The organism is Micromonospora sp. NPDC005291 (assembly GCF_040607415.1).
In the GTDB taxonomy this organism is placed as follows: domain Bacteria; phylum Actinomycetota; class Actinomycetes; order Mycobacteriales; family Micromonosporaceae; genus Micromonospora.
The window spans coordinates 281,749-337,719 of record NZ_JBEXGR010000006.1; the positions used below are offsets into that span (position 1 = coordinate 281,749).

Genomic DNA, 55,971 nt, shown 5'->3' on the forward strand with positions numbered 1-55,971 from the left:
GCGCCGCGCACCTCGGCGACGCTGCCCAGGCCGTGTACCGCCACGAGAAGGCCATTCGCGGCGACGACTGGCGTCGGCTACCCGCTGAGCATCGGGCCGCCCGCGCCTACCTGCTGACGGGCGACCTCACCGACGCCGGGCGTGCTCTGGCCGACGCCGACACCATCGCACCCGCCGAGGTCCGTTACCGGCCTGCCGCCCGCACCCTCATCGCCGAGATCGCCCACAGCGGCCGCGCAGCCGCCAGCGTGGCGTGACTCGCCACCCTCGTCGGGCTCACCCGGTGACCGCGACGCCATCGGCCGTCCGGCTGGGGCCGCGCGACGGTTGTACGAGGCGTTATGCCGCGGTGACGCTCTGCCGGCGCACTCGCCCGATCCTGCCCGCCGAACCGGCTGTCGGCAATCCGGCTGGCCGCCTCTTTTGATCCATCCATTTGCATCTAGCAATGGCTCGGTGGGCGTCGTATGGTTCCCCGCAGCACCCCGACAAGCGTACGTGATGGGCATATTTGCCCTCTTTGATGCTGGGCGGTGAACGGCAGTGACGGCAGAAGATCCTACGGCGACTGACCCCGGATGGGTGGACGAAGTCCTGTTCGCCGGCCGTTCGACCGACGTTTGTCTCCGTCTGCCCGAGCCCATCGACCGGGCCACCCTGCACCTACTGGTCACCGCCGCGCAGGACCGGCTCACCGCGGCGGGACTGCGCCCAGGAGGCGCCGCCGCGCTGCGGATGCCGCCCTCGTTGGCGTACGTGGTGAACCTGCTGGCCACCTGGCGCATCGGTGCGCAGGCGATTCTGCTCGACCACCGGCTGACCGACCACGAGGTGGACCGGGCGCTGGTCCGGCTCACCCCGCAGGTGGTGGTCGCGCCGCTGCGTACCGGCGGCGGCGCGTTGAAGGTCTTCGTCGACGTCACCGAGAACGTCACCCGGTACGCCGACCGCCCGGCGGTCAGCGGCCACGCCGTGATCCAGCTCAGCTCCGGCTCCACCGGCCCGTCCAAGGTGATCGGCCGCACCGCCGCCGACCTGGTCGCCGAGGTGCACCGCTACACCCGAATCGACGGTGTGGCGCTGCCCGGCGAGCGGATCATCCTGCTGCCCTCGATGGTGCACGTGCTCGGCCTGGTCGGCGGCCTGCTCTACGGTCTGCACGCCGGGGTCGAGCTGGTTGCGCCGGAGCGGCTCAGCGGGGATGCCGTGCTGGCCGCGATCACCGCCGGCGCGACGCCGGCCACCGTGCTGGGCGTGCCGTTCCACATCGGACTACTCGCCTCCACCCGGCCCGCCGGTCCGCTGCCGCAGCTCAAGCGGATGACCACCGGCGGCGAGCTGGTGCCGGCCGCGGTGGCCCGGGCGTTCACCGACCGGTACGGCGTGCCGCTGGGCAACATGTACGGGATGACCGAGGTCGGGGTGATCGGCACCGACCTGCAGGGGTCGCACCGACCGTCGATCGCCCCGGCCCCCGGAATCGAGGTCCGCGAGTCCGGCGGTGAGCTGTGGGTGTCCTGCCCGGCGTCGCCGTACGTCGGGCTGAGCGACCCGACCCGCTGGGCCGACGGCTGGCTGCACACCCGCGACGCAGGCACCGTTGATCCCGACACCGGCCTGGTCACCGTGCGCGGTCGACTCGACTCACAGGTCTCCGTGGGCGGCTTGAAGGTCGACCTGACCGAGGTGGAGGCCACCGTCGCCGAGCTGCCCGGGGTGGCCGCGGCGGTGGTGGTGTGGGACGGCGGCATCACCGCGTACGTCCAACCGGACGGTCCGCTGTCGGAGGAAGTGCTGGACAAGCTCCTCGCCGAGCGTTTGGCCGGCTACAAACGGCCCCGGGTGCTGCACCTGCTCGACCGGTTGCCCCGCACCACCACGGGCAAGCTGGTCCGCTCGACCGACACGCTGCGCTCGGCGGCCACGCCGTGACCGGCCCCCTGCATCACCTCGACCTCGACGTGGGTCGTGGCGTGCACCGCGACCGCCAGGACGAGATCTCCGCCCAACTCCGGATGGCCGACCCGCACGGCCTCGACGCCGGGCACCGGTCGCAGCGGCAGCCCCGGCGACGGCATCTCCCGGCGCAGCCCGCCGTCGCGCAGCCCCAGCCCGAGGGCCTTACCCACCGCCTCCTTCGCGGTCCACAGCCGCAGGAAGTCCACCGCCCGGCCCGCCTCGGGCCGACCGTCCAGCCAGGCCAACTCGGCCGGGGCGAACCAGCGGCGGGCCAGCGTGAGCGCGGGCAGCGGGCGGACCCGCTCCACGTCCACCCCCACCGGGCCGGCACGGCGGGCGGCGACCACCACGATCCCGGCGGTGCGGCTGATGCTGACCGGCAGCTCGACCGACCGGGCAGCCCGTTCGTCGATCCGGACGAGCGGCCTTCCGACGGTGTCGTGCGTCAACACCAGCTCGGTCTCCGCGCGGCCGAGCAGCACACTGCCCACCCACCGCAGCAGCCCAACGGCCGGATCCGGCTGACCGCCGGTATCCCGACCGACCCACACGTAGACGGTGTCCCGACCGGACACCGTCAGCTGGCCCACCCAGAGAGGGTAACCATGAGAGCCGAGGTCCGCGCCTTCGTCGTCGAGCAGCTCGCCGACATGAACTACGACGTCGAGGGGCTCGACGACGACACCACGCTCGGCCCCTCCGGCGTCGACCTGGAGTCACTCGCCCTGGCCGACCTGTCCGTCCGCGTCGAGGACCGGTACGGCCTGACGTTCGCCGACGACGAATCGGAGCAGTTGGCCCTGATGACGGTCGGCGAGTTCACCACCATGGTCGCCAACCGCGTCACCGAGGCGACGAGCGACAAAGCCTGATGAGCGGTCAGCCCGATCTGGGGCGAGCTGACCTGCTGACCATGCTCGCCGAACTCACCGCGAAACCGGCCGCCGAGGTGCCCGACCGGATCGGCTCGATGGAGCTCGCCTGGCTGGTACATCTCGTCGAGCAGCGCTACGAGCGGCGGCTCGACCTCACCGACGACGAACTGGCCGGCATTCGTACCGTCGATGACGCCCTGGCGGTGTTCCGGGCGTCGCTGACCGCCCCCGCAGATGGCTGAGTCGCGCGTCATCCAGCTCACCGGCGTACACGCCCTCAGCGCCCTGGGTCGGGGTGCCGAGGCGCAGCTCGCCGGCGTACTGGCCGGTGCGCCGGCGTTCGGCCCGGTACGCCGCTTCGACACCGCCGCCCGCCGGGTCAGCGTGGCGGCCACCCTGCCCGACGTCGGTACGCTCCTCGACGAGTTGGCCGCCGCGATCGACGCGGCCTGCCGCGCGGCCGGTCTGGACCGCGCGCAGCGGACGCGGTGCGCGTTGCTGCTCGCCGTACACGGCGCACCGGCGCCGGGTGCGGGCCCGGCGCCGGCTGCGCTCGCCGACCAGCTCGCCGTCCGATGTGGGCTTTCCGGACACACCCGGGTCTACACGAGCGCCTGCGTGTCGGCGAGCACGGCGGTGGCGGACGCGGCGGCCCTGATCACCCGGGGCGACGTCGACCGGGTGGTGGTCGCCGCCGGGTACCTGGTGGAGCCGGACCAGTTCGCGCTCTTCGACGCCGGTCGAGCCCTCGCGGTCGACGGGGCGGTACGCCCGTTCAGCACCGGCCGCCGGGGACTGCTGCTCGGCGACGGCGTGGCCGCGGTGGTCCTCGAAGCCAGCGTCGGGCGTCGACGCGGCGCCGAGCCGCTGGCCACCGTGGCCGGTTGGGGGCGGGCCGGGGACGCGTTCCACCCGTGCCAGCCGGATCCGACCGGCGCGGGGCTGGCCCGCGCGGTCGACGCCGCGCTGCGCCGGGCCGGGTTGCCACCGCACCTTGTCGGGTACGTCAACGCCAACGCCACCGGCACCGCGCAGAGCGACGTCGCCGAGGCGGCGGCGCTGCACAGGGCTCTCGGCGGTCACGCCGCAGAGGTCGCGGTCAGCTCCACGAAGTCGGTGCACGGGCATGCGTTGGAGGCGTCCGGGCTGCTCGAACTGGTGGTCACCGTGCTCGCGCTGCGACACGGCGAGTTGCCGGTCAACGCCGGCTGGCTGGGCCCCGACGAGGCGTGCCCCCTGAACGTCATCACGGACCACCCCCGTAGAACGAGCGCGACACACGCCCTGACCCTCAACGCCGCCTTCGGCGGCGCCAACACCGCCCTCCTGGTCGGCACCCCGTGACCGCTCCCCACTCCCCGCGATCTTGCACTCTCCGCCCCGACGAATCCGACCGAGCACGCGAAACGGCGACCGAAACTGCAAGATCGCCGGGGGTCTTGGCTCGGGCTTGGTGGCCTGAGGGTGGGGACGGGGGCGGCGTGGCGGGGGTGCCGGGGTTTGTGCACTCGGACTTCGCGCCCGTGGTGGTGGCTGTTGCGGAGCGGTGTCTACGGCGCGGGTACGGGTCGGCGGGGGTGCCCGCCGGGGTACGGACCGGGGTTGTGCTGGTCAGCGCCAGTGGTGATCGGGTCAGCGCGGAGCACGTACGGGCCACCGTGGAGTCCGGCGGGCGGATCGGCCCGCTGTTCTTCTTCCAGTCCGTGCCCAACAGCGTCGCCGGGCACATCGCGGCCCGCTGGGGCCTGCGCGGCCCGGTGGTCTGCCTGAGCCCGACCGGTGACCCGTACGCCGACGGCACCACCGAGGCGGACCTGCTGCTGTACGACGGCGATGCCGACGAGGTGTTGCTGATCCTGATCGAACAGGCGCCCGACACGTCCACCGAGGCGGTCGCGGTGCTGCTGGGGGGAGGAGCACGGCCATGAGGACCAGAGGACTGCGCGGCGCGTTGGCCGCCGACACCGAGGTGGGCGCGGGCAACGTCCTGGCCCGGGTGCTGGCGCACGGCGCCGACCCGGACGGACCCGGGTTGACCTTCGACACCGCCGTCGACGGGCACCCGGCCGAGGCGCCGCTCACGCTGGGGCGGCTCGACGAGCGGGTCGCCGCCCGCGCCGCCTGGCTGCACGAGCGCGGGGTACGCCCCCGTGACCCGGTCGCCGTGTGGGCCACCGCCGCCGCCGACATGGTGCTCAGCTTCCTGGCGCTGGCCCGGCTCGGGGCGATCCCGGCGCTGATGAACGGCAAGCTCCGCCCGGAGATCGCGGCCGAGTACATTCGCCGGCTGCGGGGCGTGGGCGTGCTCGCCGACGACGCGCACACCGCGCTGCTGGCCGGGCACGACCTGGGCGTACCGCTGCTCGGCACGCCCACGCGGGCCGGCACGGGTGACCCGGCCGCCGCCCCGGCGCACTACCGGCATCACCCGGACGACCCGATCGTGATCACCCACACCTCCGGGACCACCGGGGTGCCCAAGGCGGTGCTGCACTCGCACGCCAGCCTCTTCGCCGCCACCCGGCATCTGCTCACCATGCCGCAGGCGCAGGGCACCAGCCGGATCCTCAACGCGCTGCCGGCCCCGCACACCGCCACGGTGCTGATGGTCAACCAGGCGCTGGGCAACCGCGCGGAGATGCTCCTGTTGTCCGAGCAGGGCGGCGAGCGGGTGCTGGACGCGATCCAACGCTGGCGCCCCGACGGGGTGTTCGGCTTCTCGGTCACCTGGGCCGAGCTTGCCCGTTTCGACCTGTCCGGGTACGACCTGGACTCGGTGCGGCTGTGGTTCAACACCGGCGACTGCTCGCACGAGCCACACATCCGCCGGCTCGTCGCGGTCGGCTCACGGGACACGGTCACCCGCGACGGGGTGGTGCGGGTGCCCGGCTCGGTCTTCATCGACGGGCTGGGCTCCAGCGAGATGGGGCACTCGATGTTCCACATCACCCACCGCGCCGACACCGACCGGTACGGCCGCTGTGTCGGCCGGCCGTACCAGTTCGCCCGGGTCGCGGTGCTCGACGCCGAGGGCGAGCCGGTGCCGACCGGTGAGGTGGGTTTTCTGGGCATCGACTCGCCGTCGCTGTTCCGCGGCTACTGGAACGACTCGGTCACCACGTACCGGTTCCGCCAGCGCGGCTGGTACCTCACCGGCGACCTGGTCCGCGCCGACGCCGACGGCCGCTACTACCACCTGGACCGGGCGGTGGACTCGGTCGACGCCGACGACGGGCGTCGCTTCTACACCGCGTTGTCCGAGGAGCGGATCCTCGCCGCCTGCCCGGACGTCACCGACTGCACGGTGGTGATCGTCGCCGAGCCCGGCGGGGCGGTCACCGACGTGCTGCTGGAGTTGGCGGCCGGCGCCGACGAGGCCGAGGACCGCACCGAGCGGGTCCGCGCGGCACTCGGCCCGGACGTCGGCGCGACGCTGCGCCGGGTCGTGCCGGTGCGATCCGCCGACATCCCGGTCACCGTGACCGGCAAGGTCCGCAAGGTGGTCCTGCGCGAGCGTTACCTCACCGAGGCGGCCTCATGAGCGAGCGATCCGGAGTGGCGGCGTGAGCGCCCTGATCACCGGGATGGGTCTGTTCACCCCGGTCGGGCGAGGTGTCGAGGAGACCTTCGACGCACTGACCACCGGCCGTTCCGGGCTGACCCGCCCACCCGAGGGGCACCCGGCCCGGGAGTCGCTCGACGTCGCCGGCCTGCTGCCCGACATCGACCCGCGCACCGTCGCGTCCGGGCCCGAGACCCGCGTGCTGGACCGGATCGTGGTGCTCGCACTACTCGCCGCCGCCGACGCGCTGGCCGACGCTGGCATCGAGGTGGGCCGTGACGTCGAGCCCGACCGGATCGGAGTGATCGTCGGTGGTGTCGGCGGGATGGCCACCCTGGAGTCGCAGGTGCTGGCCCGGGCCGCCCGGGGCCGGGCAGCGGTCAGCCCGTACCTGCTGACCGGGATCCTGCCGAACATGCCGGCGGCGCGGATCGCCATGGCGCACGGCATCCGGGGCTACAGCTCATCGGTGGGTACCGCCTGCGCCTCCGGTGCCCAGGCGGTCGCCGACGCGGTCCGGCTGATCTCGACCGGGGAGGCCGACGTGGTGCTCTGCGGGGCCAGCGAGGCGCCGCTCTTCCCGACCTTCGCCGACACCTTCGGCAACGCGCGGGCGCTGGCGCGAGCCGGCACCGATCCGGCGCGGGCGAGCCGGCCGTTCGACACCTCCCGTACCGGGTTCGTGCTGGCCGAGGGCGCCGCGCTGCTGGTGTTGGAACGCGCCGAGCACGCCGCAGCGCGTGGTGCCGTCGGGTACGCCGAGGTGGCCGGCTTCGGGGCGACCACCGACGCGTACCACCCGACCGCGCCCCGCCCGGACGGAGCCGGCGCGGCGGCCTGCATCCGCCGCGCGCTGCGCAGCGCCGGTGTGCCCGCGGCGGCGGTCGGTTACGTCAACGCGCACGGCACCGGCACGAAGCTCGGTGACATCGCGGAGACCACCGCCCTCGCTGACGTCTTCGGCGTCGGCGGTGTGCCGGTCAGCTCCACCAAGGCGCTCACCGGCCACCTGCTCGGTGCCTCCGGGGTGCTGGAGGCGGCGGCCACCGCGTTGGCGCTCGGTCGGGGGCTGCTGCCGCCGACCTACCACCTCGACGACCCGGACCCGGCCTGCCCGGCGGACCACATCCGTGGCACGCCCCGTAAGGCCGACCCGGAGTACGGGGTGACCAACTCGTTCGGGTTCGGCGGTCAGAACGTGAGCCTGCTGCTCGCTCGCGTCGCCGAGCCGAGGAGGTGATCGACGCGGCATCCCGGGCGGGGCGCCCGGACGGCAACAGGGGGGAACCGTGGGAAGGGGTTTCAGGGGACATGGACATCCGTGGTATCGACCACATCGAACTCTACGTGGGGGACGCCCGGCAGGCGGCCTTCTACTTCAGCACGGCCGTCGGTTTCGAGATCTGTGGCCAGGGTGGCCCGGAGACCGGGCTGCCGGGGCAGCGGTCACTGCTGCTCTGTCACGGCGACATCCGGTTGCTGCTCACCTCCGGGCTGAGCGCCGAGCATCCGGCGGCGAGGTACGTGCAGCGGCACGGTGACGGCATCGCGGTCGTCGCGGTCGAGGTCGACGACGTCGCGGCCGCGTACGCCGAGCTGGTGGGTCGGGGCGCGACGCCGGGGACGCCACCAACCACCGTCACCGGCGCGGACGCCGAGGTGGTGACCGCCGAGGTGGACGGCTTCGCCGACGTGCGGCACCGGCTGGTGCAGCGCCGTGGCGACCGGGCCGAATTCCTGCCCGGCGCCATCACACCGATCGCGTCCACGATGGAGGAACACCCGCCGGTGCTCGCCGAGATCGACCACCTGGCGGTCTGCGTGCCACCCGGTCAGCTCGACGAGACGGTCCGGCACTTCGAGGGGCTCTTCGACTTCGCGCAGATCTTCGAGGAGCACATCGAGGTCGACGGGCAGGCGATGAACTCCAAGGTGGTGCAGAGCCCGTCCGGGCGGGTCACCGTCGTGCTGCTGGAGCCCGATCGCACCCGGCGGCCGGGGCAGATCGACGCGTTCCTCGACCAGCACGCCGGGGGTGGAGTGCAGCACCTGGGGTTGCGCACCGACGACATCATCGGCGCGGTGGAGGCGCTGGGCCGGCGCGGGGTGCGCTTCGCGGGCACCCCCGGCAGCTACTACGACTCCCTGGAGGCGCGGGTCGGTCGAGTGGACGCGCCGCTGGACCGGCTGCGCGAGCTGGGAGTGCTGGTCGACTCCGACCATGACGGCCAGCTGCTACAGATCTTCGCGGAGTCGATGCACGTGCGCCGCACGCTCTTCCTGGAGCTGATCGAGCGGCGCGGGGCGCGGGGCTTCGGCAGCGGCAACATCAAGGCCCTCTACGAGGCCAAGGAACGGGAACTGGCGGCCACACCGCAGGGGGTGGGGGCGTGAGCGCGAGGAGTGAGCCGGTTTTGCGAGCCCCGCAGTCGCGATCCGAGGAGGCACAGTGACCGCGACGGGGTACGAACCGACGCTGACCGCGCAGGAGCGGGCACTGCTGCCCTCCGACGACGATGTGCGGCACTACGCCGCGCACGGCTGGTACCTGTCGAAGAAGCTGTTCACCGACGACGAGGTCGACGCGCTCGCCGCCGCCACGCAGCGCTACTACGACGGGGAGCGGGACCGCCGGCTGCCGGTGCGCCCGCCGAAGCTGGCCTACTGGGACCCGTCGAAGGGGCCGGTGCAGCGGCACAACGACTACGTCCACCACGAGCACGACGGGCTCGGCGCGATCCTGCGTAAACCGTTGATCGGCGCGGTCGCCGCCCGGCTGGCCCAGGCCGACGAGATCCGCGTCTTCCAGTCCACCCTCATCTACAAGCCGCCGATCGACGGTGAGCCGAGCAACATCGTGCCCTGGCACTTCGACAAGCACTACTGGGCGTCGTCGTCCTCGGAGAAGATGCTCACCGCGTTCATCCCCTTCCACGACTGTGGGGAGGAGATGGGCACCATCACGATGGTCGACGGCTCGCACCGCTGGCGGGAGATCGGCGCCGACGACACCGTGGTGCGGCACTTCGCCGACCGTGACCGCAGCCAGCTGGAGGAGATGCTGGCCGAGAACGCGGCGCACAACGGCGCCGAGATCCGCAAGATCCCCATGGTGATCCCGAAGGGACACCTGAGTTTCCACCACTGCCGCACCTACCACGGCAGCGGCCCGAACGTCAGCGGTCGCCCGCGACAGGCGATCTCGCTGCACCTGCAGGACGGCGACAACGCCTGGCGGGAGTATCCGCTCTCCGACGGGACGCTCGCCGCGTACAACCACGATGTGCTGGTCCGCCGCACCCACGACGGGCGGCCGGACTACGCGGACCCCGACTACTGCCCGGTCATCTGGCGCCACCGCGCCCAGCAGGGAGGCTGACATGTCACGGTACGACTGGGGTAAGACGCACCCGGGGATCGAGCGGCTGGAGCAGGCGGTGACCGACCGACGCGACGCCGTGGTCAAGCACCCGCTCTACGCCAACCTGGACACCCACGAGGCACTGGTCACCTTCATGGAGCACCACGTCTTCGCGGTCTGGGACTTCATGTCCCTGCTGACGTCGTTGCAGCGGCAGCTCACCTGCGTCACCGTGCCATGGATTCCCACCGGCCCGACCGGCAGCCGCCGCCTCATCAACGACATCGTGATGGTGGAGGAGAGCGACGAGCTGGGCGGGGGCTACATCAGCCACTTCGAGCTGTACGTGCAGGGCATGCGGGAGGCCGGCGCGGACACCACCGCCGTGGACTCCCTCGTCGACCTGCTGCGCGCTGGCCGTCCGGTGCGCGACGCGCTCGCCGAGGCCGGGGTGCCGGCGCCGTCCGCCGCGTTCGCCGCCACCACCTGGCAGATCATCGAGTCCACCCCGGTGCACTGCCAGGCGGCGGCCTTCGCGTTCGGCCGGGAGGACCTGATCCCGGACATGTTCACTCAGGTCGTCTCGGTCAACGAGCGCAGCAACCGGCTGCACACGTTCGTCGACTACCTGGAGCGGCACATCGAGGTCGACGGCGAGCAGCACACCCCGATGGCGATGCAGATGCTCGCCGACCTGTGCGGCGACGACGACACCAAGTGGCAGGAGTGCGCCGACACGGTCAACACCGCGCTGGCCGCCCGCGCCCGGCTCTGGGACGACATCCTGACCGCCATCAAGGGGCCGGCGTGACCGATACCGACCCGGTCCGGCTCTACCGCACGGTCCGGCTGATCCGCCGGTTCGAACAACGGGCGGTGGAGCTGGTCCACGGCGGGCAGATCGTCGGCGGCATCCACCCGTACCTGGGTCAGGAGGGCATCGCCGCCGGCGTCTGCGCCGCGCTGGGTGCCGACGACGTGCTCGCCGGCACCCACCGCGGACACGGGCACGTGTTGGCGCGAGGCGCCGACCCGGCCCGGATGCTCGCCGAGCTGTGCGGCCGGGTCACCGGCCTCAACGCCGGGCGGGGCGGCTCGATGCACGCCGCCGACTTCAGCCTCGGCGTGCTCGGCGCCAACGCGATCGTCGGCGCCTCGGGGGCGATCATCACGGGTGCGGTCTGGGCCCACCGCCGCCGGGGGCGCGACACCGTCGGAGTGAGCTTCTTCGGCGACGGCGCGGTCAACGAGGGGATGCTGCTGGAGGCGTTCAACCTGGCCGCGCTGTGGCGGGTGCCGGTGCTGTTCGTCTGCGAGAACAACGGCTACGCCACCACCATGCCGGTCGTCGGCGCGGTGGCCGGCAGCATCGGAGGCCGGGCCGCCGCGTTCGGCATCCCGGCCGTCCAGGTCGACGGCCAGGACCCCGAGGGGGTACGCGTCGTCGCGGCCGCCGCCGTCGACCGGATGCGCGCCGGCGGTGGCCCCGAGCTGATCGAGGCCCGGACCTACCGCTTCGACGTCCACCACACCTTCGAACACGCGGTACGCCTCGACTACCGCCCGCCCGACGAGGTGACCCGTGGCCGGGCCCGGGATCCGGTGCGCATCCAGGGCGAACGCCTCACCGACACCGACCGTGCCGCCGTGGACGCCGAGGTCGAGGAGACCCTCGACGCGGCGGTGCGGTTCGCCCTGGCCAGCCCGGAACCCGACCCGGCCGACGCGTTGGCCCACCTGTACGCCAGCGGCATGACCGCCCGCACCGGAGGTGGCTAGGTGACCCGACTGTCGTACCGCCGGGCGCTGACCCGGGCGTTGGCCGACGAGTTGACCCGCGACGAAGCGGTGTTCCTGCTCGGCGAGGACATCCAGGTCGGCGCGTCGCTGGTGACCACCGGCCTGGCCAAACGGTTCGGGACCGAACGGGTACGTGACACCCCGCTGTCGGAGCAGGCGTTCACCAGCTTCGCCACCGGGGCGGCGCTGGCCGGGCTGCGGCCGGTGATCGAGTTCCAGATCCCGTCGCTGCTGTTCCTGGTCTTCGAGCAGATCGTCAACCACGCGCACAAGTTCCCGCTGATGACCGGCGGGCAGTGCGCGGTGCCGGTCACCTACCTGGTGCCCGGCTCCGGCTCGCGTACCGGCTGGGCTGGGCAGCACTCCGACCACCCGTACAGCCTCTTCGCCCATGTCGGTGTGGTCACTGTCGTGCCGGCCACCCCGGCCGACGCGTACGGGCTGCTGGTCACGGCGATCCGGCACGACGACCCGGTGGTGGTGTTCGCCCCGGCGGCCGCGATGGACGTGCGGACGGACATCGACGTCGCCGCGCTGGCGCCGGTGCCGCTGGGCAGGGGCCGGATCCACCGCTTCGGCGACGACGTCACCGTGGTCGCGATCGGGCACCTGGTGCACGACGCGCTCGCGGTGGCCGAGGAGTTGGCCGACCAGGTCTCGGTGGAGGTGTTCGACCCGCGCACGCTGTACCCGTTCGACATCGACGGGTTGACCGAGTCGGTGGCCCGCACCGGGAGGCTCGTGGTCATCGACGACGCCAACCGCTCCTGCGGCATCGCCGCCGAGATCATCGCGTCGGTGGTGGAGCGGGTCCGGCTGGTCGCGCCACCGCGCCGGGTCACCCGGCCGGACGGGGCGGTGCTGCCGTTCGCGCCGGCGCTGGACCGGGCCGTGCAGCCCGGTCGGGACCAGCTCGCCACCGCCATCCACCTGACCATGAAGGACGGATCATGATCGACCCGAACTACGCGTGGCCGGCGGCCGACCGGGCCTGGACCGAGCTGCCGGAGTCGGCCCGCCAGGCCATGCTGGTCAGTGGCGCGGCGGCCTGGGAGCAGGTGTTCCACGGCCGGGCCACCTACAACAAGCAGTGGCGGTTGGCTCGCCCCCCGGTGCTCACCGCCGACACCTGGCGGGAGCTGAACGAGGTCTGCGACCGTCTCGCCCAACTGATCCTCGACGCCTGCCACCGCCGGGTGGGCACCGCCGGTGAGCTGCGCCGGCTGCTCGGCGTACCGGCGGGGGAGACCCGGCTGCTGGACGAGTCGGAGCCGCTGACCGAGGCGCTGCTCGCCGCGTACCGCCCGGATGTGATCTTCTCGGCCGGGGTGCCGAAGTTCGTCGAGTACAACATCGACAGCAGCCTCGGCGGCGGGTTCGACGCCGACACCGTCATTCAGCGGTACGCGCGGCTCTACCAGGAGCAGGGCATCCTGGACGGCCTGCCGGTACGGGCCGCGCCGTCGCTGCTGGACCAGCGGTTCGTGGCGATCCGTGAGGAGCTGCGGCTGCCCGACGGCGCCCGGGTGGCGCTGCTGATGGACTTCGACGGGGACTACCCGGGCCTGGACGATCCGGCGACGTTCATCCGGATCCTCGACCCGCTCGCCGTACGGGCCCGGGACTTCGGGATCGACCTGGTCATCGCCCCGGTGTCCACCGCCACCCTGGACGCCGAGCGGCGGCTGGTCGTCGACGGCGCACCGGTCGACGCGCTGTTCCGGCTGTTCGTGCCCAACCGGGTCACCCCGACCGCCGGCCTGGACGCGGTGGCCGGGGCCCTCGCCGCCGGCACACTGCCGATGTTCGTGTCGGCGGCGGCCTGGCTGCTCGGCAACAAGACCACCTTCGCCTGGCTGTGGGAGGACGTGGACGCGCTGCCCGCCGACGACCAGGCGCTGATCCGGCGGCATGTGCCGTACACGGTGCCGTTGACCGCCGCGGTGCTCGACCGGGCCATCGCCGAGCAGGCCGACCTGGTGGTGAAACCGGCCGACGGCTCGGCCGGGCACGGCGTGCTGCTCGGCCCGGAGCTGAGCCCAGCGGACTGGGCCGACGGCCTACGCGCCGCCCTCGACCAGGGCGGGGCGATTCTGCAGGAGTACCTGCCGACCGACCGGGTGACGATGGACTTCGTGCAGATCGAGACGGGCGAGACGGTCACGGCCGACGTCCCGTACTCCCTCGCGCCCTACCTGTTCGGCCGCCGCGCCTCCGGCGCCCTGGCCCGCGTCGGTTACCCCGGCTGCGACGGAATCCTCAACATGGCCCACGGCGTCCTCCTCACCGGAATCCTCCTCCACGACTGACCCGGTCAGTGGGAGTGGGTGGACAAGCGGCGGAGGGTTTCTGCTGTTGCTATGGCGTCGCTGCGGGCGCTGCCGTGGCGGCCGTCGCTGCTGTAGAGGCTCGGGTCCGCGGTGAGCGGGTGGTCGGTCAGGTGGACGTGCAGGGTGCCCAGCCGCTCGGCCAGCCTCGCCGTGTGTGCCGACAGACGGCGCATCCGCTCGGCCAGGCCGGCTCGCAGCGGTTCGGGGACCGCCGGGCTGTGCGACACGTCGAACATGCCCACCGTGATGACGTCCGCGCCGGCGCCCCGCAGCGCGCTGATCATCGCGGTCAGCTCGGCGTCGACCGCGGCCGCGTCGTACGCCGGGTGGAAGGCGTCGTTGCCGCCACAGACCACCAGCGCGAGGTCCGGCTCGAAGGCCAGCGCCGGGGCGAGCTGGTCGGCCCGCACCTGGTGCGCGCGCAGCCCGCGTCGACCCAGATTCCGGTACGCCAGCCCGGGGCGGGCGGTGGCCAGTTCGGCGGCGATGCGGTCGGCCCACTGCACGTCCGGGTAGCCCGGCGTCGGCTCGCACATCCCCTCCACGACGCTGTCGCCGAGCGCCACGAACCGCCGCCACGGATGCCCGCGCAGCAACTCGGCGGCCTCGCCGGGGCGAAGGCAGTACGGGTCCGTCGATTCGGTGAGCGTCGATGGCATGCCGGCACGCTAGCCGACTCGCGACGAACTTCCCCGGACGGACGTGGCTGTCGGATTGGTGTCGCCCGCCCGGCGGCATGGGCGCGTCAGGGTGGGGTGGCGCCGTGGGCCGGTCACGATGACGGTGGGCCGACCGCCGACGTCGCGGTGGTGCGGGGGAGGGGGCGGGCGTGCTCAGTGCGTTTCTGCAGTCCATGGCGACCAAACTGGTCGAGGAGATCCTCAAGCGGCTCGTCGAGTGGCTCGCGCCGAAGGCGCTGCGTTCCGTACCGCATCCCGCCTCGCCGACCTGCCCACGCTGCGGCGGGTACGGCGTGGCCCGCTGGGCGCCCGGCAGGGTGCGGCTGCTCTTCGTGCTGTCCCTGCTGGTCTTCACCTGGGGCTTCGCGGGTCTCCTGCTCGGCGTGCCGGTGGTGGTGTTGACAGTGGTCGGCGCGGTGTTGTCCGGCGCGATGCTGCCCGCCCTCCTCGCGCTGCTGGGTCTGCCGTTCTTCGCCACCGTGATGATCGCGGGCGCGTTCGGCCTGGCCTATTACCACAGCTACCCGCCGAAACGGTGCCACCGCTGCCATGGCAGCTGGCCGGACCGCGAGCGTGACGAATACCTGCGGTCGACCCAGCCGGTGTTCACCTGCGGTTGCGGTCAGCGGCTACGGGTGCCCCGGGCCGCCGGGGTGCGGCTGCGCTGCCCGCGCTGCGGCGCCGAACACGCCGCCCCGGCTCCGGCCGGGCGCTGACGCGGGTCAGCCGTCGGTTGGCTCCGATGCGGCTCGGTGGGTGGCGGCGAGACGCTTCGGGGCGCGGGCGTACCACGCCTCGGTGACCACCTCGGTCAGCTCGGGCAGACCGATCCGGTCGAGCTGGACCAGCACCGCCGGGTAGCCGTCGAAGTGCGGGGTGGTGAGGTAGACCGACGGGTCGTCGGCGAGCAGGGCTTCCTTCACACCGAGGTCGGCGACTCGTACGCCGAGGAGCGGCCCGTCGGGCGCGGCGGCGCCGAGGGCTTCGAGGTCGGCCCGGCGTAACGGTCGCTCCCAGGCGAACGGCTTGTCCCGCACCCGCCACGCGGGCAGCCCGTCGTACGAGGCCCGCTCGGTGGTCTCGGGTAGCGCGAGCGCGATGCGGCGGACATCCTCCCAGCTGGGCATGCCCTCACGGTACGGGCTCAGCCGGCCACGGTGTGCTCGCCGAGGCCTTACCCTTCGGTGGCGACTGCCGCGATGGCGGCGTACGGCCGCTGAGTGCCGTCGCTGGGCCGCCGCACGCGCTCAACCTCGGTGAAACCGGCTCGCGTCAAGCGTTCGGAGAGCTCGTCGACGGGCCAGCGATACGCGGTCACGACCTTGTGGTCGAAGGCGGCGACCTCGTCACCCTCGAAGGAACCGAGCACCAACGTTCCGGCCGGGGCCATTGCCCGTCGGAACTCGGCGAGCACGGCATCGAGATTCTGCGGCGGTAGGTGGATCAATGAGAACCAGGCCAGGATGCCGTCGACGGAGTGGTTGGCGACATCGAGGCTCGCCAACGACCCGAGGTGGAACTCCACGCTCGGGTGGGTCGCCCGCGCGTGGGCGATGAACTCGGGGACCATGTCGATTCCGGTTGCGTCGACGCCCAGCGAGTGAAGGTAGCCGGTGATCTGGCCGGGCCCGCAGCCCAGATCGAGCACCGTGCCAGGCCGGCCCGCCAGATGTCGCCCGATGAAGGCGAGGTCGTCGGGGTCTACCTGCTGACTCGTGCCGAACAGGCCGATGTAGAGCTCCGCGACGGACGCATATGCCTGCCGGACCTTCTCCAGGTTCACCGCCCGACTATATGAGCTCTCGGATTCCGGGGGTGTCAGGGTGTGGTGGCGGGGGCGGGTCGCATCGGGGTCTTCGGACCCGCCGGGCGGGCCACCAGCGGGTACGCGGTGACCACCAGGCAGGCCGCCGCCGTGACCAGCAGCGCCGGGGTGAGCCCCAGGGCGTCCACCGACCAGCCGCCGAGCAGCGCGCCGACCGGCAGCCCGAGGAAGGCCAACGAACCGGAGATGCCGATCACCCGGGTCTGCAACTCCGGTGGTACCCGCTCGTAGAGCGCCACCCCCAGCAGCGGGTTGACCGCCGCGATGCCGATCCCGGACAGGAACGTCACCACGAGCACCATCGGCAGTTCGTCGCTGATCGCCAGCGCCACCAGCCGGGGTGTGCCGGCGATCAGCGCCCCGACCAGGAACGTCAGCCGGCGGGGCAGCCGGGGCCCCAGCGCGGTGAACAGCACGTTGCCCAACAGCGCGCCCGCCGAGAACGCCGCCAGCACCAGGCCGAGCCCGCTCGGGCCATGTAGTTCCCGGGCGACCCAGACCGGGATGTAGACGGCCACGCTGGCGTTGGCCACCATGTTCAGCGCCGAGATAACCACCAGCATGCCCAGCAGCGGTCGGTCCCGACGCAGGTAGCTGAAGCCGCCCCGCAGCGCGCGGAGGTAACTCTCCGGCTGGGCGGGTTGCGCCAGGGCGGCCTGCGGGCGAACCAGGAGGCCGATCAGCAGCGCGCAGACGCCGAAGCTGGCCGCGTCGATGAGGATCGCCCCGGTCACGCCGAACCCGGCGATCAACAGGCCGCCGACGGCGGCGCCGAACAGGGTCACCACCCGGCTCAGCCCGTCGTACGCGGAGGTCAGCCGGATCAGCGGCACCCCGGCGGCCTCGGCGACCGGCCGGAACATCACGTGCTTCACCCGGTCGCCGATGCCCCGTAGCGCGCCCGCCACCGCCACGAGCGCCACCAGGGCGGTGAAGCCCAGCCACGGGGTCAGCGCCACGATCAGCATGACCGCCGCGCTGCCCACGTCGCACACGATCGAGGTGCGGCGCAGGCCGATCCGGTCCGCCCACGGCGTACCCAACGCGCTGGACAGCAGGTACGGCAGCGTCTCGGCGAACGCGACCAGGCCCATCTTGGTCGGGCTGCCCGTGGTGACCAGCACCAGCCACGGAATGGTCACCACCGAGATGCGGGTGCCCAGGTTGGAGATCAGGTCCGCGCTGACCAGGACGACCAGCTGCCGGCGGGGGGTCACGCCCCGACCGCCGCCGCCCGACGCGCGGCGTACCGGTCGCGCAGTGCCCGCTTGTCCACCTTCACCGACCGGTTCACCGGCAGCCGGTCGGTGAACTCCACCCCGGCGGGTGCCCACATCTCGTTGAGTTCGGCGGTCACCAGGTCGATCAGCTCCGCCCCGGTGACCGTCGCGCCCGGCGCGACCACGACGTACGCGTACGGGACCTCGCCGACCGTCTCGTCCGGTACGCCGATCACGGCTGCGGCCCGCACCTGCGGGTGCCCGGCCAGCACGTCCTCGATCGGACGGCAGAAGATCGCCCAGTTCCGCCGATGCGTGACGATCATGTCGTGTGCACGGTCGACCAGGTAGAGGTAGCCGTCGTCGTCGAGGTGGCCGATGTCGCGGGTACGCACCCAGCCGTCGACCAACGTCTGCGCGGTCAGCTCCGGTTGGCCGTGGTAACCGGCGAAGCTCAACCGGGTGTGCACCCACACCTCGCCGTCGCGGCCCGTCGGCAGCACCGTGCCGTCGTCGTCGCGGATCTCGATGCGCACGTCGCCGTAGGGCCGCCCGCAGGAGCGCAACCGCCCCGGATGCTCCGGATCGTCGGTCAGTCCGGGCAGCGCGGTGATCACGACGGCTTCGCTGAGGCCGTACACGATGCGTAGCACCGGGCCGAAACGCGCGATGGCCTGGCGCAGCCGGGCGGGCGCGGCGGGCCCGGCTCCCACGTTGAACATGAACATGGCCGAGAAGTCCGCGCCCACCAGCGCCGGGTGGTCCAGCACCTCGTAGAGCATCGGCGGGGTGACGAAGGTGGAGTTGATCCGCTCCCGCTGCACGGTGTCCACGAAGGCCACCGGGTCCCAGTCGTCGCGCAGCACCAGCACCCCACCGGTGAACAGGTTGAACAGCGTGGTGATCTGCCCGCTGGCCAGCCACATCGGCGAATGCGACAGGTGCCGCAGCAGCGGGAACCCGGCGGCTCGGAAGTCGGCTGCCAGGGCGAGGATCTGGGCGTAGAAGCTCTCCCGGTGGTGCACCAGTTTCGGGCTGCCGGTGGTGCCGCTGGTCTGCAGGAACGACTCCGGCGCCGGCGCGAGCGCCGGCAGATCGGCCGCGTCGGCGTCGGCGGTGAGGTCCGGGCCGGCGCCCGGGCCCAGGCAGCACACCGGTGTGCCGGGCAGCGCGGCGGCCAGTTCCGGGCCCAGGCTGGCCGGGTCCCGGGCGTCGTAGACCAGGGCGTCGGGGCGGGCCAGGCGGATGAATTCGTCGACCTCCCGGCGGGCGGTGACCGGGGCGACCCACATCGTCCGGCAGCCGATCAGGTGCAGCGCGAGCTGAAGCAGCGGGCCCTCCACCGCGTTCGCCACGGTGACCAGCACCGCCGCCCCCGGCCGTACGCCGTTCCGGGTCAACGTCGCGGCCATCGCCCGCACCTGCGCGGCGGCCTCGGTGTAGGTGAGCCGGCGGCCTCCACCGACCAACGCCTCTCGGGCACCGAAGTCGGCGAAGAGATCCAACACCCTGTCCACGTAGGTCGTCGTGTGCCCGGGTCCGTCAGTCATCCGGCAGCTCCCATCCGCGAAAGCGGCGGTCGCGGTGAACGACGCGACGGTGGCGCGCGCCTCGGCGACCGCACCGCCGCCGCCTGCGAGCCTAGGCCCGCAAGGGCTGGCGGGGACCCGGCCGAAGGGCGATCCGAGAGGCCCGGCGGACATTTGATGGCGTCGATGAGGTTGATTGACGCCCGTCATCGGCGGCGGCTAGGTTTCTGGACCATCGTCCAGGCGGGAGCCGTCAGCGGACGGCCCCTGGGCTGCCACACGATGGAGGTTCAATGTCGACCCCGAAGAGATGGCATGTCATCGCCGCCGCGGCCGCGCTGCTGGTCGCGGGAACACCCGCCGTCGTCGCCAGCGCCGGTCCGTCCGAGACCGCCGCCGACCGGCCCGACCGGTCCGAGTGGGCGGGTAGCTGGGCCACCGCGGTCACCCGGGGCAACTCGGTGGGACTGACCAACACCGGTCTGAACGACCAGAGCGTCCGGATGGTCGTGCACGTCTCGGTCGGCGGCCCGGCGCTGCGGGTACGCCTGAGCAACCTCTACGGCGAGCAGGCGGTCAAGGTCGGTCGGGCCACCGTCGCCCGGCCGAACACGACGACCGTCGACGACGTCTCCGACATCGACCCGGCCTCGTTGCGCCCGTTGGCCTTTACCGGTGCCGCCTCGGCGACCATGAACCGGGGCGCCGAGCTGCTCAGCGACCCGCTGACCTTCCCGGTCGCGGACGACAGCGACCTGGTGGTCACCCTGCACTTCCCGACTCCGACCGGGCCGACCACCTTCCACGGGCAGTCCCAGCAGAACAACTTCATCGGCGCCGGTGACCTGACCGCGGCCGCCGACGGCGCCGGGTTCACCATCCGTCCCACCTGCTGCTGGTTCTTCCTCTCCGGCATCGACGTGCAGCGGAAGGCCAGCCCCGGCGCGGTGGTCGTGCTCAGCGACTCGATGGGCGACGGCAACGGCAGCACCGTCAACGCCAACCGGCGCTGGCCTGACCTGCTCTCCGACCGGCTGCTCGCCGACCGGCCGGACAAGCGCACCCCGGGCGTGCTCAACCTGAGCCTCGCCGGCAACCGGCTCAACCACGAGGGCACCGAGCCGGGCGACGGCAACTACCCCGGCTACTTCCAGCTCGGCCCGAACGCGGCGGCCCGGCTCAACGAGGACGTCTTCGCCCAGACCGGCGTGCGCACGGTGGTCACCCACCTGGGCATCAACGACATCTGGATGTCCAACGACTCATCCGAAGCGATCATCGCGACCCTGCGGCAGATCAACCAGCAGCTCCAGCAACGCGGCCTGACCAGCCTGGTGGCCACGTTGACGCCGTACGAGGGGCACGGCGCGCCAGGTGTGTGGACCCCGCAGAAGGAGGCCACCCGGCAGGCGGTGAACGCGTACCTGCGCGGCAGCCGGGAGTTCGACGGGCTGCTCGACTTCGACCGGGTGCTGCGCGACCCGGCACGGCAGAGCCAACTGCTGCCCGCGTACGACTCGGGGGACCACATCCACCCGAACGACGCCGGCAACCAGGCGATGGCCAACGCCGTGCCGCTGCGGGTGCTCGGCCTGTGACACCGGCCGGGGGTGGCGGGCGATCCTCGCCACCCCCGGCCACACCATTCCTGGGGAGGAGATCGTCGTGGACGTGGGGGAGTTGCTCACCAGCCTCTACAGCGAGCAGGGCCGACAGGATCCGTACCCGTGGTACGCGGGCCTGCACCGGCTCGGGCCGGTCAGCGCGGTGCCGGCGCGCGCCGAGCACAGCACGGTGGCCGCGGTGGCGGTCGGGTACGACCTGATCGACGGGCTGCTGCGCGATCCGGAGTGGACGAAACAGCCGCCGCCGGGCTGGCAGGAGCAGGAGATCCTGCGCACGTTCCAGACCTCGATGATGTTCGCCAACCCACCCGATCACACCCGGATGCGGCACGTCTTCTCCCGCACCTTCACGCCCCGCCGCCTCGGCGCGCTGGAACCGGTGATCCTGCGGGTGGTCGACGACCTGCTGGACCGGATGGCCGACGCCGGGGACGGCGTGGTCGACTTCGTGGCTGATTTCGCGTACCCGATTCCCGCTCTGGTGATGGCCGAGTTCATCGGCATTCCGGCGGGGGATCTGGCGTGGTACCGGGAGCGGGTGGAGCGGATCGACGAGTTCCTGGACATGGCCGGGAAGACCCCGCAGCGGCTGGCCGCGGCCAACGCCGCGGCGCAGGAGCTGCGGGCCTTCTACCGGGAGTTGTTGGCGGCCCGCCGCCGGGTGCCCGGGGACGACCTGCTCAGCGGGCTGGTCGAGGCGCTCGACGCAGGCGGGGTGGAGCTGACCGAGGAGGAGTTGGTCAGCAACCTGATCGTGCTGTTCAACGCCAGCTTCGTCACCACCGTCTACATGTTCAGCAACGGGCTGCCGCTGTTGCTGGCCCACCCGGAGACGGTCGCAGCGCTGCCCACCGACGAGAAACTGGCCCAGGGCTGCATCGACGAGGTGCTGCGGTTGGCCAGCCCCGTGCACTTCCTGGCCCGCGCCGCGCCAGCCGACACCGTGTTGAACGGTGTGCCGGTCGCCAAGGACGACAACGTGCTGCTCATGATCGCCGCGGCCAACCGGGACCCGGCACGCTTTCCGGCCCCGGACACCTTCGACCCGACCCGACCCGGCCCACCGTCGCTGGCCTTCGGGGCGGGCCTGCACTTCTGCCTCGGCGCGGCGGTGTCCCGATTGGAGGGGCGCCTCGCGCTGCCCCGGCTGTTCGCCCGGTTCCCCGGCCTGACGGTCACCGAGACGCCGACGTACAGCGGCAGTCTGGTCCTGCGCGGCATCGACAAGCTGCTGGTCAGCACCGGTGGATAGGAGCGACATGGCCCTGCACCCGGAGGTGGCGGCCTACCGGGCGGCCCGCGCCGCGACCGGCGCCCCACCGCTGTACGCGCAGACCCTGATCGAGGCGCGCGCCGCGGACCTGGCCGCGATCCGCGCCGGCACCGGCGCGGTCGAGCCGGTGGCCGAGGTACGCGACGAGAGGATCCCCGGCCCCGCCGGTGAACTGCCGCTGCGGGTGTACCGGCCGGCCGGGCCCGGCCCGCTGCCCACCCTGCTGTACTTCTTCGGTGGCGGGTGGACGCTCGGCAGCATCGACACCGCCGACGGCATCTGCCGGCGACTGGCCAACGCGGTGCCCTGCCAGGTGATCACCGTCGGCTACCGGCTCGCCCCGGAACACCCCTTCCCGGCCGCGGTGCACGACTGCCACGCCGCCACCCGCTGGGTCGCCGGGCATGCCGACCGGCTGGGCGTGGACCCGGACCGGCTGGCGGTGGGTGGGGACAGCGCTGGCGGAAACCTCGCCGCCGCGGTCACCCTGCTCTGCCGCGCGGACGGGCCCACGCTCGCCGCGCAGCTGCTGGTCTACCCGAACACCGACCAGAGCCGCGCGCCGGCCGGCCCGGCCGACGACGACGATCCGACGCTGTTCAACCGCCGCTCGGTGGCCTGGTACCGCACGCACTACCTGGCCGACCCGGCGCACGCCCGGGACCCCCTCGCCTCGCCGCTGCTCGCCGACGATCTGTCCGGGCTGCCTCCGGCGCTGGTGATCACCGCCGAGCTGGACCCGCTCCGCGCCGAGGGGCAGCGCTACGCCGAGCGACTGCGCGAGGCTGGCGTACCCACCCGGCTGGCGCACTACCCTCAAATGATCCACGGCTTCTTCGCCATGCCCGGCGCCTTCACCGACGGGCGACAGGCACAAGGGAGCGCGGCGGCGTTCCTGCGGGAACGGTTCGGGCTGCCACGCGAGCAGGACCGTCCACCCGGCACGGGGGTGCAGGGTGGCTGAACAGGTGCTGACCGGCGTGCCGGCCGTGTCGCTCGCCGACTACGCCGAGCGGGCCCGGGCCGTGCTGTCGGCGGAGGTGTGGGACTACATCGCCGGCGGCAGCGCGGACGAGGTGACCCTCGCGGCCAACCGGTGCGCACTGGACCGGGTCGCGGTGCTGCCCCGGGTGCTGCGCGGCGTGGACAGTGTCGACCTCGGCACCCGGCTGCTCGGCCGCCCGTACGCCATGCCGGTCGGGGTGGCGCCGATGGCGTACCAGCGGCTGGTGCACCCGGGCGGGGAGCTGGCCCTGGCGGCGGCGGCCGGCGCGGCCGGGGTGCCCTATCTGGCGAGCACGCTGGGCAGCACACCGATCGAGCAGGTCACCGGTGTGGGCGCGGAGGTCTGGTTCCAGCTCTACTGGCTGCGCGAGCGGGGACTGGTCCGCGACCTGCTGGCCCGGGTCGTCGCGGCGGGTTGCCGGGCGCTGGTGGTCACCGTGGACGTTCCGGTGCTCGGCCGGCGGCCTCGGGACCTGCGCAACGCGTTCCGGCTGCCGGACGACGTGGTCGCCGCGAACCTGCCCGAAGGCCGGGACGCCCTGGCGCACAGCGGTGCTCCGGGGGTGTCCGCGATCGCCGCGCACACCGACGCGGCGTTCGCGCCGACGCTGCGCTGGACGGACCTGGCCTGGCTGCGGGAACACGTCGACCTTCCGCTCGTGGTCAAGGGGGTGCTCGACCCCCGCGACGCGGTCGAGGCGGTACGGATCGGCGCGGACGCGGTGGTCGTGTCCAACCACGGGGGGCGGCAGCTCGACGGGGCTCCGGCCAGCGTCACCATGCTCCCGGAAGTCGTCGACGCGGTCGGCGACCGGTGCCAGGTGCTGATGGACAGCGGCATCCGTGGCGGCACCGACGTGCTGCGGGCGCTCGCGCTGGGTGCCGCCGGGGTGCTGGTCGGTCGACCGCTGCTCTGGGCGCTGGCCGTCGGAGGCGAACGCGGCGCGCGGGACGCGCTCGACCTGCTCGCCGCCGAACTGCGCGACGCTCTCACCCTGGCCGGCTGTCCCGACCCGGCGGCGGCCGGCGAGCTGCGTACCCGCATGGCGGGCTGAGCGGTGACCGACACCGAACCGGTCGACCTGACCGTCGCCGACCTGCACCCCGCGCTGGTCGATCCGGCGCTGACCTCGATGAACTTCCTCAACGAGGTGTCCGAGCGCTATCCAGCGGCGGTGTCCCTGGCGGCCGGCCGACCGTACGAGGAGTTCTTCGACCTCGCGGCGGTGCACCGGCACCTGGACACCTTCCACCGGCACCTCACCGACGACCTGGGTCACTCACCCGAGCAGGCCCGGCGGCTGCTGCTGCAGTACGGCCGGACCAAGGGCATCGTGCACCACTTGATCGCCCGCAACCTCGCCGTGGACGAGGGAATCACCGTCGACCCGGAGGCCGTCGTGGTGACCGTCGGCTGCCAGGAGGCGATGTTCCTGGTGCTGCGGGCGCTGCGCGCCGGGCCGGCCGACGTGCTGCTCGCGGTCGCCCCGACCTATGTCGGGCTGACCGGCGCGGCCCGGCTGGTGGACCTGCCGGTGTGGCCGGTCGCGGCCGGGCCGTCCGGCGTGGACCTGGCCGACCTGCGGACCCAGGTGCGCCGGGCGCGGTCGGCCGGGCTCCGGCCACGCGCCTGCTACGTGATGCCGGATTTCGCCAACCCCTCGGGCATCAGCATCGACACCGCCGATCGGCGGCATCTGCTGGCGTTGGCCGCCGAGGAGGACCTGCTGCTGCTGGAGGACAACCCGTACGGGCTGTTCCACCTCGACGACGGGCCTCGCCCGTCCACTTTGAAGTCGTTGGACACCGGGCGACGGGTCGTCTACCTCGGCTCGTTCGCCAAGACCGTGCTGCCCGGCGCGCGGGTCGGCTATGTGGTCGCCGACCAGCGGGTGGCGGGGCCAGACGGTCGGGTCGGCCCACTCGCCGACCAGCTCGCCATGATCAAGAGCATGGTCACGGTGAACACGTCACCGATCGCGCAGGCGGTGATCGGTGGCCGGCTGCTGGAGCACGGGTGCAGCCTGGTGCCCGCCAATATCCGGGAGCGGGCCGCGTACTCCCGTAATCTGCGCCACCTGGTGGCCGGCCTGGGCCAGCGGTTCCCGGACCGGCCCGACCGGCCGGTGCGGTGGACCGTACCCGCTGGCGGGTTCTTCGTGGTGGTGACCGTGCCGTTTCCGGTCGACGACGCGCTGCTGGACCGCTCGGCGCGCGACTACGGTGTGCTGTGGACGCCGATGGCGCACTTCTACGACGACACGGCGCCGGTGTGCGCGCTGCGGCTGTCGGTCAGCGCGGTCACTCCGGAGCAGATCGATCTCGGGCTGGATCGCCTCGCGGCACTCATCACCGACGAGCTGGTCCGCCGGGCACCCAGCTCGGTGGGTTGACACACCGCGTTCATCGGATGGCAATGCGCGACGGCCCGCGTGCCGCCGTCCTGGTTGGACGGTCATAATAGGCCGCATGGTTGCCTGGGAGTACGCCCTGCTCGTCCGCCGCTATCAGGGACAGGGCCGCAATTTCCATGTCTCGTTCGTCTGGTACGCGCCGGACGGGTCACGCAAGGACATCACGGCCTTCGGCGACACCGCCATCGCGCATCTCAACCTCGCCGGCCGGGAGGGTTGGGAGCTCGTCTCCGCCGCCGAGGACGTGAACAACGTCCAAGGAAGCACCGAAGTCCACCGCTACCACCTCAAGCGCCCCCTGGCCTGAGCCCCACCCCACCCCACCCCACCCGCGCCTCCGCCGCCCCGCCGCGCCGCGCCCGCCCCGCCCCCGCCGATCTAGGGAAAATCAGCGCTAGTTGATCTCTAGCCGCAGCAATCTTCCCTAGATCGACGCGGTGGGGCTGCGGGGGAGACGCGGGCGCGGGCGGGGGACAGGGCGGGGGACAGGGCAGGGCGGGGCAGGTCAGGTCAGGTCGATGGCGGGGTAGAGGGGGTACGGGGCCAGCAGGTCGGTGGCCTGGCGGGCGATCTTGTCGGCCAGATCGGGATCGAGGGTGTACTTCGCCTTCGATCCGGTGCCGTCGGCGTTGGCGCCAGCCGTGGTGTGGGCCAGCACGGTGTGGATCAGCTCCGCGGTCTGGTCCATCTCGGCGGTGCCCAGCCCTCGGGTGGTCAGGGCCGGCGTGCCGACCCGGATGCCGGACGTGTACCAGGCCCCGTTCGGGTCCTGCGGGACCGAGTTGCGGTTGGTGACGATGCCCGAATCCAGCAGCGCCTGCTCGGCCTGCCGGCCGGTGAGCCCGTAGCCGGACACGTCGATCAGCACCAGGTGGTTGTCGGTGCCACCGGTGACCAGCTTCGCGCCGCGACGCAGCAGCCCTTCGGCGAGGGCCTGCGCGTTGTCCACGATCCGCTGGGCGTAGTCGGCGAAGTCGGGGCGGCGGGCCTCCGCGAGAGCGACCGCCTTGGCGGCCATCACGTGCGGCAGCGGGCCACCGAGCACCATCGGGCAGCCCCGGTCCACCTGGTCGGCCAGCTCCGGCTGGCAGAGCACCATGCCACCGCGCGGGCCGCGCAGCGACTTGTGGGTGGTGGTCGTGACGATGTGCGCGTGCGGCACCGGGTCGAAGTCGCCGGTGAAGACCTTGCCCGCCACCAGGCCGGCGAAGTGCGCCATGTCGACCATGAAGGTGGCGCCGACCGAGTCGGCGATCTCCCGCAGGATCCGGAAGTTCACCTTCCGGGGGTACGCCGAGTAGCCGCCGACCAGGATCAGCGGCTTGAACTCGCGGGCCGCCTCGGCCACCCGGTCGTAGTCGATCAGACCGGTCGCCGGGTCGGTGCCGTAGCTGCGCTGGTCGAACATCTTGCCGGAGATGTTCGGCCGGAAGCCGTGGGTGAGGTGACCGCCGGCGTCCAGCGACATGCCGAGCATCCGCTGGTTGCCCAGCTCGCGGCGCAACGCGAACCAGTCGGCCTCGCTGAGGTCGTTGACCTGGCGAACCTGGGCCTTCTTCAGTGCGGGGGACTCGACCCGGTCGGCCAGCACCGCCCAGAACGCGACCAGGTTGGCGTCGATGCCCGAGTGCGGCTGCACGTACGCGTGCGCGGCGCCGAACAGCTCCCGGGCGTGCTCGGCGGCGAGCGCCTCGACGGTGTCGACGTTCTGGCAGCCGGCGTAGAAGCGGCGCCCGACGGTGCCCTCGGCGTACTTGTCACTGAACCAGTTGCCCATGGCCAGGAGCGTCGCCGGGGAGGCGTAGTTCTCGCTGGCGATGAGCTTGAGCGACTCCCGTTGGTCGGTCAGCTCGGCGCCGATGGCGTCGGCCACCCGTGGCTCGACAGCCCGGATCACCTCAAGGGCACTTCGGAATGCGGTGGACTCGGCGTTGCGCGACATGCGACCTCCTACAGACGTGCGGGAAGGCCCAGGCGCTCGGCAAAAAACGTCCTCATGACGGGACCGCTCCCCGATGGTTGTCCATCCCCACGCGCCAGTAACGGCCCGCGCCAATCCTACCGGGCCGGGGATCCCCGGCCCGGCCGACCTCCGCATGCGCCGCCTCAGGCCGTCATCGCATCGAGCGCCGGGCCGCAGGTGGTGCCGCCGGATCAGATCGTGGACAGCGTTCCGGGGATCTCGTCGAGCAACTCGCGGGCGAGGAAGCCGATCCGGCCGTACCGGGGGATCAGCCGCTGGCCGCTCATGGCGTGCGCGAACGAGCCCCAGCAGGCGGCCTGCGCCGGGTCCGCGCCGCGGGACAGCAGCCCCGCCAGCAACCCGGCGAGTACGTCCCCGCTGCCGGAGGTGCCCAGCCCGGCGTCGCCGCTCTCCTCCCGCCAACCCCGCCCGTCCGGGGCGGCCACGTGCCCGTACAGCGAGACGACCGCCTCGTACCGGCTGGCCAGCTCGGCCGCTTCGGCGTCCAGGTCGTCGCCCGCGTCCCGCCCGAGCAGGTGCCCGGCCTCGGTGACGTTGGGGGTGAGCACCACGGGCCGGCCCGAGCCGACCAGCAGGTCCGGTGCGTGGCTGAGCGCACCGAGGGCGTACGCGTCGAGCACCAGCGACGTGTGGGGGCGGGCCGCGTCCAGGACCAGGGCCAGCAAACGGTTGGTCTCGTCGATCGCTTTCAGCCCGGGGCCGAGGGCAACCACGTCGGCCTGAGCGACCAGCTCACCGAGCTGGCCGTCCCGGTCGGCGGCGACCGCGCCGTCGGGGGTTTCCGGCAGCCCGACCACCAGCGCCTCGGGCACCTCGATGCTCAGCGTGGCGGCGCTGGACTCGGCGGCGGCGAGCTGGAGCACCCCGGCGCCGGCGCGCAGCGCGGCCACCCCGGCGAGCAGCACCGCACCGGGGGTGAAACGGGAACCGCCGATCACCAGCACGGTGCCTCGACTCTCCTTGCCGCCGGCCGGCACCGGCAGCGCCCAGTCCCGCAGCAGCCCCGGCGTGATCACCTTCACCTCAGACCGGCTCGGCATGAATCTCGTCCTCCCTGGTCGGCTGGGCGCCCTGCCGGTGCAGGTGGCCGACCTCGTTGAATCCGCCCGGAATCAGCCGCTCCTGTGCGTCGGCCGACCAGTCGGTGATGGAGCAGTTGGCGATCACGTGCTCGCGGGTCAGCGCCATCAGGTCCGGCTCGGTCAGCCCCTCCACCAGGTAGCGCAGCAGAAAGACCAGCGCGTCGTGGCCGAAGAGCAGAACACGCTGGCCCTCGTGGTCCCGGCGCAGGTCGCCGAGGAGCGTCCGCAGCCGCAGCGCCACGTCGGTCCAGGACTCCCCGCCCGGCGGCCGGTAGTAGAACTTGCCGAGCCGTGCCCGGCGCTCGGCCTCGTCCGGGTACCGCTGGCGTACCCCGTGCCCGGTCAGGCCGTCGAGGATGCCCAACTCCCGGTCGCGCAGCCGCTCGTCCCGGCTTACCGGCACCCCGGTGCCGTGCAGCGCCAACCCGGCGGTGGAGACCGCCCGCAGGTACGGCGAGACCACGGCCACGTCCGGCCGGCGGTCTCGGGGCAGCTCGGCCAACCAACGGCCGGTGGCCCGGGCCTGATCCTCGCCGGTGGGGGAGAGCGGCACGTCGGCGTCGCGGTGACTGAGCCCGATCAGCTCTTCGCCGGACGCCTCAGCGTGGGTCGCCGCCACGTTCGCCGTGCTCTCGCCGTGTCGGATGATCCAGAGCGTCGCCAGTTCCGCCATGCCGACCCCCTACCCGGGCGCCGACGGCGGTAACCACGCCCGCTTCAGCCGCGCCGTTGCAGCAGGGCCACGGTGAGCCCGGTCGCGTGGGCCACCCGGACCACGTCGTAGCGCTGGTCGAGCAGCAGACCGCGGTGGCCGAGGAGCCGCCCGGGACGCCGCCCGTGCAGGTCGGCGGCCCGACCGAGGAGCTGCCGCAGCAGCCCGCCACGCTGGTCTCCGGTCGGTAGCCGTCAAGCCCGCCCGGGCGTCGTACCCTCGGGGGCGTGGCGACGCCGGCGGAGGAGATCCAGGTGGGGGAGCGGCTGATCCGCGTCTCCAGCCCCGACAAGCCGTACTTCCCGGAGCGTGGGCTGACCAAGCTGGACGTGGTCCGCTACTTCCTGGCGGTGGGTGACGGCATCCTGCGCGCGTTGCGGGACCGGCCGACGATGCTGGAACGCTGGCCGCGCGGCGTCTTCGAGGGCGCGACGATCGCCACCCGGCAGACCAACCGGGGCGACGCGTTCTACCAGAAGCGGCTGCCGGCGGGTGCGCCCGAGTGGGTGCGCACCGCCCACATCACCTTTCCCAGCGGGCGCACGGCCGACGAGGTCGCGCCGAGCGAGTTGGCCGTGGTGATCTGGGCGGCCAACCTGGGCACCCTGCGTTTCCACCCGTGGCCGGTCACCTCCGCCGACGTGGAACGCCCCGACCAGCTGCGTATCGACCTCGACCCGATGCCCGGCGTCGGCTTCGAGCAGGTGGTGCCGGTGGCCCTCGAGGTGCGGGCGTTCCTCGCCGAGCTGGGGCTGACCGGCTACCCGAAGACCACCGGTGGTCGAGGGCTGCACGTCTACCTGTCGATCGAGCCGCGGTGGAGCTTCGGCGAGTGCCGTCGGGCGGTGCTCGCGTTGGGCCGGGAGATGCAGCGTCGGCTGCCGGAGCTGGTCACCACCACCTGGTGGCGCGATCAGCGGGACCGGCCGGTCTTCGTCGACTACAACCAGATGGCCCGGGACCACACGGTGACCTCGGCGTACTCGATCCGGCCGACGCCGGCCGCGCTGGTCTCCGCGCCGCTGGACTGGTCGGAGCTGGACGAGGTCCGGCCGGAGGACTTCGACGTGCTCAGCATGCCGGCCCGGTTCGCCGAGCGGGGCGACCCGCATGCCGGCCTGGACGGCGACCGGCACTCACTGGAGCCGCTGCTGGAGCTGGCCGACCGGGAAGGGCTGGAGGCCCCGCCGGAGCGCTGAGCGCTCACGCCCAGGGGCTGCCGGCTCCGTCGAACTCCTCGAAGACCAGCCAGGTGCGGGTGGACAGCACCCCGGGGATGCTCTGCACCCGGCCCAGCACCACGTCCCGCAGCGTGGCGTTGTCCGGCGCGCGGACCAGCGCCAGCACGTCGTGGTCGCCGCCGAGCAGCGCGGCGTGCTCGATGTAGCGCACCCGGGCCAGCTCCGCGGAGACCTCCCGCCAGGTGTTCTGCTCGATCGTCAACGCGATGTACGCCGAGGTGCCCAGCCCGGCCGCGGCGGGTGCCACCTGAGCCCGGAACCCGGTGATGACCCCGTCGCGCAGCAGCCGCTCCACCCGCGCGTACGCGTTGGTGCGGGAGATGTGGATCCGCTCGGCGAGGGTGCGCACCGACGTCCGACCGTCACGGACGAGCTCGTCGAGGATCCGCCGGTCCACCTCGTCCAGAGCTCGCGCCGATCGTCCCGATCCCGCCGCCCGGCCCGCCTCGTCGGCGGTCTCCTGGCTCACCGATGGACCCTTCGCATGCCAACCGTCCCGCCTTCCACGTGGATCTTGAGTCAATCATCCGTCAGGCGGAAGCATAGGCTCACCACACGTCCCAGGAGGTTCCGCCGTGACGACCACTCCCCAGGCGGTCCGCAGGGCATCCCCGCGCACCCGTCGGGCGGCCACCCCGCCCGACCCGGCGCGCCCGCTGCTGCCGGACGCCGAGCCGGTCCGCCTGCTCGATGAGAACGGCAGGCCGCTGCCCGCCCGCACCGACTACCCGGAACCACCCGTCGAGGTGCTGCGTGAGCTGTACCGCCGGATGGTGCTCGGCCGCCGGTTCGACACCCAGGCGACCGCCCTGACCAAGCAGGGCCGCCTGGCCGTCTACCCGTCCTCGCGGGGCCAGGAGGCGTGTCAGGTCGGCGCGGTGCTCGCGGTCCGCGACACCGACTGGGTCTTCCCCACCTACCGCGAGTCGATGGCGCTGGTTGCCCGGGGCATCGACCCGGTCGAGGTGCTCACGCTGCTGCGCGGCGACTGGCACTGCGGCTACGACCCGACCGAGGTACGGACCGCACCGCAGTGCACTCCGCTCGCCACCCAGTGCGTGCATGCCGCCGGGCTGGCGCACGGCGAGGCGTACCAGGGACGCGACACCGTGGCGCTGGCCTTCATCGGTGACGGCGCGACCAGCGAGGGCGACTTCCACGAGGGGATCAACTTCGCCGCCGTGTTCAAGGCGCCGGTGGTCTACTTCGTCCAGAACAACCAGTATGCGATCAGCGTCCCGCTGTCGCGGCAGACCGCCGCGCCGTCGCTGGCCTACAAGGGCGTCGGCTACGGCGTGCCCAGCGAGCAGGTCGACGGCAACGACCCGGTCGCGGTGCTCGCCGTGCTCACCCGCGCGGTCGCGCACGCCCGCGCCGGCAAGGGGCCGTTCCTGGTCGAGGCACACACCTACCGGATGGAGCCGCACACCAACGCCGATGACGCCAGCCGCTACCGCGACGGCGCCGAGGTCGACGCCTGGCGTGACCGGGACCCGGTCGCCCGGCTGGAGACCTACCTGCGGGCCCGCGGGGTGCTCGACGACGCGGCGGTCGCCGAGGTCGCCGAGCAGGCCGAGGCGTACGCGGCGGACCTGCGGACCCGGATGAACGACCAACCCACCGTCGACCCGCTGAGCCTCTTCGACCACGTCTACGCCCAGCCCACCCCGCAGCTGATCGAACAGCGCGAGCAGGTCCGCGCCGAACTGGCCGCCGCTCGCGACGAGGAGGGTGACGCCTGATGGCCACCACCATGGCTAAGGCGCTCAACGCCGCGTTGGCCGACGCCCTCGCCGCCGACGACCGGGTCGTCGTCTTCGGTGAAGACGTCGGCCAGCTCGGCGGCGTCTTCCGGATCACCGACGGCCTGCAGGCCCGCTTCGGTGAGAACCGCTGCTTCGACACCCCCCTCGCCGAGGCCGGCATCGTCGGCTTCGCCGTCGGCCTGGCCATGTCCGGGCTGCGACCGGTGGTGGAGATGCAGTTCGACGCGTTCGCGTACCCGGCGTTCGAGCAGATCGCCTCGCACGTGGCGAAGCTGCGCAACCGGACCCGGGGCGCGCTGAGCGTGCCGATCGTCATCCGGGTGCCGTACGCGGGTGGCATCGGCGGGGTCGAGCACCACTGCGACTCGTCCGAGGCGTACTACGCGCACACCCCCGGGCTGAAGGTGGTCACCCCGGCGACCGTCGAGGACGCGTACTCGCTGCTGCGCGAGGCGATCGAGGACCCCGACCCGGTGGTCTTCATGGAGCCCAAGAAGCTCTACTTCGCCAGCGCCGACGCGCAGTTGCCGGCGCGTACCGAGCCGTTCGGCCGGGCTGTCGTGCGCCGTCCCGGGCGCGACGCCACCCTGGTGGCGTACGGGCCGGCGGTCCCGGTGGCGCTGGAGGCCGCCGAGGCCGCCCGCGAGGAGGGCTGGGACCTGGAGGTGGTGGACGTGCGCACCATCGTGCCGTTCGACGACGCCACCATCACCGCCTCGGTCCGACGCACCGGCCGGTGCGTGGTGATCCAGGAGGCGCCCGGCTTCGCGGGCGTGGGCGCGGAGATCGCCGCCCGGGTGCAGGAGCGCTGCTTCCACGCGCTGCACGCACCGGTGCTGCGGGTCGCCGGTCTGGACATCCCCTACCCGGCGCCGATGCTGGAGCACACCCACCTGCCCGGGGTGGACCGGGTGCTCGACACGGTGGCCCGCCTGCAGTGGGACGACCAGCCGGACCCGCGCTGGGCGGCGCAGGGCAGCGCGGCATGACCACCGTCGAACGGACGCAGGTCTTCCTCCTGCCCGACCTGGGCGAAGGGCTGAGCGAGGCCGAGATCGTCGAGTGGCGGGTCGCCGTGGGCGACGTGGTCACGGTCGACCAGACCGTGGTCGAGGTGGAGACCGCCAAGGCCGTCGTCGACGTGCCCTGCCCGTACGCCGGCCGGGTGGTCACCCTGCACGGCGCGGCCGGTGAGGTACGCCCGGTCGGTCAGCCGTTGATCACCATCGCGCCGCTCGACGGCGGCGACGAGCCCGCCGGGCACGCCACCTACCGCGAGGAGGAGCGGGCCGGCTCGGGCAACGTGCTGATCGGGTACGGCACCGGGCATGGCAGTGCCACCCGGCGTCGACGTCGACCCCGCCTGGCACTGGCCCCCGAACCGGCCGATGCTGGCCCGGCCGATGCTGGCCCGACCGGCGCGTCTGGCCCGGACGGCGGCACCGGCCCGGCTCCCGGCGGCGACCCGGCGCGGTCGCCGGCCGCCCTGGTCATCTCGCCGATCGTTCGGCGGTTGGCCCGAGAGCGCGGCATCGACCTGGCCACGGTGTCTGGCACCGGACCGGGTGGGGTGATCCGCCGCGCCGACGTGGAGGCGGCGCTGACTGTGCCCGCAGCCCGGCTCGCGGCCGTGCCGGATCCGCACGTCGCGTTGGCTGCGGCCGGGGACGGCGACGTCATCGTCCCGCTCACCGGCGTCCGCAAGGTGATCGCCGACAAGCTCTCGCGCAGCCGGCGGGAAATCCCGGAGGTGACCATCTGGGTCGACGTGGACGCCACCGGGCTGCTGGAGACGCGGGCCGCGATCAACGCGGCGACGCCCGACGCGCCGGTGAGCATCCTGGCCCTGCTGGCCCGGATCTGTCTCAGCGGGCTGCGCCGGTTCCCGCAGCTCAACTCCCGGGTCGACACCGAGGCGCAGCGGATCGTCCAGTCCGCAGGGGTGCACCTCGGCATCGCCGCGCAGACCGACCGTGGTCTGCTCGTGCCGGTGCTGCGCGACGCCCAGCGGCTCACCACCGCCGAGCTGGCCGCCGAACTGGCGGCGACCACCGCCGCCGCGCGGGCGGGCAGCCTCCCGCCGGCCCGGCTGACCGGTGGCACGTTCACGCTGAACAACTACGGGGTGTTCGGGGTCGACGGCTCCACGCCGATCATCAACCACCCCGAGGCGGCCCTGCTCGGGGTCGGGCGGATCGTGGACAAGCCGTGGGTGGTCGACGGGCAACTCGCCGTCCGCAAGGTGACCCAGCTCAGCCTCACCTTCGACCACCGGGTCTGCGACGGCGGGGTGGCCGGTGGTTTCCTGCGGCACGTCGCCGACTGCGTGGAGCGCCCGGCGCTGCTGATCGCCAACGTCTGACCACCGCATCGTCGACCCCGACGCCCGTACACGGCGCCGGGGTCGACGCGCCTCGAAGGCCCGGCAGACGTTTCCTCCCGTCGCCGCCGGGAACCCGGCGCACCGGAAGGCCACCCTCCCGCTGAGAGGAGCGTCCGGTGCAGCAGATCCCGCCCGTCGCCGTACGGGCACGTCAGCCAGCCGTCGCCGGCGCGCCGTTCTTCTGCGACGCCCGTGACTACGGACTCTGCGGCGATGGGGTGACGAACGACCAGCCGGCGCTTGCCGCCCTGGTGGACCGGCTCGGCGACGGCTACGCCGCCGACGGGCGGGCCCGGGTGATCTACTGCCCTCCGGGGATCTACTCGATCCGGGACGCCGGGACGGTGTGGCGCAGCGGCGTCTCGTTGATCGGTGCCGGCTCCGCCGCCACCCGGTTCCTGCTCAGCAACGAGGGGAACCGCGCCGACCCGACCCCGCTGGCCTTCTGGACCACGGTGCAGCACGGCGCCGACCGGGACCGGCACATCGCCGACTGCACCTTCGCCGACTTCGAGATCGACGGGTCGGGGGTGGCGATGGCGGAGTACAACTACCTCGCCAAGGGCCTCGGCATCCAGTACATGGTGCGCGGCGTGTTCCGCAACCTCTACATCCACCACACGGCCGCGACCGGGCTGGGCTGCGATTTCCTCCAGGACAGCCTGATCGACGGCGTCGTGGTGGTCGGCTGTGGGCGGCTGGACAACGGCGAGCAGATGGGCGGCGCCGGGATCGGGATCGGCATCGGCGGTTGGGGCACGGTGGAACGGCTGACCATCGCCAACTCCACCACCATGGCCAACGGCACCAACGGGATCTTCCTGGAACTGCAGAAGGACTACTGGCCGCCGCCGCGGGGCTACCGGATCATTGGCTGCCACAGCGAGGGCAACCGGTTCGGCATCTCCGACTGGGGGGCCGACGGGCTGATCGTCTCGGCCTGCACGATGACCGGCAATCTGGAGGCCGGTTTCGACGTCTCCGCAGAGGGCACCGCCGGCATCGCCGGGCGGGGCGGGGTGGTGACCGACTGCGTCATCGACGGCAACGGCCGCGACGGGATCAGCATGGGCAACACCCCCGGGCCGTACACCATTCGGGGCAACCGGATCAGCGGCAACGGACGGCACGGCTACCACGGGCAGGACCTGGGGCACGGTTACCAGGGCCCCGCGATGGACGTGGTGATCGAGAGCAACGAGTTCTGGGGCAACGGGCTGGACGCCATCCGGGTGGACCGTCCGATGACCGACGCGGTGCTGCTCAACAACCGGCTGCGCAACAACGGACGGCAGTGCGCCGAGGCCGCCTCCGGTGGCGGCGAGACCGTCCGCTACAGCGAGCGGTCGATGGTGGACCGGGCCGCCCACTGGCCGCACGACGGCCACCGCGGCAAGGTGCTGCGGGTCGGACGGCGGGTCGCCGTGGTGGCGGCGAACAACGACACCGAAATGACCCTCGCGCCGGTACGCCCCGGCGCGTTCAGCGGGTGGAGCGGTGACACTCCGCCGCCGGGCACTCCGTACGAGCTGGAGCCCGCGCCGGAAACGCGGGCCGGAATCGCCATCAACGCGCACTTCGACTCTGCCACCGTGCGTGGCAACCGGATCTGGGACAACCACGACGACCAGACCCAGACCCACGGATTGTGGATCACCGAGCGGGGCAGCTGCGTGGCCTGCCGGGTGGAGGACAACGACCTGGCCGGCAACGGCGCCGGCGGGATGCGGCTCGACACCCCACCGGTCGGTGGGCGCTGGAGTGGCAACCACGACGAGAACGACTGGGGCTGAGCCCTCACGCATCGGCGGCGGCGACCCGATCGGGCCGCCGCCGTCGACGGGTGGTCAGCCGGCCAGGCCGGCCACCGGGTCAGGATCCAGCACCACAGTGGCCGTGCCGGACTGCGGTGGTACGCCCGGCTCGGTCGGCGCATCGGTGTACTCAGCGACGAAGACCGCGGTGAGGTTGTCCGCGCCGCTGTGCCCGCCGTCCACGAAGGTGGTGATGGTTCCGGAGCACCCGGTCGCCGTGGAGAGCGGGTGCCCGTGCTCGTCGTGCCCGAGCACGTAGGTGACCTTCACCCGGGAGCAGTCCACCGGCAGGTCGTCGGTGACCTTCACCTCGTACGCGACCGTCTGCCCGAACTGGAAGGGCTGCCCGGCCACCGGGGCGACGAACTCGACGATCGGCGCGGTCGGCCCGACCACCAGCGGCAGGGTCGCCGAGGCGGACCGTCCGGTGCGGTCGGTCACCTTCACCGTGGGGGTGTACGAGCCGTTCTCCTGGAACGTCCAGGTCGGGTTCGCATCGGTGCTGTCCACCGAGCCGTCCGCGTCGAAGTCCCACGCGTAGCGCAGCGCGTCACCGTCCGGGTCGGTGGTGCCGGCGCTGGAGAACGCGACGGTCAGCGGGGCCTGCCCGACGGTCGGGTCCGCGCTGATCTTCGGGATCGGCGTCCGGTTGCCCCGGACGAAGTCGATCCGGGACAGCTGTGCGTCCGGGTTCTCGGCGAAGTAGCCGTCACCGTATTCCAGCACGTAGAGCGCGCCGTCCGGGCCGAACTCCATGTCCATCGGGTTGTCCACCACCAGGGATGGCACCACCGGCCGGATGTCCTGCACGTCGCCGTCGGAGTCGAGGCGGAACTCCTTGATGTAGTCCCGGGTCCACTCGTAGAACAGCGGCACACCGTCGTAGTAGGCCGGCCACCGGGTCCGTGACGTGCTGGTCCCGTCGTAGTCGTACGCCGGGCCACCCATCGGGCCGATGCCGCCGGTGCCCAGCTGCGGGAACTCACCCGAGGCGGCGGACGGGTACCAGACCTGTGGCTGCTCGACCGGCGGCAGCTGCCGCTTGCCGGTGTTGCGGGGTGAGTCGTTGACCGGCCGCTTGCAGTTGAACTTCGCGCCGGACTCACCGGTGGCGAAGTCGTAGTCGCGGTAGGCGATCGTCGGCGTCACGCAGTACGGCCAGCCGTAGTTCGCGGGCTTGTCGACCAGCATCCACCGGCCGTGCCCGGCCGGCCCACGCTCGGGGTTCGGGTTGGAGGCGTCCGGCGAGTAGTCGCCCAGGTACACATTGTCGGTACGCCGGTCGACGGCGAACCGGAACGCGTTGCGCAGCCCCATCGCGTAGATCTCCGGGCGGGTCTGCGCTGCCCCCGGCTTGAACAGGTTGCCGGCCGGCACCGTGTAACCGCCACCGGGCTTCACCCGGATGCGCAGCAGCTTGCCGCGCAGGTCGTTGGTGTTGGCCGAGGTGCGCTGGGCGTCGAACGCCGGGTGCCGGTCGGCCCGCTCGTCGATCGGGATGTAGCCGTCGGAGAAGAAGGGGTTGGAGTCGTCGCCGGTCGACAGGTACAGGTTGCCCTTGCTGTCGAAGTCGATCTGACCGCCGACGTGGCAGCAGATGCCCCGGTCGGTGGGGACGTCGATGATCTGCTGCTCGGTGCCGAGGTTCAGCTTCATCCCGTCCAGCTTGAACCGGGACAGCCGTAGCGCGCCCCGGAACCGCTGCCAGTCCGCCTCGGTGCCGACCAGCGGCGCGTCCCCCTCGTTGACGTCGGGGGTTGCCGGGTCGTCCACCGGTGTGTCCATCGGCGGCGAGTAGTAGAGGTAGACCCACTTGTTCTGGGCGAAGTTCGGGTCGATGGCGACCCCCTGCAGCCCCTCTTCGTCGTGCTCGTACACCGGAATGTCGGCAGCGAGGGTGTTGAGCCCGGTGCGCGGGTCGTGGATGCGGACCTCACCGGTGCGGGAGGTGTGCAGCACACGCAGGTCGGGCAGCACGGCGAGGCTCATCGGCTCGCCCGGGAAGTCGTTCAGTGTCACCTTCTGGAAGCTGCTGTCCGGTGGTGCGGCGGGCGCGGCGGCCGCGGCTGACGGTGGTACGGCCAGGCCGGCCGTCACCAGCAGCAGGGCGGACACGAATGCGGTCCTGTTCATCAGGTCGTCCCCCGAGGTGGTTTTCAGTACCGGAGTGAAGCGAGATAGTCGAAGCCGACGCGGGCGGTGTCCAGGGCGTCGGCGGGGGAGCGTGGCGGGGTGCCGGCGTCGTCGCGCTCCACGATGTACTCCTCGATGCCCGCCTCCCGCTCGTGGGCGAAGATCCGGCCGAAGTCGATGACGCCGTCACCGAGGTCGGCGAAGCCGCCCTCGACGTCGAGGTCCTTGACGTGCACCTGCCGGATCCGGCCGCGGTTGGCCCGGATCACGTCGACCGGGTCATGTGCGCCCCGCCAGGTCCAGTAGAGGTCGAGCTCGAAGTGGACCAGCCGGGGATCGGTCTGCCCGGTGAGGATGTCGAACCCGGTTGAGCCGCCGGTCAACGGCACGAACTCGAGCTGGTGGTTGTGGTAGCCGAAGTCGAGCCCCGCGCGCTCGGCGAGCCGACCGGCGCGGTTCAGGTCCCGCGCCAGGGCGCGGTAGACGGCGGGGTCCCGGATCGCCTGGCCGTTGGCGTCCCGACCGAAGTACGGGTGGACGATCTTCTTGCAGCCCACGACGTTCGCGTCGGCGAGGGCACGTTCCCAGGTGGCGGCATCGAAGGGCTGCGGGATGCCGGTGTGCCCCGAGGTGGACCGCAGCCCGGCGTCGTCGAGCGCGGCCCGGAACTGCGCGGCGGTACGCCCGACGAAACCGGCGTGCTCCACCCGTCGGTAGCCGATCCGGCGCAGCGCGTCCAGAGTGCCCGGCAGGTCGGCCGCGAGCTGGTCGCGCACCGTGTAGAGCTGGATGCTGATCCGGTCCACCGGCACCCGGCGCCGGCCCTGGGACTGCGCGGCCGGCGCGGCGGTGGCCGGGCCGGCGAGCAGGCCGGCGGCGCCGACGGCGGCGGCGGAGACGGTCGCGGCGCGGAGCACTCCGCGCCGGCTGACCGGCTCGGACGCCGGTGTCGGCGCGGTGCGGTTGATCTGTTGATCCATGGTGGTGGTCCCTTCCTGACGGCTGGCATGCCGTCGGCGACGGTCGACCTGCTGCCGTCGCCCGGGCGCGCCGAACCGGCCGGAGGCGGGCTCCGGCTGGACGGTGAGGGACGGCGCGCGGGTGCGGCCCGGACCCATCGGGAGCGGAACGCGGCGACCCGGCAGGGGTGGCGGCAAGCTGATCGACGTATGGGCAACCCTCTATCTAGATCGTGACCCTACCCTTGCCTCCGGACGAAGGCAAAGGTTCGTCGCGTTTGGCAGAAGTTTCCCTCCAGCTGACAAAAGTCCTCCCTCGACGTGCGCCGCCCGGCCTGATCTCCTACGCCTCGCGCTCGGTGGGACGTGCGGGACCTCCGGTAGGGCTCGCTCTGCTTCACCCCAGGCACCACCAGACGCCCGGTATCGGGACAGCCGGTGCTGCCTCCGCTGAAGCAGAGCAAAGAACATGAGAGAGGTTGCTTGAACGCTTGTTCCGCCAAGTGACGCAGCGTCGGAAAATGCGTCGATAAATGCGCCGACGATTATTTCCGAATGCCGTGGACGCCCCTGTCGAGGAGGCGAGAATGTGGCAGAGGGAAGCCGAAACGGGGGGACTGAAACATGACGTCTAGGCGGCGATTGACGCTGTTGGCGGTAACCATCGCAGCCGCACCGCTCGTCCTGGGTGGGTGCACCGCCGACCGGGAGAGGGCGAACGGCTCGGCCAAGGAGCACGTCGCCTCGCCGGAGCTCGCCGTGACGCCGGGGGACAAGGCCCGGGACGTCCCGGTCAGCGCCGAGGTGGGCACTGTGGTCAAGGGTGGACGGGTCACCGGCGTACGCCTCACCGACGACAAGGGCAAGCAGGTCAACGCCGAGCCGCGCGAGGACGGCTCGGGTTGGGTGCCGAGCGCGCCGCTGCAACCGCGACGGACCTACACCGCCGAGGTGACCGCGACCGGTGACTCGGGTGCCACCACCACTCGCACCAGCACGTTCACCACGATGGCCAAATCGACCAAACCGCAGATCACCAGCACGCTCTATTTCGTCGGCAATCGGACGTACGGCACGGCGATGCCGGTAACCGTCGCGTTCGACCCGGCAATTCCGAAAGAGGCCAGAACGGATGTCCAGCGGCGGCTGTTCGTGAAGACCAATCCGCCGCAGCCGGGCACCTGGTCGTGGCTGGAGGACGGCAGTCAGGTCTATTACCGGGCGCCCGATTTCTGGAAGCCGGGGACCACGATCAGCGTCCGCGCGGGCCTGGAGGGTCTGCCGATCGGTAAGGATCGGATCGGCGACGCCGAGCGGACCGCGACCTCCAAGATCGGACGACAGGTCTCGCTGGAGATCGACAACGCCACCAAGCAGATGACGGTGCTGCGCGACGGCAAGCAGGTGCGCCGGATCCCGGTCAGCCTGGGCAAACCGAGCACGCCCAGTTCAAGCGGCAAGATGGTGATCATGGAGAAGCACCAGCGGACCACCTTCGACACCCGGGGTGAGCCGAACGGTGGCTACGTGGTCGACGTCGACGACGCCCAGCGCTACACCTGGGGCGGTGAGTTCATCCATTCCGCCCCGTGGTCGGAGGGGGACCAGGGCAGCACCAACGTCTCGCACGGCTGCGCGAACGTCTCCGCGACCGCCGCGGAGTGGTTGATGGGGGTGACGCAGGTCGGTGACCTGGTCACCGTCAAGGGCACCGAGGTGGAGTTGCAACCGGGCAACGGCTGGACCGCGTGGAACGTGAGCTGGGACGAGTTCGTCCGCGGCAGCGCCCTGCCGGTGCCGCCAGGGCTCAAGCCCGCGCCGGTCGCCCCGGCGCACCCGGGCGCGGTGGCCGGCGGATCGCCCGCCCCGGCGCCCTCGGTCAGCGGCCGCTGAGAGACCACCGCCGGCATTTCGGGGCCGGCCCGCCATCGCGGCGGGCCGGCCCCTCGTCCGGTTGTCGTGGGTCATGCGGCGCCGACCTGCTGACGGGCCTCCGGGGCCAGACGCTCAGTCCAGGGGTACGCGGGCCACCCCGGGCCCGATCAGGCTGCCCAGCCAGAGCTGATCGCCGTGCTGGCGTACCCCGGTGATCATCCAGTAGTGCCCGTCCGGGCCGTGCAGCGTCCGGCGGACCGCGCCCGTGCCGTCCACCAGCGCGACCAGCCCGTAGCGGCGTGGCTGTGGCTGCATCGCGTCCGGCAGCAGGGCGGCGATCTGGCGCAGTCGCGGGTGCGGCAACAGCCGCTCGGCGATCGGCACCCGTGGGCTGGGCAGCGCGATCCAGTACGTCCCGTCGCCCACGGCGGAGAGATTGTCCGGGTACGCGGGCAGGTCGGCGAGAACCCGGACGCCGCCGCTCAGCTCGACGCGGAGCAGACGGTGGGTGCTGGTCTCCACCAACATCAGCGCCGACTCGTCCGGGGTCAGGGCGATCCCGTTGGGAAAGTACAGCCCGTCGGCCACCACCTCGGTGCGGCCGCTGCCCGGGTGGTGGGCCAGCACCCGGCCGTTGGGGCGGTGCTCCAGCAGATCCCGCTTCCAGTGCGAGACCGGGAACCGGTCGGAGCTGTCGGTGAAGTAGATGGTGCCGTCGCGGCCCACCGTCGCGTTGTTGGCCAGGTGCACCGGGGGTGCCGTCCCGGTCAGTTCGCGTACCGCACCGTCGGGCGTGACCCTGAGCAACCCGCGGTACGCGTCGCAGACCACCAGCGACTCGCCAGACGGGTCCAACTCGATGCCGAGCGGCCGGCCACCGGTCTCGGCCAGCAGCCGGGGTCGGGTGCCGGCCGACGCGTCGACCGGCCACCACCAGAGCCGACCGTCCTCGTCGCCACTGATCACTCGGCCGGTGTCGTCGACCAGCACGTCCTCCGGGCCGACGGAACCCTCGGGGAGAGGTAGCAACTCGGCGCGGTCAAGCCGGCGGTCGTCGGCGGCCCACGCCCCGACCAGCGCCGGAGGGACCGTTGCCGGCTCGCGGACGGGACGAATCAGCCGGGGCGGCCGGGGCCGAGGGATCAGCATCGGCCTATTCTCCACGGCAGACGCCGGTCCTTTACGAATCATCGCTCGCGCGGCGCGCCGACCGGCGTGATCAACACCGTGTCGGCGATGTCGGGGTGTCCCGATGACGCGGATACCCCGACATCGGCGACCTGGAGTGGATCACCGTCCGACAACAGGTCTGCGGGCGGCGGTCAGCGGGCGCTGGCCGCTGGGCCTCCGAGGCCGTTGCCCCCTGACCTCCACCCCGAGAGGGAGGAGGGGCACCTCGGGGTATGACCCTGGGCGTACCCGGAATCACTCCGTGGAGGGGCGAAACTGTCGGTGGTGGGGGCTAGATTTCTGGTCATGGGAGAGCGAAGCGACCGGCTCGACGTGCAGGTCAGCGTGGGTGACCAGGTGGTCCTCGTGCGGGTGGCCGGCGAGGTCGACATCGCCACGGTGGACGCGTTCCGGTCCGCGTTGTGGTCCGCGCCGGCGCGTCCGGTGCTCCAGCTGGAGCTGTCCGAGCTGCGGCTGCTCTCCGCCGCGGGCGTCCGCACCTTACTCGCCGCGCATCTGCGCATCCGGGCGCGCGGTGGCGAGCTGGTCCTGGTCGACCCGAGCCCGGTGGTGGCGCGGGTGCTGCGCGCTACCGGCCTGCACCGCGTGATGCCGATTCTGGAGCCGGGCCGGGTGGTCGAGGCCGCGCGTCGCCCGGTGGTCGCGACCGCATACCTGCAGCTGGCCGCCTGATCTGACCCAGGGCCTCACCCGATCGAGCCCGGTGCTGTAACGCCGACGCGGCCCAGCACCGGTCTTACTCGGCAGGACCCGACACCGCCAACGAGGACCGGCGCCCGTCTTGCTCGGCAGGGCCCGACACCGCCGACGCGGACCGGCGCCGGTTTTACTGAGGCACGGGGCGGGGCCGTTGGCGTGGGCCGGCACCCGTCTAACCCGGGGCGCGGCGCGGGGGCCGCCGGCTTGGGCCGACGACCCCCCGAGAATCGGTCAGCGCACGCCGAGCAGGTCGACGATGAAGATCAGCGTCTCGCCCGGCTTGATGACGCCGGCCGCGCCGCGGTCGCCGTACCCCAGGTGTGGCGGGATGGTGAGGCGGCGCCGGCCGCCGACACGCATGCCGACGACACCCTGGTCCCAGCCGGCGATGACCTGACCGCCGCCGAGCGGGAACTCGAACGCCTCGCCGCGGCCCCAGGACGAGTCGAACTCGCCGCCGGTGGAGTGCGACACGCCTACGTAGTGCACGCTGGCCAGCTGGCCCGGCTGGGCCTGCGGGCCCTCGCCCACGGTGATGTCCTCGATCACGAGGTCGGCCGGCGGCGCACCCTCGATCGGACCCACCTCGGGCTTGCTCGATCGGGCGCCTGCTGCCTGGTTCATGCGGGGATCTCCTGCCGTGTCGGGTGATGTGTCCGGTCACCGTCGATCCTGCCGGATCGCACCCCACCGATGTGCGGCGGACCCGCTACCTGCGCCGCCCACCCCCGCGTCGATCTTGCACTTGTGGTCCCCGGTGTGCTCCGGTTCGCACCTTTCGTCGGGGCAGCAAGTGCAAGATCGGCGGGCGCCACCGGTGATGGTGACGCCCGCCGAGAGGGTGGTGCGCTGTGTTCATCGCAGCCAGGGCACCCGCTGGACGATCGGCAGCTTCGCCCACACCTGGCCGAGGCCCCAGGTGTCGCCGGCGTTGACCAGCGCCAGGACCGCCAGCACCGCGGCGTAGATCAGGTGGTCGTCCATGAAGGGGTTGTTCTCCGGGGGCAGGACGGCGGTCCACATCAGGACCAGCAGCAGCCCACCGGCCACGGCGGCGATTCGCATCCCGATGCCGAGCAGCAGGGCGACACCGATCCCGGCCAGGCCGGCCATGAAGAGCCAGTCCGCCCAGGCGGCACCGGCGATCCCGGCGTAGACGTCCTTGAACGGGCCCGCCACACCGAAGGTCAGGAATCCCTTGGTGGGGCTGCCACCGTTGATCCAGGCGCCCTTCGACTCGGTGGCCATCCCGAGGCCGAAAATCTTGTCGATGAACGCCCAGAGGAAGACCCAGCCGAGCGCCAGCCGGAGGCCGGCCAGGAGGTACCGGACGGCCCGCTCTCGAGTGGTGCCGGTCGCCGGAGTGGTGTTCTCGGCGGTGAACCGGTCGGTCGTCGCGGTCATGGTCTCCACGTCCCTTCTCAGCTTCGCACCGCACTTCCGGTGGCATCTCCAGTGGACGCCCACGGCGCGTTCGGCGGCAGGGCCGACAGACCGCATCGGCCCGGGACGTTTGACCCCTCCGGTCCGGTCCGGCGACCCTGACGACCGTCGTCGAGTCGTAGCGTCCGAGGTGGACGACGAGAGTGCTGCTCGCGACCCGCACCGGGAGATCGTGGACGGGAGGGGGCCGACTTCGCCGGACCGCCGATGTCGGGTCGGCCGTTCGCCTAGGCTCGGGAACGGCCGGCCGGCGGGGTAGCGGGCGGTGCACCGTGGTCGATGCGGAGGGCGTCGGTGGCTGAGGCGACGGTCGCGGTCCCGCTGTGGGCCTGGCCGGCGGTCGGGGCGGTGATCGCCGTGATGCTCGCCGTGGATGTGCTCCTGCACCGGGACAACCACGTCATCGAGCTGCGCGAGGCGCTGCTGTGGAGCGCCATCTGGATCGGCGCGGGCCTGCTGTTCGGGTTCGTCGTCTGGTGGGGCCTCGGCGGCGACTCGGCCATCGCGTACTTCTCCGGCTACCTACTGGAAAAGGCGCTCTCGGTGGACAACGTGTTCGTCTTCGCCCTGCTCTTCGGCTACTTCCAGGTGCCGCCGGGCTACCAGCACAAGGTGTTGTTCTGGGGCGTCGTGGGTGCGCTCGTCTTCCGCCTGCTGTTCATCTTCGCCGGCGCCGAGCTGCTGGACCGGCTGACCTGGGCCGGGTTCGTGCTGGGCGCCTTCCTGATCTGGACCGGCTGGCGGCTGGCCGTACGTGGCAAGCCGGACGTCGACCCGGAGCGCAACGTCGTGGTTCGGCTGTTCCGGCGGCTGGTGCCCACCGACGTGCGCTACCACGGAGGCCGGTTCACCGCCCGGGTGGACGGACGGCGCGTGGCGACGCTGCTGCTGGTGGCGCTCGTCGCCATCGAGGCCACCGACGTGGTCTTCGCCATCGACTCGGTGGCGGCGATCCTCGCCATCACCACCAACACCTTCCTGGTCTGGACGGCCACCGCGTTCGCCGTACTGGGGCTGCGGAGCCTCTACTTCTGCCTGGCCGGCCTGCTGCGACACTTCGGGTACCTGCGGTACGGGCTCGCGCTGTTGCTCGCCTTCGCGGGGTTGAAGCTCATCCTCGCCGAGACGCCGGTGGGCAAACTGCCGGTCTGGTTGACCCTCGCGGTGGTGGTGCTGACCCTGGCGGTCTCCATCGGCGCCAGCGTCCTGGCCGCCCGGCGCCCCCGGGTCGGCTGAACCGCCGGGTCAGCCGACCAGCACCGGCCGGGACAGTTGATCGGCCAGCAGCGCGGGCGCCTCGGCCAGCGAGGGGCCGTACCAGGTCAGGTGCCGACCAGAGAGCAGGGCACACGGTACGCCGGGGAACGCCTCCGGCCCGTCGTCGGCGGTGAACCGGTACGGCTCGTCGGGCAGCACCACCAGCTCCGGCTCCTGCTCGCGCAACTCGGCAAGGGTCGGGCGGGGATAGCGCTCGGGGTGCTCGTCGTACCCGTTGACCACGCCGAGCCGGCGCAGCACGTCACCGGCGAACGTGTCGCCACCGAGCACCACCCATGGCCGACGCCAGACCGGCACCACGGCCCGGCGGGGCGGTGCCAGCCGGGGCGGCTCGGCCCACGCCCGTCGGGCGGCCCGCAGCCAGGCCGGTTCCGCCGAGACGCCCAGCTCGGCCAGGAGGTTGCCCAGCTCGGTCAACGCGCCCGGGACGGTACGCGGATAGGTGACGTGCACCGGCACGCCGGCCGCCCGCAGCGCCTCCGCGTCGGCCCGGCGGTTCTCCTCCACGTTGAGCAGCACCAGGTCCGGCCGCAGCGCGCGGACCCGGTCCAGGTCCGGGTACTTGCTGCCGCCGACCCGGGCGACGTCCAGCCCGGCCGGATGGCTGCACCAGTCCGTGGCCCCGACCAGCACTCCTGGCACGGTCAGCGCCACCGCCTCGGTCAGTGACGGCACCAGCGACACCACCCGCATCCGCGTACCTCCGTCCGCCACCTGTCCCGGCACCGATCATGCCCGTCTCGTCGGCGCGGCGCGGCGCGGGTCAGGGGCGGCCGGGCTCGATGCGGGCGGTCACGTCGAGGTGCGCGGGTGTGCAGCCAGCGGTCGTCGCGAACCGGCGGACCGCGGCGTCGACGTGCTCGCGTACGCCGTCGGCCCGGGCGTCGGCCGCCAGGTCCACCCGTATCCACACGTCGGGTCGCGGTGGTGCACCGGTCAGCACCACCCGGGCGCGGCGCACCCCGGGGTCGCCGGTCAGGTCACGCTCCAGTGCGTGGACGAGCACCTCGGTGGCCAGGCGGGTGCGGCCGGGGTGGCTTCCGGAATGGCTCAGCGTGCCGCGCATTGCCCGGCCGGGCCGGCGCAGCTCGCGGTCCAGCAGGCGCTGCCCGGCGAGGGCAGTCAGCACTCCGGCGACCGCCGCGGCCAGGGTGCTCCACGGCGTGGCCAGCCGCCACGCGTCCAGCAGCCCGGCGCCGAGCAGTGCCGCGCCGGGGTCCCCGCCGGGCAGCGCCCCGAAGCTGACCACCAGCGCGGTCGTTCCGGCAGCCACCAGCAGCAGCGCGACGATGGTCCACAGCAGCCGGTGTGCGGCGTCGGTCATGCGGGCCGCCTGCCGGGCAGCAGCCGTATCTCGATCCGGCCGGTAGGGGGCGAGGCAAGTTGATGCAGCTCCTGGTGCACTGCGAACTCGACCTCCGCGCGGGCCGCCGGGTCGCCGGTGGCGCGCACCCGGGGGCACCACTGGTCGCCGCGCCGGCGGACCCGCACCCGGGCCCGGCGTACGCCTGGCACGGTCCCGGCCGCATCGGTGAGCCGGCGTTCCACGCACCGCCGACGTAGGTGCCAGCCGTCCCGCTCGTCGATCCGCAACCGGACCGGTGTCCAACGGCGCAGCTGGGTCGCCAGGATGACCAGGCCCAGCAGCACGGCCACGCCGGCCACGGTCCGGACTCCCGAGTCGTGCCAACGGGTGGTGGTCAGCGTTTCGTACCAGCCGGTGCGGGCGAGCAGCGGTGCCGGGCGGTCCAGCGTGACCAGCAGCGCCTGCACGGCCAGCAGCGCGCCGCCGGCGAGCAGGGCGACGGACAGCAGCAGCGAGGCTGCCCGGTTGACGGTCCGCATGCCGGCCTCCGGCCGACTGACGGGTCGTCGGGTTCCGGCGCCGTCCGCCCCGGGGACGAGCAGGTCGTCCACCGTGATGGTTACCGCGGCCACGGTGAGCCCGGTGCCGGCGGCCACCCGGTCGGCGACCGCCGTCCGGACGGCCTCGGCGACGGCGGGCACGCTGTGCCCGTACGAGGTGACCAGGTGCAGGTCGAGGCCCACGGACCGGTCGCTCAGGCGGACGGTGGCCGGGCGGGCGCCGGATACGCCGGGCACCTGGTCGGCCGCTTCGGTCGCGATCCGCGCGACGTCTGCCACCCCGATGGTGCTCTGTTCGCGACGGTCCGCGTCGATGCTGGCGCGGGTCCCGGTGCTCGGGGTCCCGCCGGCGGGGCCGACGGTCGGGGCGGGGGCGGCGGTCGGGGCGGGGCCGGCGCTCTGTGCGGGGCCGGTGGTAGGGGCGGACGGGCGGGTGGCGATGGGGCGCGGGGGGAGTCGGTGGTGTCGCCCCGCTCGATCAGCGCGAGGGCGCCGGAGGATGGTCGGATCTCCGGCCCGTCGAGGTCGGCGGGCGCGGCGAGGGTCACCCTGACGCTGGCGAGCGCTCAGGTCACCACCGGCGAGGGTGCCGAACTGCTGTCCCGACATGCTGACCTCCCGGCCGGTCCGCTACCGGCGACCCCGCTGGATACACCCCGGCGGGACCCCTGGAACACGGGGTTGATGTGATCTCAGTCACAGCGCTCTGGTCGAGCGCTGGCGCCACTCGGCGGTTCTTGGCACGCTTCTACAACGTTGTAAGCCACGCTTCGTCCCCCGAGGAGCTCTCGATGCGCGTTCCACCGGCCCCGCCAGCGGCAGCCGCCCACCCCGCGCCCACCGGCGAGGACGAGGTGCCGGTCGAGGCACTCGGCGACCTCTACCGCGACGGCATCACGGCCTGCCGGGGCGCCGTCGACCCGGCCTGGGTGGAGCAGGTCGGCCACGATGTGGCCGCCGCGTTCGAGGAGGCGCGCTCGCGCCCCGACGGTGCCGTCGGACGAGGCCCACAGCGCTGGTACGTGGAGATCCACCCGGAGCAGCTGCGCGGCTTCGTCGAGCTGGTCACCCATCCGTGGCTGGTGTCGGTCTGTCAGGCGGTGCTGGGCCCGGAGTACGAGATCGTCGAGCTGGGCTTCGACATCCCCTTTCCCGGTGCGGCGATGCAGCCGTGGCACCGGGACTTCCCGATGCCGGAGGAGACCCGGCGGCAGCGGCGGCTCACGTCGTTGGCGTTCAACCTGACCACCGTCGACACGGTGGAGGAGATGGGGCCGTTCGAGATCGCCCCGGGCACCCAGTGGGACGACGAGGCCGACTTCGACCACGGGATGTTCCCGCCCCGGGAGCGCTACCCCCGTTACCAGCAGCGGGCGGTGCGCAAGTACCCGCAGCGCGGGGACATCTCGGCCCGGTCGGCGCTGACCATCCACCGCGGCACCCCGAACGTCTCCCGGTCGGCCCGGCCGGTGCTGGTGCTCGGCGTCGACGCCCCGGGCGCGGGCAACGCCGCCCACCACGACATGGCCGTCACCCGACGCTACTGGGAGGGTCTGCCTTCGGCGGTCCGGGAGCACCTGCACTGCCCGGTGGTGGACCGGTTGGAGCCGATCCGGCAAAAGCACACCATCGAGGGCCTGGTGATGGGCGCCGCCGAGTAGCGGCCGGCCGGTCCGCGGGTCCGGCCAGCTGGGGCCGCACCGCCGAGGCGAGCACCATGATCTACCGCCTAGACTCGGCCCGGCGCGACCGACCGGCGGATGGATCAGGCAGATGACGAGCACCGGCAGCGACGACCGCGGCTGGCTGCGGGCGGTGCCCGCCGACGGCGGGGGCGACACGCTGCTCAGCCGCGCCGGCCACCGGGCCTATCCGGCGCGCCGGCTCAGCGATCTGGTCCAGGGCCGTCCGCCCGGTGTCACCGGCAGCCAGTGGAGTGCGGCCAGCCGCGCCAGCTTCGACTTCGTGATCTGCTCCGCCGACACCGGCCGGCCGGTCGTCGCCGTGGAGATCGGCCCGGTCCCGTCCGCCGGCTCGGCCGAGCAGCGCGCTGAGCGACTCAAGGACGCGGTGAGCGCGGCCCTCGGCCTGCCCGTGCTGCGGATCGGATCGCCGACGTTGCGAGCGGCAGAGCACGGCCGACGCCTCGTGGAGTACGTGATCGACGCGCGCGCCTACGCCGCAGGCGGTGCCGGGGCGACCGCAGCCGGGGACGAGCCGGCCCCGGCGGGTTTCCGGGACATCCTCGGCCGGCTGCCGGACGGCCGTACCGGGCCGGTCAACGACCTCGGCGCGCTGACCCGCGCGATGGCGGTCGAGGCGTACGTGGCCGGGCGGCTGGCCGACCCGATCGTGCGAGGGCTGCACGTGCGCTGGGCGGACGGGCCGGCACAGGGGTGGAGCTGGGTGCAGGTACGCCCCGACGCCTGCCTCATCGAGCGGGTCTCGGTGACCGAGCATCGCTTCTCGTGCGGCGTCGACGCGGCACGGCTGGCCGAGGATCTCGCCGCCGTCGCCGTCGGGGAGCGGCTGCGTGCCGCTGAGAACGAGGGTGCGGATCTGCTGCCGCGCGCCGAGTTGACCGCGCAGATCGTCGCGCTGAGTCAGCGCCGGAACGACCTGGTGGGCGGATTCGCCTTCGACCACCTCTGCGTCGACTGACCGGCACCCGTTTCACCTGCTGACCCCTGCTCCGCACCGGCTCCGTGTCGGGTCGCGGCAATTTCCTGTGCGCGGGTTGAACCTTCCCGGTCGCCGTCCCGTACTCCTGCGCGAATGAACAGATCTCCCCATCCGCGTCGACCGGGACGCGGGAGGCGGTGCGGAAAGGGCATCGTCGGCCATCGACATGTTACCGGGTAGGTCACGGTGGTCGCCGCCGTGGCGTGCCATCGCACATCCGTCGGTCCGCCGAGGGCAGGAATCCACTACCGGATCGAGAAGGAGAGCAATTCGATGCGCAGGTCCACACGGGCGCGCCGGTCATCCGGCAACGCGCGGAGCAAGCGTCTGCTGGCCGTTGTCGGCACGCTCGTGGTCTTCGGCGGAGTCGTCGCCGTGACCCAGATTTCGTCGGCCCAGGACCGGCGGACGAACAAGCCACGTCCGGCTTCCGGGCAGTGCGTGGAGCCGAGCCCGGGCTCGACCGCGCCGGCCGGCGGCGCCTCGACCAGCCGGACCTGGCAGAACGGTCGGTGGGTGCGTAATCACTGGGGTGACGGGCAGCAGTCGGTCCCCGAGTGCGAGGACGGCAAGGACGGCACGGTGGGCACCGGCACGGCCATCGCCTGTCCGGATGTGACGGCCAAGCTGCCGCAGGTTCCGGACCGGGCGCGGGCCGAGGTGGACCGTAACCTCGCCCAGCTGCAGACCCAGATCGCCGAGGCGGACCGTCGGCTGGCCGCCGAGGGCAACAAGGGTGAGGCGTTCATCCGTAGCGCGATCCTGCAGCCGCTCGCTGGCAAGCGTCGCGCGGTGCTGGACCGGATCACGACCGCCATCGACCGTGTCGGGCCCCGCCCGCAGGGTCTCGCGCAGCTCGCCGAGTGCCAGGTGCAGCCGACCAACAACACGGGCGGCAACAACGGTGGGAACAACGGCGGTGGCAACACCGGCGGCGGCAACACCGGTGGTGGCAACAACGGCGGAAACACCGGTGGCGGCAACAACGGCGGAAACAATGGTGGCAACGCCCCCGGGGCCGGGCTCGGTGTGCTGGCCAATGACTGCGACGAGAGCCAGCTCCAGCCGCACGACGGCTTCCAGATCGGCAACCGCTGCGTGAGCACCGAGTTTGGTGAGGTCGGCGCCGCCGCCAACAACCCGTCGCTGCTGATCACCCAGTTCCCCGAGCAGGTCGCCCGCGCCCAGGCCTTCACCCTGCGGGTCAGCACCCGCAACCTGGTCCGCGACCGCTTCCTCGCCGCCGGTCAGGGTGGCTACTACGTGGAGAGCTCGCTGCTCAACGACCAGGGGCTGGTCCGGGGCCACTTCCACACCGCCTGCCGGATGCTGGACAGCCTGACCGCCCCGCCCGAGCCGCAGGAGGTGCCCGCGTTCTTCGTCGCGACCGAGGACGGCCGCGGTGGTGCCCAGCCTGACGAGGTGACCATCCAGATCCCGGGCCTGCCGGAGTCGGGTACGGCGCAGTGTTCCGTCTGGGCCGGCGATGGTTCGCACCGCCTGCCGATGATGGAGCGGGCCAACCAGACTCCCGCGTTCGACTCGGTGCGCATCGACGTCAACTGACCCGATTGACTAACGGCGGCCGGCCACCCGGGGCGACAACCCTGGGTGACCGGCCGCCGTGTTGTTTCTGGTGCCCCGACAATCCGACGGGGCCACACCGTTTCCGGCGGGACCCCGTCGTCATACTGGTGCGTCAGCGGTTCTTGTACGCCTCAACGACCTCAACCGGGATCCGGCCCCGCTCGGAAATCTTGTAGCCGTTCTTGACGGCCCATTCCCGGATGGCCCGGTTCTGCTCCCGGTCCATTCCCGCGCCGGTGGGTCGTCCCGGCCGCCGGACTGAGCGGGTGCTCTCGACCGGGCCGCGCCCGATCCGCCGACCCGCATTGATGTACGGATCGAGTGCCTTGCGTAGTACGCCGGCATTCTCGTCCGACACGTCGATCGTGTAGGCCACGCCGTCGAGACTGAACTCGACCGTCCGGTCGGCCTTCCCACCGTCGAGGTCGTCGGTCAGGACCGTGATTACTTTTCTCGCCATTGCCGATTACTCCCTGTGTGCGGCGGGATGTGCCCAAAGTCTGACCTATCACCCCGGTAATCCGCAACAATATGCGTCCCATTCATTCGGCGCGTCGCGATTCCGTTACCGAGCAAAACCGTGAATCGGCGCGATGAAGGGAGTTCATTCGCTGAGGAGACCGGCCTGCCCGGCGATGGCCGCCGCCTCCGCCCGGTTGGAAACCCGCAGCTTGCGCAGCAACGCGGCGGTCATCCGTTTGACCGTCCGCTCGGAGACGTGCAGTTCTTCGGCGATGTCGACGGTGTTGCGGCCAGCGGCGATCGACCGCAGCAGCCGACGTTCCTCGCCGTCGAGGTGGATTGGTGTGGCGTGTGTGGGTCGCAGCATGGCGTGCAGCAAATTGGCCGGTAGCACCGCCCAGCCGTCGAGGATGGCCAGCAGCGGGGGCAGCAGCTCCTCCGGTTCGCTGGTCTTCGGCAGGAATCCCTCGGCACCGGCCCGCAGCGCCTCCAGAGCCGGTGTGGCGTCGGAGGAACCGGACATCGCGACCACCCGTACCCGTGGGGTCGTCCGCCGGATCGCGGCCACTGCCCGGATGCCACCGGGTGGCGGCATGTGCAGGTCGACCAGGGCCAGGTCGGGGCGGCAGCGGCTGATCAGCGCCGCCGCGGCGGCGGCGTCGCCGGTCGAGGCGACCACCTCGGCGCGGCCGTCGGTGGTGACGGGGAGCAGCAACTCCAGACCGCGGACGAAGAGGGGTGATCGTCCACGACGACGAGTCGCATGGTGGAGGCTCCCGGCATGTCTGCGCCGTTCCCCAGCGGGTACCGATCATGCGGGTACGCACCGAACGAGGGGAGTCGGGTGGATGCGCGCACGCCACGGTTTGCAGGGTCTGCTGCGAGGGTTGCGCCGAATCGAGCCCGTACCGGGTGACCACCGATCACCGGAGGTCGATTCCGAGTTGCTGCTGCGCGTGCTGTGCCACGAGTTCCGTACGCCGATCAGCACCCTGACCTCGCTGACCCGCGCTCTGGCCGACGAGCACCGCGAGTTGACCAGCGCCGACCGACGGGCGATCACCGAGTTGGCGCGCGACCAGGCCGTCCACCTGCAGAGCCTGCTGCGCGAAGCGACCGCCGGCACCGGCGCTCTGGCGCTGTCCCCACAGCCGGAGCCGACCGTCCCTCTGGCAGGCATCCTGCGCGAGGCCGCCGCGCTGGTGCCGGCCCGTCGACGCCGTGCGCGGGCCACCCGGAGTGCGGGCTCCTGCCTCGTGCCGGCCGGACGGACCCGGCAGGTGCTGGTCAATCTGGTGGAGAACGCGTTGCGGCACGGGCCGGCGGAGGGGCAGATCGGGGTCCACGCCACGCTGCGCGGTCCCGGTCTGAGCATCCTGGTCACCGACGAGGGTCGCGTGGACGACGCGCTGCTGGCCGCGCTGCGCCGCCCGGCGCCAGCCGTCGGGATGTCCGGCCTGGGGTTGTGGATCGTGCGTCAGCTCGTCGCGACGGACGGGGGAGCGCTGCGGGCGCACCGGTTGCAGCCGCGCGGCGTGGCGCTGGAGGTGCTGCTGCCCGTGGCCCGTCCGGTGCGCTGACCCCTGCGGGACAGGGGTTGGCCCGGTCGGGTCATCGGGCGGGAACGGACTGGCCTGCCAGTTTTCCCGTACCGAGGAGGTCAGATGTTCAGTCATGTCAAGGATCTGCAGTTCGAGGCCAAGCCGGACGGCCCGGACGCCGCGTTCGCCCGCCGGTTGCAGGAGGTTCTGGGCGGCAAGTGGGGCGAGATGACCGTCGCCAACCAGTACCTCTTCCAGGGCTGGAACTGCCGGCTGCCCGGCAAGTACAAGGACCTGCTGCTCGACGTCGGCACCGAGGAGATGGGCCACGTCGAGATGATCGTCACGATGATCACCCGGCTCTTGGACAACGCGCCGCTGTCGCTGTCGGAGGGCATCGCGGACAACCCCGGGGGTGCGGCGACCTTCGCCGCGTCGAACCCCGCGCACTTCATCCATGGCGGTGGCGGGGCGTTGCCCGCCGACTCCAACGGTGTGCCCTGGAACGGCTCGTTCGTCACCGCGAGCGGCAATCTGCTGGCCGATTTCCAGCTCAACGTCACCGCGGAGGCGCAGGGTCGGCTGCAGGTCGCCCGGTTGTTCAACATGACGGACGACCCGGGCGTCAAGCAGATGCTGCGCTTCCTGCTGGCCCGCGACACGATGCACCAGAACATGTGGCTGGCGGCGATCGAGCAGCTCAAGGAGGACGGGCTGGAGGACATGCCGGTGCCGGAGGCCTTCCCGGATTCCGGCGAGTTCACCGAGGAGTTCGGCTACACCTACCTGAGCTTCTCCGCGGGCGGCGACGCCGCCGAGGGGCGGTGGGCGTCCGGGCCCACGCCGGATGGCAAGGGCGAGTTCCGGTACGGCGACAGCCCGCGGGTGAACGCCCCGGAGCCGGTTCTGCCTCCGGGTGATCCGCGGTTGTACGGCACCAACCCAGGTGCGGCCGGCTCGGTCGTCAACACGGTCAAGAGCAAGCTCACCTGACGCCTCTCGTCGGGTCGCCCGCCGGTCCCGGGCGGCTCGACGTACGGGGTCGGACAGTGGTCTGGGTCACAGAGCGGAACAAGGGGAACGCTTTGTTACTTGAGTGAGACACGCTCAACTCAACCTGATAGCAGGTGTTCGATGGCAACTCTTCCGGTACTTCCCCTGACCGACGCCGTGCTGCTGCCCGGCATGGTCATCCCGGTGACCCTCGACCCGACCACCCAGGCCGCGATCGACGCGGCGCGGGCGACCGGCGACCGCACGCTGCTGGCCGTGCCCCGTATCGACGGCGAGTACGGCCCGGTCGGCGTGGTCGCCACCATCGAGAAGGTCGGCCGGCTGCCCGAGGGTGAGCCCGTCGCCGTCATCCGTGGCCTGTCCCGGGCCCGGATCGGCTCCGGCGTGCCCGGCCCCGGCGCCGCACTCTGGGTCGAGGCGACCGAACTCGACGAACCCGCTCACGCCGGCCGCGCCCGGGAACTCGCCCGCGAGTACCGCGCGCTGGTGACCTCCGTGCTCCAGCAGAGGGGCGCCTGGCAGGTCATCGACGCGGTGGAACGGATGACAGACCTCTCCGAGTTGGCCGACTCGGCCGGTTACGCGCCCTGGCTGACCCTGGACCAGAAGACCGAGCTGCTCGCCGCGCCGGACGTCACCGCCCGGCTGGAGCTGCTGGTCGGCTGGGTGAAGGACTACCTGGCCGAGCAGGAGGTCACCGAGCAGATCAACAGCGACGTCCGCGAGGGGCTGGAGAAGTCCCAGCGAGAGTTCCTGCTGCGTCAACAGCTCGCCGCGATCCGCAAGGAGCTGGGCGAGGAC

Annotated in this window: 56 protein-coding genes and 1 riboswitch (2 of these 57 cut by a window edge); of the genes, 36 read left to right on the forward strand and 20 right to left on the reverse strand. The window is 72.3% G+C overall.

Annotated elements, in window-relative coordinates:
- Both ABZT18_RS11790 and ABZT18_RS11795 read left to right on the forward strand, forming a co-directional pair.
- Positions 1-257 carry the 3' portion of a hypothetical protein gene (locus ABZT18_RS11790; protein ID WP_354994140.1) on the forward strand. 97 nt of this gene lie to the left of the window's left edge, so the window shows 257 of its 354 coding nt (coding positions 98-354); its start codon lies off the left edge, out of view; it ends in the stop codon at positions 255-257.
- Positions 258-582: 325 nt separating this feature from the next.
- Positions 583-1,932, forward strand: a complete 1,350-nt coding sequence (locus ABZT18_RS11795; RefSeq protein ID WP_354994139.1) for a class I adenylate-forming enzyme family protein — start codon at positions 583-585, stop codon at positions 1,930-1,932.
- On the opposite strand, the gene ABZT18_RS11800 is transcribed toward ABZT18_RS11795, so the two are convergent.
- Positions 1,827-2,534, reverse strand: a complete 708-nt coding sequence (locus ABZT18_RS11800; RefSeq protein ID WP_354994385.1) for a 4'-phosphopantetheinyl transferase superfamily protein — start codon at positions 2,532-2,534, stop codon at positions 1,827-1,829. The genes ABZT18_RS11795 and ABZT18_RS11800 overlap by 106 nt on opposite strands.
- 30 nt (positions 2,535-2,564) lie before the next feature.
- On the opposite strand from ABZT18_RS11800, the gene ABZT18_RS11805 reads away from it, so the two are divergent.
- From ABZT18_RS11805 to ABZT18_RS11860, 12 genes are all read left to right on the forward strand, one after another.
- Entirely contained in the window at positions 2,565-2,831 is a 267-nt protein-coding gene (locus tag ABZT18_RS11805; RefSeq protein WP_196922961.1) for an acyl carrier protein, read from the forward strand.
- Positions 2,831-3,076, forward strand: a complete 246-nt coding sequence (locus ABZT18_RS11810; protein ID WP_354994138.1) for an acyl carrier protein — start codon at positions 2,831-2,833, stop codon at positions 3,074-3,076. Before ABZT18_RS11805 ends, ABZT18_RS11810 begins: the two co-directional genes overlap by 1 nt.
- Positions 3,069-4,178 (forward strand): beta-ketoacyl synthase N-terminal-like domain-containing protein, encoded by a 1,110-nt coding sequence (locus ABZT18_RS11815; protein WP_354994137.1) that lies wholly within the window; start codon positions 3,069-3,071, stop codon positions 4,176-4,178. Before ABZT18_RS11810 ends, ABZT18_RS11815 begins: the two co-directional genes overlap by 8 nt.
- A gap of 137 nt (positions 4,179-4,315) precedes the next feature.
- Complete coding sequence (locus ABZT18_RS11820; RefSeq protein WP_355251191.1) at positions 4,316-4,762, forward strand: beta-ketoacyl synthase chain length factor; 447 nt, start codon at positions 4,316-4,318, stop codon at positions 4,760-4,762.
- On the forward strand, positions 4,759-6,375 hold the full coding sequence (locus ABZT18_RS11825) for a class I adenylate-forming enzyme family protein (RefSeq protein WP_354994135.1): 1,617 nt from the start codon (positions 4,759-4,761) through the stop codon (positions 6,373-6,375). The genes ABZT18_RS11820 and ABZT18_RS11825 overlap by 4 nt, the downstream gene beginning before the upstream one ends.
- A 22-nt stretch (positions 6,376-6,397) precedes the next feature.
- Complete coding sequence (locus tag ABZT18_RS11830; protein WP_354994134.1) at positions 6,398-7,636, forward strand: beta-ketoacyl-[acyl-carrier-protein] synthase family protein; 1,239 nt, start codon at positions 6,398-6,400, stop codon at positions 7,634-7,636.
- A gap of 71 nt (positions 7,637-7,707) precedes the next feature.
- Positions 7,708-8,790 carry a 4-hydroxyphenylpyruvate dioxygenase gene (hppD, locus tag ABZT18_RS11835; protein ID WP_355251194.1) on the forward strand — a complete coding sequence of 361 codons (1,083 nt, stop codon included), beginning with the start codon at positions 7,708-7,710 and terminating at the stop codon, positions 8,788-8,790.
- 55 nt (positions 8,791-8,845) lie between these two features.
- Entirely contained in the window at positions 8,846-9,775 is a 930-nt protein-coding gene (locus tag ABZT18_RS11840) for a phytanoyl-CoA dioxygenase family protein (protein WP_355251197.1), read from the forward strand.
- Between the two features lies 1 nt (position 9,776).
- Positions 9,777-10,568 (forward strand): DUF3050 domain-containing protein, encoded by a 792-nt coding sequence (locus tag ABZT18_RS11845; RefSeq protein WP_354994131.1) that lies wholly within the window; start codon positions 9,777-9,779, stop codon positions 10,566-10,568.
- Positions 10,565-11,536 carry a thiamine pyrophosphate-dependent dehydrogenase E1 component subunit alpha gene (locus tag ABZT18_RS11850; RefSeq protein WP_354994130.1) on the forward strand — a complete coding sequence of 324 codons (972 nt, stop codon included), beginning with the start codon at positions 10,565-10,567 and terminating at the stop codon, positions 11,534-11,536. Before ABZT18_RS11845 ends, ABZT18_RS11850 begins: the two co-directional genes overlap by 4 nt.
- Complete coding sequence (locus tag ABZT18_RS11855; protein ID WP_354994129.1) at positions 11,537-12,511, forward strand: transketolase C-terminal domain-containing protein; 975 nt, start codon at positions 11,537-11,539, stop codon at positions 12,509-12,511.
- The gene (locus tag ABZT18_RS11860; protein ID WP_354994128.1) at positions 12,508-13,866 is read left to right on the forward strand and encodes a hypothetical protein; all 1,359 of its coding nucleotides are present in this window, start codon (positions 12,508-12,510) and stop codon (positions 13,864-13,866) included. The genes ABZT18_RS11855 and ABZT18_RS11860 overlap by 4 nt, the downstream gene beginning before the upstream one ends.
- A 5-nt stretch (positions 13,867-13,871) precedes the next feature.
- Here ABZT18_RS11860 and ABZT18_RS11865 read toward each other — a convergent pair whose 3' ends face one another.
- Positions 13,872-14,546: an SGNH/GDSL hydrolase family protein gene (locus tag ABZT18_RS11865; protein WP_355251200.1), complete on the reverse strand. Its 675-nt coding sequence runs from the start codon at positions 14,544-14,546 to the stop codon at positions 13,872-13,874.
- A 170-nt stretch (positions 14,547-14,716) separates the two neighbouring features.
- Between ABZT18_RS11865 and ABZT18_RS11870 the strand changes: the two genes are divergently transcribed.
- Complete coding sequence (locus ABZT18_RS11870; RefSeq protein WP_355251203.1) at positions 14,717-15,283, forward strand: hypothetical protein; 567 nt, start codon at positions 14,717-14,719, stop codon at positions 15,281-15,283.
- Positions 15,284-15,289: 6 nt separating this feature from the next.
- Here the strand turns inward: ABZT18_RS11870 and ABZT18_RS11875 are convergent, their stop codons facing one another.
- From ABZT18_RS11875 to ABZT18_RS11890, 4 genes are read right to left on the reverse strand one after another with little or no spacing between them, the layout of a single operon-like run.
- Complete coding sequence (locus ABZT18_RS11875) at positions 15,290-15,694, reverse strand: MmcQ/YjbR family DNA-binding protein (RefSeq protein ID WP_355251206.1); 405 nt, start codon at positions 15,692-15,694, stop codon at positions 15,290-15,292.
- 47 nt (positions 15,695-15,741) lie between these two features.
- On the reverse strand, positions 15,742-16,350 hold the full coding sequence (locus ABZT18_RS11880; protein WP_355251209.1) for a class I SAM-dependent methyltransferase: 609 nt from the start codon (positions 16,348-16,350) through the stop codon (positions 15,742-15,744).
- A gap of 35 nt (positions 16,351-16,385) precedes the next feature.
- Positions 16,386-17,609 carry an MFS transporter gene (locus ABZT18_RS11885; RefSeq protein WP_355251212.1) on the reverse strand — a complete coding sequence of 408 codons (1,224 nt, stop codon included), beginning with the start codon at positions 17,607-17,609 and terminating at the stop codon, positions 16,386-16,388.
- On the reverse strand, positions 17,606-19,162 hold the full coding sequence (locus ABZT18_RS11890) for an AMP-binding protein (RefSeq protein ID WP_355251215.1): 1,557 nt from the start codon (positions 19,160-19,162) through the stop codon (positions 17,606-17,608). Before ABZT18_RS11890 ends, ABZT18_RS11885 begins: the two co-directional genes overlap by 4 nt.
- 299 nt (positions 19,163-19,461) lie before the next feature.
- Here ABZT18_RS11890 and ABZT18_RS11895 point away from each other — a divergent pair, with 299 nt between their 5' ends.
- The 6 genes from ABZT18_RS11895 to ABZT18_RS11920 all read left to right on the forward strand — a co-directional run bounded on the left by ABZT18_RS11895 (position 19,462) and on the right by ABZT18_RS11920 (position 25,765).
- Positions 19,462-20,739 carry an SGNH/GDSL hydrolase family protein gene (locus tag ABZT18_RS11895; RefSeq protein WP_355251301.1) on the forward strand — a complete coding sequence of 426 codons (1,278 nt, stop codon included), beginning with the start codon at positions 19,462-19,464 and terminating at the stop codon, positions 20,737-20,739.
- Between the two features lie 67 nt (positions 20,740-20,806).
- Complete coding sequence (locus tag ABZT18_RS11900; RefSeq protein WP_355251218.1) at positions 20,807-22,018, forward strand: cytochrome P450; 1,212 nt, start codon at positions 20,807-20,809, stop codon at positions 22,016-22,018.
- Between the two features lie 7 nt (positions 22,019-22,025).
- Positions 22,026-23,003: an alpha/beta hydrolase gene (locus tag ABZT18_RS11905; protein WP_354994120.1), complete on the forward strand. Its 978-nt coding sequence runs from the start codon at positions 22,026-22,028 to the stop codon at positions 23,001-23,003.
- Entirely contained in the window at positions 22,996-24,099 is a 1,104-nt protein-coding gene (locus tag ABZT18_RS11910; RefSeq protein ID WP_355251221.1) for an alpha-hydroxy acid oxidase, read from the forward strand. The genes ABZT18_RS11905 and ABZT18_RS11910 overlap by 8 nt, the downstream gene beginning before the upstream one ends.
- Positions 24,100-24,102: 3 nt before the next feature.
- Positions 24,103-25,437, forward strand: a complete 1,335-nt coding sequence (locus tag ABZT18_RS11915; protein WP_354994118.1) for a PLP-dependent aminotransferase family protein — start codon at positions 24,103-24,105, stop codon at positions 25,435-25,437.
- Between the two features lie 67 nt (positions 25,438-25,504).
- The gene (locus ABZT18_RS11920; protein ID WP_272619449.1) at positions 25,505-25,765 is read left to right on the forward strand and encodes a hypothetical protein; all 261 of its coding nucleotides are present in this window, start codon (positions 25,505-25,507) and stop codon (positions 25,763-25,765) included.
- A 198-nt stretch (positions 25,766-25,963) separates the two neighbouring features.
- Here ABZT18_RS11920 and ABZT18_RS11925 read toward each other — a convergent pair whose 3' ends face one another.
- From ABZT18_RS11925 to ABZT18_RS11935, 3 genes are all read right to left on the reverse strand, one after another.
- On the reverse strand, positions 25,964-27,400 hold the full coding sequence (locus ABZT18_RS11925; protein ID WP_355251224.1) for a glycine hydroxymethyltransferase: 1,437 nt from the start codon (positions 27,398-27,400) through the stop codon (positions 25,964-25,966).
- 19 nt (positions 27,401-27,419) lie between these two features.
- A riboswitch (ZMP/ZTP riboswitch) is annotated at positions 27,420-27,512 on the reverse strand.
- Between the two features lie 100 nt (positions 27,513-27,612).
- Entirely contained in the window at positions 27,613-28,482 is an 870-nt protein-coding gene (locus ABZT18_RS11930; protein WP_354994116.1) for an NAD(P)H-hydrate dehydratase, read from the reverse strand.
- Positions 28,466-29,197: a histidine phosphatase family protein gene (locus tag ABZT18_RS11935; RefSeq protein ID WP_354994115.1), complete on the reverse strand. Its 732-nt coding sequence runs from the start codon at positions 29,195-29,197 to the stop codon at positions 28,466-28,468. Before ABZT18_RS11935 ends, ABZT18_RS11930 begins: the two co-directional genes overlap by 17 nt.
- Before the next feature lie 86 nt (positions 29,198-29,283).
- Between ABZT18_RS11935 and ABZT18_RS11940 the strand changes: the two genes are divergently transcribed.
- Both ABZT18_RS11940 and ABZT18_RS11945 read left to right on the forward strand, forming a co-directional pair.
- Complete coding sequence (locus ABZT18_RS11940; RefSeq protein WP_355251227.1) at positions 29,284-29,427, forward strand: hypothetical protein; 144 nt, start codon at positions 29,284-29,286, stop codon at positions 29,425-29,427.
- 36 nt (positions 29,428-29,463) lie between these two features.
- On the forward strand, positions 29,464-30,435 hold the full coding sequence (locus tag ABZT18_RS11945; protein WP_355251230.1) for a DNA primase small subunit domain-containing protein: 972 nt from the start codon (positions 29,464-29,466) through the stop codon (positions 30,433-30,435).
- 4 nt (positions 30,436-30,439) lie between these two features.
- On the opposite strand, the gene ABZT18_RS11950 is transcribed toward ABZT18_RS11945, so the two are convergent.
- A complete protein-coding gene (locus tag ABZT18_RS11950; RefSeq protein ID WP_355251233.1) occupies positions 30,440-30,946 on the reverse strand; it encodes an Lrp/AsnC family transcriptional regulator in 507 nt (168 codons plus the stop codon).
- A 73-nt stretch (positions 30,947-31,019) separates the two neighbouring features.
- On the opposite strand from ABZT18_RS11950, the gene pdhA reads away from it, so the two are divergent.
- The 4 genes from pdhA (at position 31,020) to ABZT18_RS11970 (ending at position 36,419) form a co-directional block, all read left to right on the forward strand.
- Positions 31,020-32,219 carry a pyruvate dehydrogenase (acetyl-transferring) E1 component subunit alpha gene (gene pdhA, locus ABZT18_RS11955; RefSeq protein WP_354994383.1) on the forward strand — a complete coding sequence of 400 codons (1,200 nt, stop codon included), beginning with the start codon at positions 31,020-31,022 and terminating at the stop codon, positions 32,217-32,219.
- A complete protein-coding gene (locus ABZT18_RS11960) occupies positions 32,216-33,232 on the forward strand; it encodes an alpha-ketoacid dehydrogenase subunit beta (RefSeq protein ID WP_354994382.1) in 1,017 nt (338 codons plus the stop codon). Before pdhA ends, ABZT18_RS11960 begins: the two co-directional genes overlap by 4 nt.
- Positions 33,229-34,605, forward strand: coding sequence for a dihydrolipoamide acetyltransferase family protein (locus tag ABZT18_RS11965; protein WP_354994111.1), 1,377 nt, complete (start codon positions 33,229-33,231; stop codon positions 34,603-34,605). Before ABZT18_RS11960 ends, ABZT18_RS11965 begins: the two co-directional genes overlap by 4 nt.
- Positions 34,606-34,742: 137 nt before the next feature.
- On the forward strand, positions 34,743-36,419 hold the full coding sequence (locus ABZT18_RS11970; protein ID WP_354994110.1) for a right-handed parallel beta-helix repeat-containing protein: 1,677 nt from the start codon (positions 34,743-34,745) through the stop codon (positions 36,417-36,419).
- Between the two features lie 54 nt (positions 36,420-36,473).
- Here the strand turns inward: ABZT18_RS11970 and ABZT18_RS11975 are convergent, their stop codons facing one another.
- Positions 36,474-38,573, reverse strand: a complete 2,100-nt coding sequence (locus ABZT18_RS11975; protein ID WP_354994109.1) for a PQQ-dependent sugar dehydrogenase — start codon at positions 38,571-38,573, stop codon at positions 36,474-36,476.
- Between the two features lie 23 nt (positions 38,574-38,596).
- Positions 38,597-39,553 (reverse strand): sugar phosphate isomerase/epimerase, encoded by a 957-nt coding sequence (locus tag ABZT18_RS11980; protein WP_354994108.1) that lies wholly within the window; start codon positions 39,551-39,553, stop codon positions 38,597-38,599.
- Between the two features lie 603 nt (positions 39,554-40,156).
- On the opposite strand from ABZT18_RS11980, the gene ABZT18_RS11985 reads away from it, so the two are divergent.
- Positions 40,157-41,425 carry an Ig-like domain-containing protein gene (locus ABZT18_RS11985; protein WP_354994107.1) on the forward strand — a complete coding sequence of 423 codons (1,269 nt, stop codon included), beginning with the start codon at positions 40,157-40,159 and terminating at the stop codon, positions 41,423-41,425.
- 114 nt (positions 41,426-41,539) lie between these two features.
- Here ABZT18_RS11985 and ABZT18_RS11990 read toward each other — a convergent pair whose 3' ends face one another.
- A complete protein-coding gene (locus ABZT18_RS11990; RefSeq protein WP_354994106.1) occupies positions 41,540-42,556 on the reverse strand; it encodes an SMP-30/gluconolactonase/LRE family protein in 1,017 nt (338 codons plus the stop codon).
- A 327-nt stretch (positions 42,557-42,883) separates the two neighbouring features.
- On the opposite strand from ABZT18_RS11990, the gene ABZT18_RS11995 reads away from it, so the two are divergent.
- Positions 42,884-43,270 (forward strand): anti-sigma factor antagonist, encoded by a 387-nt coding sequence (locus tag ABZT18_RS11995; protein WP_355251236.1) that lies wholly within the window; start codon positions 42,884-42,886, stop codon positions 43,268-43,270.
- 258 nt (positions 43,271-43,528) lie between these two features.
- Here ABZT18_RS11995 and ABZT18_RS12000 read toward each other — a convergent pair whose 3' ends face one another.
- Together ABZT18_RS12000 and ABZT18_RS12005 are read right to left on the reverse strand one after the other, a co-directional pair.
- On the reverse strand, positions 43,529-43,921 hold the full coding sequence (locus ABZT18_RS12000; protein WP_354994104.1) for an FKBP-type peptidyl-prolyl cis-trans isomerase: 393 nt from the start codon (positions 43,919-43,921) through the stop codon (positions 43,529-43,531).
- A gap of 231 nt (positions 43,922-44,152) precedes the next feature.
- Positions 44,153-44,710: a hypothetical protein gene (locus ABZT18_RS12005; RefSeq protein WP_354994103.1), complete on the reverse strand. Its 558-nt coding sequence runs from the start codon at positions 44,708-44,710 to the stop codon at positions 44,153-44,155.
- A 324-nt stretch (positions 44,711-45,034) separates the two neighbouring features.
- Here ABZT18_RS12005 and ABZT18_RS12010 point away from each other — a divergent pair, with 324 nt between their 5' ends.
- Complete coding sequence (locus tag ABZT18_RS12010; RefSeq protein ID WP_355251239.1) at positions 45,035-45,976, forward strand: TerC/Alx family metal homeostasis membrane protein; 942 nt, start codon at positions 45,035-45,037, stop codon at positions 45,974-45,976.
- Positions 45,977-45,985: 9 nt separating this feature from the next.
- On the opposite strand, the gene ABZT18_RS12015 is transcribed toward ABZT18_RS12010, so the two are convergent.
- The 3 genes from ABZT18_RS12015 to ABZT18_RS12025 all read right to left on the reverse strand — a co-directional run bounded on the left by ABZT18_RS12015 (position 45,986) and on the right by ABZT18_RS12025 (position 48,493).
- Positions 45,986-46,711 carry a helical backbone metal receptor gene (locus ABZT18_RS12015; protein ID WP_354994101.1) on the reverse strand — a complete coding sequence of 242 codons (726 nt, stop codon included), beginning with the start codon at positions 46,709-46,711 and terminating at the stop codon, positions 45,986-45,988.
- A 70-nt stretch (positions 46,712-46,781) separates the two neighbouring features.
- On the reverse strand, positions 46,782-47,342 hold the full coding sequence (locus ABZT18_RS12020; RefSeq protein ID WP_354994100.1) for a hypothetical protein: 561 nt from the start codon (positions 47,340-47,342) through the stop codon (positions 46,782-46,784).
- Positions 47,339-48,493: an Asp23/Gls24 family envelope stress response protein gene (locus ABZT18_RS12025; RefSeq protein ID WP_354994099.1), complete on the reverse strand. Its 1,155-nt coding sequence runs from the start codon at positions 48,491-48,493 to the stop codon at positions 47,339-47,341. The genes ABZT18_RS12020 and ABZT18_RS12025 overlap by 4 nt, the downstream gene beginning before the upstream one ends.
- Positions 48,494-48,675: 182 nt before the next feature.
- Here ABZT18_RS12025 and ABZT18_RS12030 point away from each other — a divergent pair, with 182 nt between their 5' ends.
- From ABZT18_RS12030 to ABZT18_RS12040, 3 genes are all read left to right on the forward strand, one after another.
- Entirely contained in the window at positions 48,676-49,545 is an 870-nt protein-coding gene (locus ABZT18_RS12030) for a phytanoyl-CoA dioxygenase family protein (protein WP_354994098.1), read from the forward strand.
- A gap of 112 nt (positions 49,546-49,657) precedes the next feature.
- On the forward strand, positions 49,658-50,545 hold the full coding sequence (locus ABZT18_RS12035) for a DUF2726 domain-containing protein (RefSeq protein WP_354994097.1): 888 nt from the start codon (positions 49,658-49,660) through the stop codon (positions 50,543-50,545).
- A 294-nt stretch (positions 50,546-50,839) separates the two neighbouring features.
- Positions 50,840-52,132, forward strand: coding sequence for a hypothetical protein (locus ABZT18_RS12040; protein WP_355251242.1), 1,293 nt, complete (start codon positions 50,840-50,842; stop codon positions 52,130-52,132).
- Between the two features lie 133 nt (positions 52,133-52,265).
- Here the strand turns inward: ABZT18_RS12040 and ABZT18_RS12045 are convergent, their stop codons facing one another.
- A complete protein-coding gene (locus ABZT18_RS12045) occupies positions 52,266-52,613 on the reverse strand; it encodes an Lsr2 family protein (protein ID WP_354994095.1) in 348 nt (115 codons plus the stop codon).
- 144 nt (positions 52,614-52,757) lie between these two features.
- Positions 52,758-53,330: a response regulator transcription factor gene (locus ABZT18_RS12050; RefSeq protein WP_355251245.1), complete on the reverse strand. Its 573-nt coding sequence runs from the start codon at positions 53,328-53,330 to the stop codon at positions 52,758-52,760.
- Between the two features lie 133 nt (positions 53,331-53,463).
- Between ABZT18_RS12050 and ABZT18_RS12055 the strand changes: the two genes are divergently transcribed.
- The 3 genes from ABZT18_RS12055 to lon form a co-directional block, all read left to right on the forward strand.
- Positions 53,464-54,195: a HAMP domain-containing sensor histidine kinase gene (locus ABZT18_RS12055; RefSeq protein WP_354994093.1), complete on the forward strand. Its 732-nt coding sequence runs from the start codon at positions 53,464-53,466 to the stop codon at positions 54,193-54,195.
- A gap of 84 nt (positions 54,196-54,279) precedes the next feature.
- Positions 54,280-55,149, forward strand: coding sequence for a manganese catalase family protein (locus ABZT18_RS12060; protein ID WP_354994092.1), 870 nt, complete (start codon positions 54,280-54,282; stop codon positions 55,147-55,149).
- A gap of 141 nt (positions 55,150-55,290) precedes the next feature.
- Positions 55,291-55,971 carry the 5' end (the start) of an endopeptidase La gene (gene lon, locus ABZT18_RS12065; RefSeq protein ID WP_354994091.1) on the forward strand. 1,650 nt of this gene lie beyond the right edge of the window, so only the first 681 of its 2,331 coding nucleotides appear in the window; it begins with the start codon at positions 55,291-55,293; its stop codon lies off the right edge, out of view.

What these genes read in the sequence shown, in the direction of transcription:
- ABZT18_RS11995 (WP_355251236.1), top strand. Translation starts at nt 42,884, where the DNA reads ATGGGAGAGCGAAGCGACCGGCTCGACGTGCAGGTCAGCGTGGGTGAC.
- ABZT18_RS11980 (WP_354994108.1), bottom strand. Translation starts at nt 39,553, where the DNA reads ATGGATCAACAGATCAACCGCACCGCGCCGACACCGGCGTCCGAGCCG.
- ABZT18_RS11845 (WP_354994131.1), top strand. Translation starts at nt 9,777, where the DNA reads ATGTCACGGTACGACTGGGGTAAGACGCACCCGGGGATCGAGCGGCTG.
- ABZT18_RS12020 (WP_354994100.1), bottom strand. Translation starts at nt 47,342, where the DNA reads ATGACCGACGCCGCACACCGGCTGCTGTGGACCATCGTCGCGCTGCTG.
- ABZT18_RS12055 (WP_354994093.1), top strand. Translation starts at nt 53,464, where the DNA reads ATGCGCGCACGCCACGGTTTGCAGGGTCTGCTGCGAGGGTTGCGCCGA.
- ABZT18_RS12060 (WP_354994092.1), top strand. Translation starts at nt 54,280, where the DNA reads ATGTTCAGTCATGTCAAGGATCTGCAGTTCGAGGCCAAGCCGGACGGC.
- ABZT18_RS11990 (WP_354994106.1), bottom strand. Translation starts at nt 42,556, where the DNA reads ATGCTGATCCCTCGGCCCCGGCCGCCCCGGCTGATTCGTCCCGTCCGC.
- ABZT18_RS11865 (WP_355251200.1), bottom strand. Translation starts at nt 14,546, where the DNA reads ATGCCATCGACGCTCACCGAATCGACGGACCCGTACTGCCTTCGCCCC.
- ABZT18_RS11860 (WP_354994128.1), top strand. Translation starts at nt 12,508, where the DNA reads ATGATCGACCCGAACTACGCGTGGCCGGCGGCCGACCGGGCCTGGACC.
- hppD (WP_355251194.1), top strand. Translation starts at nt 7,708, where the DNA reads ATGGACATCCGTGGTATCGACCACATCGAACTCTACGTGGGGGACGCC.
- ABZT18_RS12040 (WP_355251242.1), top strand. Translation starts at nt 50,840, where the DNA reads ATGCGCAGGTCCACACGGGCGCGCCGGTCATCCGGCAACGCGCGGAGC.
- ABZT18_RS11925 (WP_355251224.1), bottom strand. Translation starts at nt 27,400, where the DNA reads ATGTCGCGCAACGCCGAGTCCACCGCATTCCGAAGTGCCCTTGAGGTG.
- ABZT18_RS11985 (WP_354994107.1), top strand. Translation starts at nt 40,157, where the DNA reads ATGACGTCTAGGCGGCGATTGACGCTGTTGGCGGTAACCATCGCAGCC.
- ABZT18_RS11875 (WP_355251206.1), bottom strand. Translation starts at nt 15,694, where the DNA reads ATGCCCAGCTGGGAGGATGTCCGCCGCATCGCGCTCGCGCTACCCGAG.
- ABZT18_RS12025 (WP_354994099.1), bottom strand. Translation starts at nt 48,493, where the DNA reads ATGTCGGGACAGCAGTTCGGCACCCTCGCCGGTGGTGACCTGAGCGCT.
- ABZT18_RS11905 (WP_354994120.1), top strand. Translation starts at nt 22,026, where the DNA reads ATGGCCCTGCACCCGGAGGTGGCGGCCTACCGGGCGGCCCGCGCCGCG.
- ABZT18_RS12045 (WP_354994095.1), bottom strand. Translation starts at nt 52,613, where the DNA reads ATGGCGAGAAAAGTAATCACGGTCCTGACCGACGACCTCGACGGTGGG.
- ABZT18_RS11805 (WP_196922961.1), top strand. Translation starts at nt 2,565, where the DNA reads ATGAGAGCCGAGGTCCGCGCCTTCGTCGTCGAGCAGCTCGCCGACATG.
- ABZT18_RS11975 (WP_354994109.1), bottom strand. Translation starts at nt 38,573, where the DNA reads ATGAACAGGACCGCATTCGTGTCCGCCCTGCTGCTGGTGACGGCCGGC.
- ABZT18_RS11935 (WP_354994115.1), bottom strand. Translation starts at nt 29,197, where the DNA reads ATGGCGGAACTGGCGACGCTCTGGATCATCCGACACGGCGAGAGCACG.
- ABZT18_RS12030 (WP_354994098.1), top strand. Translation starts at nt 48,676, where the DNA reads ATGCGCGTTCCACCGGCCCCGCCAGCGGCAGCCGCCCACCCCGCGCCC.
- ABZT18_RS11965 (WP_354994111.1), top strand. Translation starts at nt 33,229, where the DNA reads ATGACCACCGTCGAACGGACGCAGGTCTTCCTCCTGCCCGACCTGGGC.
- ABZT18_RS11890 (WP_355251215.1), bottom strand. Translation starts at nt 19,162, where the DNA reads ATGACTGACGGACCCGGGCACACGACGACCTACGTGGACAGGGTGTTG.
- ABZT18_RS12035 (WP_354994097.1), top strand. Translation starts at nt 49,658, where the DNA reads ATGACGAGCACCGGCAGCGACGACCGCGGCTGGCTGCGGGCGGTGCCC.
- ABZT18_RS11810 (WP_354994138.1), top strand. Translation starts at nt 2,831, where the DNA reads ATGAGCGGTCAGCCCGATCTGGGGCGAGCTGACCTGCTGACCATGCTC.
- ABZT18_RS11930 (WP_354994116.1), bottom strand. Translation starts at nt 28,482, where the DNA reads ATGCCGAGCCGGTCTGAGGTGAAGGTGATCACGCCGGGGCTGCTGCGG.
- ABZT18_RS11815 (WP_354994137.1), top strand. Translation starts at nt 3,069, where the DNA reads ATGGCTGAGTCGCGCGTCATCCAGCTCACCGGCGTACACGCCCTCAGC.
- ABZT18_RS11825 (WP_354994135.1), top strand. Translation starts at nt 4,759, where the DNA reads ATGAGGACCAGAGGACTGCGCGGCGCGTTGGCCGCCGACACCGAGGTG.
- ABZT18_RS12000 (WP_354994104.1), bottom strand. Translation starts at nt 43,921, where the DNA reads ATGAACCAGGCAGCAGGCGCCCGATCGAGCAAGCCCGAGGTGGGTCCG.
- ABZT18_RS12015 (WP_354994101.1), bottom strand. Translation starts at nt 46,711, where the DNA reads ATGCGGGTGGTGTCGCTGGTGCCGTCACTGACCGAGGCGGTGGCGCTG.